The 54,018-nt window shown below is 73.1% G+C and carries 57 protein-coding genes, 5 tRNA genes, 1 other RNA gene and 1 pseudogene (1 of these 64 cut by a window edge); 38 read left to right on the top strand and 26 right to left on the bottom strand.

Going from position 1 to position 54,018, the window contains the following annotated elements; all coding sequences use genetic code 11:
* Positions 1-214, bottom strand: the 5' portion of a protein-coding gene (purS, locus tag ACIBAI_RS24025) for a phosphoribosylformylglycinamidine synthase subunit PurS (protein WP_006133353.1). 50 nt of this gene lie to the left of the window's left edge; 214 of the gene's 264 nt are visible here — the first part of the coding sequence; the start codon lies at positions 212-214; its stop codon lies beyond the left edge, outside the window.
* Between the two features lie 344 nt (positions 215-558).
* Between purS and ACIBAI_RS24020 the strand changes: the two genes are divergently transcribed.
* The 8 genes from ACIBAI_RS24020 (at position 559) to ACIBAI_RS23985 (ending at position 5,124) form a co-directional block, all read left to right on the top strand.
* Positions 559-876: an Lsr2 family protein gene (locus ACIBAI_RS24020; protein ID WP_399037318.1), complete on the top strand. Its 318-nt coding sequence runs from the start codon at positions 559-561 to the stop codon at positions 874-876.
* Between the two features lie 123 nt (positions 877-999).
* Positions 1,000-1,071, top strand: a tRNA-Gly gene (locus ACIBAI_RS24015).
* Positions 1,072-1,151: 80 nt separating this feature from the next.
* Positions 1,152-1,224 (top strand) — tRNA-Gly (locus ACIBAI_RS24010).
* Between the two features lie 132 nt (positions 1,225-1,356).
* Positions 1,357-2,316, top strand: coding sequence for an ABC transporter ATP-binding protein (locus ACIBAI_RS24005; RefSeq protein ID WP_399037252.1), 960 nt, complete (start codon positions 1,357-1,359; stop codon positions 2,314-2,316).
* Complete coding sequence (locus tag ACIBAI_RS24000) at positions 2,313-3,086, top strand: ABC transporter permease (protein WP_399037250.1); 774 nt, start codon at positions 2,313-2,315, stop codon at positions 3,084-3,086. Before ACIBAI_RS24005 ends, ACIBAI_RS24000 begins: the two co-directional genes overlap by 4 nt.
* A gap of 32 nt (positions 3,087-3,118) precedes the next feature.
* Entirely contained in the window at positions 3,119-4,396 is a 1,278-nt protein-coding gene (locus tag ACIBAI_RS23995; RefSeq protein ID WP_399037248.1) for a sensor histidine kinase, read from the top strand.
* Positions 4,393-5,025, top strand: coding sequence for a response regulator (locus tag ACIBAI_RS23990; RefSeq protein WP_399037246.1), 633 nt, complete (start codon positions 4,393-4,395; stop codon positions 5,023-5,025). Before ACIBAI_RS23995 ends, ACIBAI_RS23990 begins: the two co-directional genes overlap by 4 nt.
* A 23-nt stretch (positions 5,026-5,048) precedes the next feature.
* Positions 5,049-5,124: transfer RNA gene (locus ACIBAI_RS23985), tRNA-Gly, on the top strand.
* Between the two features lie 56 nt (positions 5,125-5,180).
* On the opposite strand, the gene ACIBAI_RS23980 is transcribed toward ACIBAI_RS23985, so the two are convergent.
* The 6 genes from ACIBAI_RS23980 to ffs form a co-directional block, all read right to left on the bottom strand.
* Positions 5,181-6,080 (bottom strand): phosphoribosylaminoimidazolesuccinocarboxamide synthase, encoded by a 900-nt coding sequence (locus ACIBAI_RS23980; RefSeq protein ID WP_399037245.1) that lies wholly within the window; start codon positions 6,078-6,080, stop codon positions 5,181-5,183.
* Positions 6,081-6,277: 197 nt separating this feature from the next.
* The gene (locus ACIBAI_RS23975) at positions 6,278-7,729 is read right to left on the bottom strand and encodes a N,N-dimethylformamidase beta subunit family domain-containing protein (protein ID WP_399037244.1); all 1,452 of its coding nucleotides are present in this window, start codon (positions 7,727-7,729) and stop codon (positions 6,278-6,280) included.
* A 249-nt stretch (positions 7,730-7,978) separates the two neighbouring features.
* Positions 7,979-9,841 carry a hypothetical protein gene (locus ACIBAI_RS23970; RefSeq protein ID WP_399037243.1) on the bottom strand — a complete coding sequence of 621 codons (1,863 nt, stop codon included), beginning with the start codon at positions 9,839-9,841 and terminating at the stop codon, positions 7,979-7,981.
* Positions 9,842-10,244: 403 nt separating this feature from the next.
* Positions 10,245-11,531 carry a phosphoribosylamine--glycine ligase gene (gene purD, locus ACIBAI_RS23965; RefSeq protein WP_399037241.1) on the bottom strand — a complete coding sequence of 429 codons (1,287 nt, stop codon included), beginning with the start codon at positions 11,529-11,531 and terminating at the stop codon, positions 10,245-10,247.
* 164 nt (positions 11,532-11,695) lie between these two features.
* Positions 11,696-14,047, bottom strand: a complete 2,352-nt coding sequence (locus tag ACIBAI_RS23960; protein ID WP_399037240.1) for a DNA polymerase III subunit gamma and tau — start codon at positions 14,045-14,047, stop codon at positions 11,696-11,698.
* Between the two features lie 82 nt (positions 14,048-14,129).
* Positions 14,130-14,228, bottom strand: an RNA gene (gene ffs, locus ACIBAI_RS23955) — signal recognition particle sRNA small type.
* Positions 14,229-14,300: 72 nt separating this feature from the next.
* Here ffs and ACIBAI_RS23950 point away from each other — a divergent pair.
* Positions 14,301-14,388: transfer RNA gene (locus tag ACIBAI_RS23950), tRNA-Ser, on the top strand.
* Positions 14,389-14,431: 43 nt separating this feature from the next.
* On the opposite strand, the gene ACIBAI_RS23945 is transcribed toward ACIBAI_RS23950, so the two are convergent.
* A complete protein-coding gene (locus tag ACIBAI_RS23945) occupies positions 14,432-14,560 on the bottom strand; it encodes a hypothetical protein (protein WP_399037238.1) in 129 nt (42 codons plus the stop codon).
* Between the two features lie 209 nt (positions 14,561-14,769).
* Between ACIBAI_RS23945 and ACIBAI_RS23940 the strand changes: the two genes are divergently transcribed.
* Entirely contained in the window at positions 14,770-15,219 is a 450-nt protein-coding gene (locus ACIBAI_RS23940) for a WGxxGxxG family protein (RefSeq protein WP_399037237.1), read from the top strand.
* Positions 15,220-15,684: 465 nt separating this feature from the next.
* Here the strand turns inward: ACIBAI_RS23940 and ACIBAI_RS23935 are convergent, their stop codons facing one another.
* Positions 15,685-16,107: an arsenate reductase ArsC gene (locus ACIBAI_RS23935; RefSeq protein WP_399037235.1), complete on the bottom strand. Its 423-nt coding sequence runs from the start codon at positions 16,105-16,107 to the stop codon at positions 15,685-15,687.
* Positions 16,108-16,245: 138 nt separating this feature from the next.
* On the opposite strand from ACIBAI_RS23935, the gene ACIBAI_RS23930 reads away from it, so the two are divergent.
* On the top strand, positions 16,246-16,554 hold the full coding sequence (locus ACIBAI_RS23930; RefSeq protein WP_399037234.1) for an ArsR/SmtB family transcription factor: 309 nt from the start codon (positions 16,246-16,248) through the stop codon (positions 16,552-16,554).
* On the top strand, positions 16,551-17,636 hold the full coding sequence (gene arsB, locus ACIBAI_RS23925) for an ACR3 family arsenite efflux transporter (protein WP_399037233.1): 1,086 nt from the start codon (positions 16,551-16,553) through the stop codon (positions 17,634-17,636). The genes ACIBAI_RS23930 and arsB overlap by 4 nt, the downstream gene beginning before the upstream one ends.
* 24 nt (positions 17,637-17,660) lie before the next feature.
* Here the strand turns inward: arsB and ACIBAI_RS23920 are convergent, their stop codons facing one another.
* Both ACIBAI_RS23920 and ACIBAI_RS23915 read right to left on the bottom strand, forming a co-directional pair.
* On the bottom strand, positions 17,661-18,134 hold the full coding sequence (locus tag ACIBAI_RS23920) for a GNAT family N-acetyltransferase (RefSeq protein WP_399037316.1): 474 nt from the start codon (positions 18,132-18,134) through the stop codon (positions 17,661-17,663).
* 110 nt (positions 18,135-18,244) lie between these two features.
* Positions 18,245-18,622: an ArsR/SmtB family transcription factor gene (locus ACIBAI_RS23915; RefSeq protein ID WP_399037231.1), complete on the bottom strand. Its 378-nt coding sequence runs from the start codon at positions 18,620-18,622 to the stop codon at positions 18,245-18,247.
* A gap of 166 nt (positions 18,623-18,788) precedes the next feature.
* Between ACIBAI_RS23915 and ACIBAI_RS23910 the strand changes: the two genes are divergently transcribed.
* Positions 18,789-19,709, top strand: coding sequence for a DUF72 domain-containing protein (locus ACIBAI_RS23910; RefSeq protein ID WP_399037229.1), 921 nt, complete (start codon positions 18,789-18,791; stop codon positions 19,707-19,709).
* Positions 19,710-19,900: 191 nt separating this feature from the next.
* Here ACIBAI_RS23910 and ACIBAI_RS23905 read toward each other — a convergent pair whose 3' ends face one another.
* Positions 19,901-20,509 (bottom strand): GNAT family N-acetyltransferase, encoded by a 609-nt coding sequence (locus ACIBAI_RS23905; protein WP_399037227.1) that lies wholly within the window; start codon positions 20,507-20,509, stop codon positions 19,901-19,903.
* Positions 20,502-22,589 (bottom strand): penicillin acylase family protein, encoded by a 2,088-nt coding sequence (locus ACIBAI_RS23900; RefSeq protein WP_399037226.1) that lies wholly within the window; start codon positions 22,587-22,589, stop codon positions 20,502-20,504. The genes ACIBAI_RS23905 and ACIBAI_RS23900 overlap by 8 nt, the downstream gene beginning before the upstream one ends.
* Before the next feature lie 352 nt (positions 22,590-22,941).
* Between ACIBAI_RS23900 and ACIBAI_RS23895 the strand changes: the two genes are divergently transcribed.
* The 3 genes from ACIBAI_RS23895 (at position 22,942) to ACIBAI_RS23885 (ending at position 24,900) form a co-directional block, all read left to right on the top strand.
* Complete coding sequence (locus ACIBAI_RS23895; RefSeq protein WP_399037224.1) at positions 22,942-23,619, top strand: HdeD family acid-resistance protein; 678 nt, start codon at positions 22,942-22,944, stop codon at positions 23,617-23,619.
* Between the two features lie 250 nt (positions 23,620-23,869).
* Positions 23,870-24,166, top strand: a complete 297-nt coding sequence (locus ACIBAI_RS23890; protein ID WP_003991361.1) for a type II toxin-antitoxin system VapB family antitoxin — start codon at positions 23,870-23,872, stop codon at positions 24,164-24,166.
* A 122-nt stretch (positions 24,167-24,288) separates the two neighbouring features.
* Positions 24,289-24,900, top strand: a complete 612-nt coding sequence (locus tag ACIBAI_RS23885) for a LytR C-terminal domain-containing protein (RefSeq protein WP_399037314.1) — start codon at positions 24,289-24,291, stop codon at positions 24,898-24,900.
* 18 nt (positions 24,901-24,918) lie between these two features.
* Here ACIBAI_RS23885 and upp read toward each other — a convergent pair whose 3' ends face one another.
* Positions 24,919-25,554: a uracil phosphoribosyltransferase gene (gene upp, locus ACIBAI_RS23880; protein ID WP_399037222.1), complete on the bottom strand. Its 636-nt coding sequence runs from the start codon at positions 25,552-25,554 to the stop codon at positions 24,919-24,921.
* 137 nt (positions 25,555-25,691) lie between these two features.
* Here upp and ACIBAI_RS23875 point away from each other — a divergent pair, with 137 nt between their 5' ends.
* The 8 genes from ACIBAI_RS23875 to ACIBAI_RS23840 all read left to right on the top strand — a co-directional run bounded on the left by ACIBAI_RS23875 (position 25,692) and on the right by ACIBAI_RS23840 (position 30,524).
* A complete protein-coding gene (locus ACIBAI_RS23875; protein ID WP_399037220.1) occupies positions 25,692-25,886 on the top strand; it encodes a hypothetical protein in 195 nt (64 codons plus the stop codon).
* A gap of 300 nt (positions 25,887-26,186) precedes the next feature.
* Entirely contained in the window at positions 26,187-26,720 is a 534-nt protein-coding gene (locus tag ACIBAI_RS23870; protein WP_399037218.1) for a hypothetical protein, read from the top strand.
* 98 nt (positions 26,721-26,818) lie between these two features.
* On the top strand, positions 26,819-27,250 hold the full coding sequence (tadA, locus tag ACIBAI_RS23865) for a tRNA adenosine(34) deaminase TadA (RefSeq protein ID WP_344607874.1): 432 nt from the start codon (positions 26,819-26,821) through the stop codon (positions 27,248-27,250).
* A gap of 58 nt (positions 27,251-27,308) precedes the next feature.
* Positions 27,309-27,393: transfer RNA gene (locus ACIBAI_RS23860), tRNA-Ser, on the top strand.
* Positions 27,394-27,844: 451 nt separating this feature from the next.
* On the top strand, positions 27,845-28,021 hold the full coding sequence (locus tag ACIBAI_RS23855) for a hypothetical protein (protein WP_344607830.1): 177 nt from the start codon (positions 27,845-27,847) through the stop codon (positions 28,019-28,021).
* On the top strand, positions 28,021-28,314 hold the full coding sequence (locus ACIBAI_RS23850; protein WP_344607832.1) for a Dabb family protein: 294 nt from the start codon (positions 28,021-28,023) through the stop codon (positions 28,312-28,314). Before ACIBAI_RS23855 ends, ACIBAI_RS23850 begins: the two co-directional genes overlap by 1 nt.
* A 186-nt stretch (positions 28,315-28,500) precedes the next feature.
* Positions 28,501-29,328, top strand: a complete 828-nt coding sequence (locus ACIBAI_RS23845) for an RNA polymerase sigma factor SigF (RefSeq protein WP_399037311.1) — start codon at positions 28,501-28,503, stop codon at positions 29,326-29,328.
* Between the two features lie 266 nt (positions 29,329-29,594).
* Positions 29,595-30,524, top strand: a complete 930-nt coding sequence (locus ACIBAI_RS23840; protein ID WP_399037216.1) for an RNA polymerase sigma factor SigF — start codon at positions 29,595-29,597, stop codon at positions 30,522-30,524.
* A gap of 223 nt (positions 30,525-30,747) precedes the next feature.
* Here the strand turns inward: ACIBAI_RS23840 and ACIBAI_RS23835 are convergent, their stop codons facing one another.
* Entirely contained in the window at positions 30,748-30,942 is a 195-nt protein-coding gene (locus tag ACIBAI_RS23835; RefSeq protein ID WP_344607836.1) for a hypothetical protein, read from the bottom strand.
* 192 nt (positions 30,943-31,134) lie between these two features.
* On the opposite strand from ACIBAI_RS23835, the gene ACIBAI_RS23830 reads away from it, so the two are divergent.
* The 3 genes from ACIBAI_RS23830 (at position 31,135) to ACIBAI_RS23820 (ending at position 35,074) form a co-directional block, all read left to right on the top strand.
* On the top strand, positions 31,135-31,635 hold the full coding sequence (locus ACIBAI_RS23830) for a MarR family winged helix-turn-helix transcriptional regulator (protein WP_399037215.1): 501 nt from the start codon (positions 31,135-31,137) through the stop codon (positions 31,633-31,635).
* 13 nt (positions 31,636-31,648) lie between these two features.
* Positions 31,649-34,117: an MFS transporter gene (locus ACIBAI_RS23825; RefSeq protein ID WP_399037213.1), complete on the top strand. Its 2,469-nt coding sequence runs from the start codon at positions 31,649-31,651 to the stop codon at positions 34,115-34,117.
* Between the two features lie 135 nt (positions 34,118-34,252).
* Entirely contained in the window at positions 34,253-35,074 is an 822-nt protein-coding gene (locus ACIBAI_RS23820) for a YceI family protein (protein ID WP_399037211.1), read from the top strand.
* On the opposite strand, the gene ACIBAI_RS23815 is transcribed toward ACIBAI_RS23820, so the two are convergent.
* On the bottom strand, positions 35,057-35,755 hold the full coding sequence (locus ACIBAI_RS23815; RefSeq protein WP_399037209.1) for a GAF and ANTAR domain-containing protein: 699 nt from the start codon (positions 35,753-35,755) through the stop codon (positions 35,057-35,059). The two genes, ACIBAI_RS23820 and ACIBAI_RS23815, sit on opposite strands and share 18 nt — an antisense overlap.
* Positions 35,756-35,783: 28 nt before the next feature.
* Complete coding sequence (locus tag ACIBAI_RS23810) at positions 35,784-36,521, bottom strand: ANTAR domain-containing protein (RefSeq protein ID WP_399037207.1); 738 nt, start codon at positions 36,519-36,521, stop codon at positions 35,784-35,786.
* Between the two features lie 219 nt (positions 36,522-36,740).
* On the opposite strand from ACIBAI_RS23810, the gene ACIBAI_RS23805 reads away from it, so the two are divergent.
* The gene (locus ACIBAI_RS23805) at positions 36,741-37,094 is read left to right on the top strand and encodes an STAS domain-containing protein (protein WP_344607848.1); all 354 of its coding nucleotides are present in this window, start codon (positions 36,741-36,743) and stop codon (positions 37,092-37,094) included.
* A gap of 170 nt (positions 37,095-37,264) precedes the next feature.
* A complete protein-coding gene (locus ACIBAI_RS23800; protein WP_399037205.1) occupies positions 37,265-37,744 on the top strand; it encodes a PPOX class F420-dependent oxidoreductase in 480 nt (159 codons plus the stop codon).
* A 114-nt stretch (positions 37,745-37,858) separates the two neighbouring features.
* On the opposite strand, the gene ACIBAI_RS23795 is transcribed toward ACIBAI_RS23800, so the two are convergent.
* From ACIBAI_RS23795 to ACIBAI_RS23765, 7 genes are all read right to left on the bottom strand, one after another.
* Positions 37,859-38,623, bottom strand: coding sequence for a TetR/AcrR family transcriptional regulator (locus ACIBAI_RS23795; RefSeq protein ID WP_399037203.1), 765 nt, complete (start codon positions 38,621-38,623; stop codon positions 37,859-37,861).
* Between the two features lie 232 nt (positions 38,624-38,855).
* Positions 38,856-40,361, bottom strand: coding sequence for an MFS transporter (locus tag ACIBAI_RS23790; RefSeq protein ID WP_399037201.1), 1,506 nt, complete (start codon positions 40,359-40,361; stop codon positions 38,856-38,858).
* 199 nt (positions 40,362-40,560) lie between these two features.
* Positions 40,561-42,126, bottom strand: a complete 1,566-nt coding sequence (locus ACIBAI_RS23785) for a glycosyltransferase (protein ID WP_399037200.1) — start codon at positions 42,124-42,126, stop codon at positions 40,561-40,563.
* A gap of 13 nt (positions 42,127-42,139) precedes the next feature.
* The gene (locus ACIBAI_RS23780) at positions 42,140-43,759 is read right to left on the bottom strand and encodes an ATP-binding protein (RefSeq protein WP_399037198.1); all 1,620 of its coding nucleotides are present in this window, start codon (positions 43,757-43,759) and stop codon (positions 42,140-42,142) included.
* The gene (locus ACIBAI_RS23775; protein WP_399037196.1) at positions 43,756-44,496 is read right to left on the bottom strand and encodes a response regulator transcription factor; all 741 of its coding nucleotides are present in this window, start codon (positions 44,494-44,496) and stop codon (positions 43,756-43,758) included. Before ACIBAI_RS23775 ends, ACIBAI_RS23780 begins: the two co-directional genes overlap by 4 nt.
* A gap of 148 nt (positions 44,497-44,644) precedes the next feature.
* A complete protein-coding gene (locus ACIBAI_RS23770) occupies positions 44,645-45,520 on the bottom strand; it encodes a DUF2797 domain-containing protein (RefSeq protein ID WP_399037194.1) in 876 nt (291 codons plus the stop codon).
* A gap of 63 nt (positions 45,521-45,583) precedes the next feature.
* Positions 45,584-45,976, bottom strand: a complete 393-nt coding sequence (locus tag ACIBAI_RS23765) for an HGxxPAAW family protein (protein WP_399037192.1) — start codon at positions 45,974-45,976, stop codon at positions 45,584-45,586.
* A gap of 123 nt (positions 45,977-46,099) precedes the next feature.
* Here ACIBAI_RS23765 and ACIBAI_RS23760 point away from each other — a divergent pair, with 123 nt between their 5' ends.
* Positions 46,100-46,576, top strand: coding sequence for a MarR family transcriptional regulator (locus ACIBAI_RS23760; protein ID WP_344607862.1), 477 nt, complete (start codon positions 46,100-46,102; stop codon positions 46,574-46,576).
* A 323-nt stretch (positions 46,577-46,899) separates the two neighbouring features.
* Here the strand turns inward: ACIBAI_RS23760 and ACIBAI_RS23755 are convergent, their stop codons facing one another.
* Complete coding sequence (locus ACIBAI_RS23755; protein ID WP_399037190.1) at positions 46,900-47,190, bottom strand: tetratricopeptide repeat protein; 291 nt, start codon at positions 47,188-47,190, stop codon at positions 46,900-46,902.
* Here ACIBAI_RS23755 and ACIBAI_RS23750 point away from each other — a divergent pair.
* The 5 genes and pseudogenes from ACIBAI_RS23750 to ACIBAI_RS23730 form a co-directional block, all read left to right on the top strand.
* Positions 47,155-47,424: pseudogene (locus ACIBAI_RS23750) on the top strand (PTS lactose transporter subunit IIC); the annotation flags it as partial. The gene ACIBAI_RS23755 and the pseudogene ACIBAI_RS23750 sit on opposite strands and share 36 nt — an antisense overlap.
* Positions 47,397-47,576: a hypothetical protein gene (locus tag ACIBAI_RS23745; RefSeq protein ID WP_399037324.1), complete on the top strand. Its 180-nt coding sequence runs from the start codon at positions 47,397-47,399 to the stop codon at positions 47,574-47,576. The pseudogene ACIBAI_RS23750 and the gene ACIBAI_RS23745, both read left to right, overlap by 28 nt.
* Positions 47,577-48,129: 553 nt before the next feature.
* Positions 48,130-48,597, top strand: a complete 468-nt coding sequence (locus ACIBAI_RS23740; protein ID WP_399037189.1) for a lactococcin 972 family bacteriocin — start codon at positions 48,130-48,132, stop codon at positions 48,595-48,597.
* A 197-nt stretch (positions 48,598-48,794) separates the two neighbouring features.
* Positions 48,795-49,370: a DUF6518 family protein gene (locus ACIBAI_RS23735; RefSeq protein ID WP_399037187.1), complete on the top strand. Its 576-nt coding sequence runs from the start codon at positions 48,795-48,797 to the stop codon at positions 49,368-49,370.
* 163 nt (positions 49,371-49,533) lie between these two features.
* Positions 49,534-50,067: an NUDIX hydrolase gene (locus ACIBAI_RS23730; RefSeq protein WP_399037186.1), complete on the top strand. Its 534-nt coding sequence runs from the start codon at positions 49,534-49,536 to the stop codon at positions 50,065-50,067.
* Here the strand turns inward: ACIBAI_RS23730 and ACIBAI_RS23725 are convergent.
* Positions 50,045-51,385: a hypothetical protein gene (locus ACIBAI_RS23725; protein ID WP_399037308.1), complete on the bottom strand. Its 1,341-nt coding sequence runs from the start codon at positions 51,383-51,385 to the stop codon at positions 50,045-50,047. The genes ACIBAI_RS23730 and ACIBAI_RS23725 overlap by 23 nt on opposite strands.
* Before the next feature lie 123 nt (positions 51,386-51,508).
* Between ACIBAI_RS23725 and ACIBAI_RS23720 the strand changes: the two genes are divergently transcribed.
* From ACIBAI_RS23720 to ACIBAI_RS23710, 3 genes are all read left to right on the top strand, one after another.
* Entirely contained in the window at positions 51,509-51,739 is a 231-nt protein-coding gene (locus ACIBAI_RS23720) for a hypothetical protein (protein WP_399037184.1), read from the top strand.
* A gap of 196 nt (positions 51,740-51,935) precedes the next feature.
* Entirely contained in the window at positions 51,936-52,379 is a 444-nt protein-coding gene (locus tag ACIBAI_RS23715) for a glycine-rich domain-containing protein (RefSeq protein WP_399037182.1), read from the top strand.
* A 70-nt stretch (positions 52,380-52,449) separates the two neighbouring features.
* The gene (locus ACIBAI_RS23710; protein ID WP_399037180.1) at positions 52,450-53,286 is read left to right on the top strand and encodes a protein kinase; all 837 of its coding nucleotides are present in this window, start codon (positions 52,450-52,452) and stop codon (positions 53,284-53,286) included.
* Positions 53,287-54,018 lie beyond the last annotated feature (732 nt).

Here is a 54,018-nt window from a genome sequence, read left to right as displayed (position 1 = left end):
TCACGGTGTTGGCGAGGAAGGATTCCGCAAGATCGTGGATGCGGGCGAGCGCGGCCTCGTCGACCGGCCCGTCAACTTCGAGTTCGAATCGCTTTCCCTGACGTACGTCGGAGATCCCCTCGAAACCCAGCCGCGGCAGTGCGCGCTGCACCGCCTGGCCCTGGGGGTCGAGGATCTCCGGCTTGAGCATGACGTCGACTACGACGCGTGCCACTGGCACTCCCGGTGTGTGGTGCTGAGCAGGTCCCTTCAGACTACCCGCACAAAATTTCTACGCGGGTAGAGTTGTAGGAAACTACGTGAGCCCTGTCACGATCGGGTCTCGCCCGGGCCTCTTCGTGAAAAGTTCCGGGAAAGTTCCGGGAACCACCCGGGATCCCTATTGCGCCACGGACACGCGGGAGGATTTAGTCGAGCTTCCCGTGGCAATGCCAGGCACTGTACAAATGAATTGGCGCGAGCCGACGCTTTGCCCAAATAACAGACGGACAGTCGACATCTCCGCAGCGTCTTTGCACGTCATCGCCGACAAGATGTCGCATGAAGGGACCGGTATTCGTGGCGCAGAAGGTCGTGGTCACTCTCTTCGACGACATCGACGGCTCGGAAGCGGCGGAGACGATCGCCTTCGGACTCGACGGCAAGTCGTACGAGATCGATCTGAGCGAAGCCAACGCCGAGCAGCTGCGCAAGGCGCTCGCGCCGTACGTGGCGGCCGGCCGCAAGCGGTCGCGGTCGGGCCGGGCGTACCAGCAGACGGAGGTGGCCCCCGATCCGGCGGCCGTCCGGGCCTGGGCCCAGGCCAACCGGATGGAGGTGCCCGCGCGGGGCCGGATCCCCAAGAGGGTCTACGAGGCGTTCGCCGACGCCCGGTGAGCCGCGGCCGACGGCCGGCCACCCGCCCCTCGCGGCAACCGACTTGCGCAGCACCCCTGCTGATCAGCTAAAGTCTGGAGCACGCCGAGGGGCGAGGCCGAAAGGCCCGGCCCACGGAGTCACGCGGGTGTAGTTCAGTAGTAGAACATCCCCCTTCCAGGGGGAAGGCGCAGTGTGCGATTCCTGTCACCCGCTCTGCACCGCCGTACGGACCACTCCGGTGGATCAGGTAGGCTGGTGCTCGCACCGATCGGTGGAAGCCGGTCGGGAGCAATGCGGACGTAGCTCAGTTGGTAGAGCGCAACCTTGCCAAGGTTGAGGTCGCGAGTTCGAGCCTCGTCGTCCGCTCGGGAAAAAGACCCCGGTCCATCGGACCGGGGTCTTTTCGCATGTGCTCTTTCCCGTCCGTCTGACATTTGTCATGTCCGGTGATGACAGCGCGCACTGCCCGCCCGTCCCGTCCGCCGGGACGATCGGGTCATGGAAGCGAACGGACACGAACACGTGATTGAGGTCACCGACCTGCGGCGTGTGTACGGGGGCGGGTTCGAGGCGGTGCGCGGAGTGAGCTTCTCGGTGCGCCGCGGGGAGGTCTTCGCGCTGCTGGGCACCAACGGCGCGGGCAAGACGTCGACGGTCGAGCTGCTGGAGGGCCTGGCGCCGCCGGCCGGCGGGCGGGTGCGGGTCCTCGGGCACGACCCGTACGCGGAACGGGCCGCCGTGCGGCCCCGCACCGGGGTGATGCTGCAGGAGGGCGGCTTCCCCTCCGAACTGACCGTCGCGGAGACCGCGCGGATGTGGGCGGGCTGCGTCAGCGGGGCGCGCCCGCCGCAGGAGGCGCTGGCGCTGGTGGGGCTGGCGGGGCGGACCGGTGTGCGGGTCAAGCAGCTGTCCGGGGGAGAGCGGCGCCGCCTGGACCTGGCGCTCGCGCTGCTCGGCGACCCCGAGGTGCTGTTCCTCGACGAGCCGACGACCGGACTGGACGTCGAAGGACGCCGGGACACCTGGAAGCTGGTACGGGCGCTGCGCGACGGCGGCACGACCGTGCTGCTGACCACGCACTACCTGGAGGAGGCCGAGGCGCTGGCCGACCGGCTGGCGATCCTGCACGAGGGACGCGTCGCCGCCGCCGGCACCCCGGCCGAGGTCACCGCCGCCCAGCCGTCCCGGATCACCTTCGAGCTGCCCGAGGACCACTTCCTCGGTGACCTGCCGCCGCTCGGTGAACTGGGCGTGTGCGGACACGAGGTCGAGGGGCGGGTCGTGCGGCTGCGGACGCGGGAGCTGCAGCGGACCGCCACGCGGCTGCTGACCTGGGCCGAACGGGCCGGTGTGGAGCTGCGCCGGCTCGACGTGCGGTCGGCCTCGCTGGAGGAGGCGTTCCTCGGGATCGCCCGGGAGGCGTCCGCGGAGACGAAGACACGGGAGTACGCGGCATGAGCGCCACCACCACACCGGCGAGCCGGATGGCGGCGCTCGCGCGCGCCGAGCTGACCCTGCTGGGACGCAGCAGGGGCACGCTCGTCGCCGCCCTGTTCGTGCCGCTGGTGCTGCCGGTCAGCGTGCGCTCGGCGGCCGAGAAGATGGACCTCGACGAGGCCGGGCTCACCGTCGGCACGGTGGTCCTGCCCGCCGCGATCGGCTTCTCCCTGCTGTTCGCCGTCTACGGGGCGCTCGTCGGCGTCCTCGTCGCCCGCCGCGAGGAACTCGTCCTCAAGCGGCTGCGCACCGGGGAGCTGCGGGACGCCGAGATCCTCGCCGGGTCCGCGCTGCCGGCCGGCGCGACGGGGCTGGCGCAGTCGCTGCTGCTGGCGGCCGGCTGCGCGGCCCTGCTGGACATGCCCGCGCCTCCGGCGCCGCACCTGGCCGTCGTGGGACTGCTGTCGGGGCTGGTGATGTGCGCCTCGCTCGCGGCGCTCACCGCGACCTTCACCAGGACGACCGAGAGCGCCCAGGTCACGCCGATGCCGCTGATGCTCGTGTCGATGCTCGGCTCCGGGATGACCGTCCCCCTGGAACTGCTGCCCGACCGGCTGGCCTCCTTCTGCGAACTGCTGCCGCTGACGCCCGTGATCACCCTCGTGCGCGGCGGCTGGACCGGTGACCTGTCGGCGTACGAGGCGGTCGGTCCCGTGCTCACCGCGCTGGCCTGGACCGCTCTGGGCGTGTTTGCTGTACAGCGGTGGTTCCGGTGGGAACCGCGGCGCTGACCGTGCCGCGGCCGGACGCGGGGAGGGATGCGGTGCTGGGCCGGATACGGGGATGGCAGCGGCGCCAGTGGCACGAGCGCAGCAAGGCCGAGCGGGTGGAGCTGCAGTACCGGCTCGTGTGGCAGTGCTCGATCTGGTTCTTCTACGTCGGCTGGTGCGCGGCGCCCCTGCCGCCCGCCCTGCGGGACCGTCCGCTGGACTGGGCGCTCGGCGGGCTGCTGCTCGCCCTCGGCGCGGCCCAGGCCTTCTTCGGCAACCGGCTGCAGCGGCAGGCGGTCGACGCCTACCTGGGCCGGGGCGGGATGCCGCGGCGCGGGCTCGCCGAGTCGGCCGCGCTGCTGGGCGCGGTGCTGGCGGTGACGGTGGCGCTGCAGGTCGTGCACGGCATGGACGAGGGGGTCATCGGCTTCGTCACCCTCTACGCGCTGCTCCCCTTCGGCTGCGCGTACTGCCTGGTCGTGCCGGTGCGGCGGTTCCTCACCCGGTTCGGCGCGGCCGGCGCGGCGGTCGTGGCCGCGCACGCCGCGGCCACCGACATCACCGGGATCGGGCTGGCCGCCCTGGCGGGGCTGGTGCTGCTGACCACGGGCATGGCCCTGCTGATGTCGCGGTGCGGGGCCTGGACGCTGGCCGTGCTGTGGGAGGCCGAACGGGCCCGCGAGACCGAGGCCCGGCTCGCCGTCGCCGAGGAGCGGCTGCGGTTCGGGCGGGACCTGCACGACGTGATGGGGCGGAACCTGGCCGTGATCGCCCTCAAGAGCGAGCTGGCCGTGCAGCTCGCCCAGCGGGGGCGGCCCGAGGCCGTGACGCAGATGATCGAGGTGCAGCGGCTGGCGCAGGAGTCGCAGCGGGAGGTGCGCGAAGTGGTGCGCGGCTACCGGGAGATCGACCTCGGCGCCGAACTCGCCGGGGCGCAGGGCGTGTTGGCGGCCGCCGGCATCGACTGCACGGTCACCGGGTCCGCCGACGGGCTGCCGGCGCCGGTGCAGTCGGCGCTGGGCTGGGTCGTGCGGGAGGCGGCGACCAACGTGCTGCGGCACGGGGACGCGCGGCACTGCGCGGTACGGCTCCGGGTGTCGCAGCGGCGGGCGGTGCTGTCCGTGGAGAACGACGGGGCGCCGGAGGAGGCCGGCGGCACCGGGTCCGGGCTGGCCGGGCTGCGGGAGCGGCTGGCGGGCATCGGCGGGACGCTGCGCGCCGGACCGGCCGGGCGGGGGCTGTTCCGGCTGACCGCGGAGGTACCGCTGCCGGCGGGAGCACCCGGCCCCGGGCCCGCCGTCCGCCGTCCTGTGAGCGAGGTCGCCTCATGACGTCTCCCGTGCCGTCCGCACCGCCCGTCCGGCTCCTGCTCGCCGACGACGAGCACCTCATCCGGGGCGCGCTCGCCGCCCTGCTGTCCCTGGAGGACGACCTGACGGTCGTCGCCGAGGCCGCCACCGGGCCCGAGGCGCTGGCGATGGCGCGGGCGCACGCGCCCGACGTCGCCGTCCTGGACCTGCAGATGCCGGGTGCGGACGGTGTGCGGGTCGCCACATCCCTGCGCGCCGAACTGCCCGCCTGCAAGGTGCTGATCGTCACCAGTCACGGGCGGCCCGGGCACCTGAAGCGGGCGCTCGCGGCGGGTGTGCGGGGGTTCGTCCCGAAGACCGTCAGCGCGCAGCGGCTCGCCGAGATCATCCGGACCGTGTACGCCGGAAACCGTTACGTCGATCCGGAGTTGGCCGCCGACGCGATCTCCGCCGGGGACTCGCCGCTGACCGCGCGTGAGGCGGAGGTGCTGGAACTGGCCGCCGACGGGGCGCCCGTCGCGGAGATCGCCGAGCGGGCCGCGCTGTCACCGGGGACCGTACGGAACTATCTGTCGTCGGCCACCTCCAAGCTCGGCGTGGAGAACCGGCACGCGGCGGTGCGTCTCGCCCGCGAGCGAGGTTGGGTATAGTTGCTCTCGCGCCACGGCGCAACGCGGACGTAGCTCAGTTGGTAGAGCGCAACCTTGCCAAGGTTGAGGTCGCGAGTTCGAGCCTCGTCGTCCGCTCCACGTCAGGACACAGCGAAGGCCCCGGTCGACGACCGGGGCCTTCGTCGTGCCGCCGGTCAGCTCCAGGCGGTGCCGGTCAGCCGCTCGTACGCCTCCACGTACTTGGCGCGGGTCGCCTCCACCACCTGCTGCGGCAGCGGCGGCGGGGGCTGCTCGCCCCTGCGGTCCCAGCCGGACTCCGGCGAGGTCAGCCAGTCGCGGACGAACTGCTTGTCGTACGACGGCTGCGCCCGGCCCGGCTGCCACTGGTCGGCCGGCCAGAAGCGGGAGGAGTCCGGGGTGAGCACCTCGTCCGCGAGGACCAGCCGGTCGCCCTCGAAACCGAACTCGAACTTGGTGTCGGCGAGGATGATCCCCCGGTCGCGGGCGATGTCGCGGGCGCGGGAGTACGCGGCGAGGGTCGCCTGGCGCAGCCGGGCCGCGGTGTCCGCGCCGACCTGGCGGGCGACCTCCTCGTAGGAGACGTTCTCGTCGTGCTCGCCGACCGCGGCCTTGGTGGCCGGGGTGAAGATCGGGGCGGGGAGCTCCGAGCCGTCGACGAGGCCCTCGGGGAGGGCGAGGCCGCAGACGGTGCGGGACTCGTCGTACTCGGCCAGGCCCGAGCCGGTGAGGTAGCCGCGGGCCACGCACTCCACGGGGACCATCCGCAGGGACTTGCAGACCAGGGTGCGGCCCGCCCAGCCGGCGGGGGCGCCCTCGGGCAGCTCGGTGCTCAGCACGTGGTTCGGCACCAGGTCGGCGAGCTGGTCGAACCACCACAGGGAGAGCTGGGTGAGGATGCGGCCCTTGTCGGGGATCTCGGTCGGCAGCACCCAGTCGTAGGCGGAGATGCGGTCGCTGGCGACCATCACGAGGTCGCCCGCCTCGTTCTGGTACAGCTCGCGCACCTTCCCGGTGTGCAGGTGCACCAGGCCCGGAACCTGGATCGGCTCGGGCTTTTCGACGAATCCGGACACGGTTCCTCCCCGTGGTTCTGTCCAATGGTCCCGATTCTCCCGTACCGGGGGGTGACCGGAGACATCGGGTTCCCGCCCGGGGGCGGCGGACGGGGCGTGTTCCGGCGGGGGCCGGCCGTGGGGCGCGAGCGGGGCGGTCACGGGGGCGGCGGACCCGGCGTGTGGCGGCGGGGGGCGGCTACGGAGGGGGCCAGGGGTCAGTCGCTCTTGCAGATGCGGTCCAGGAGGTTGGCGGTGGCGCGCTGGATACGGGCGTCGACGTGTCCGGGGCGGTCCAGGGCCGGGGACCAGGCGAACGTCCCGGACGCGAAGACCCAGGCGCCGGACGGCGCGCGGTAGAGGGACGTCTCCTGGTGGCGCGGGGCGCCCTCGCCGTCGGTGTAGGGGGAGTGGGCGAGCAGGACGCGCTCCTCGTGGTCGGGGAGCGGGGTGCGCGGGAAGTAGCGGTCGGCCTCGCCCGCCACCAGTCCCTCGATCCCGTCGCCCTCGCCGGCGCCGGTCGCCTCCCAGACCCAGTGGCCGGCGTTGCGGACGATCAGCGGGTGCGGCTCGGGGACCTGGCCGGCGTACTGGATGCCGAGCAGTTCCTGTTCGGGGCGGTCGATCTCGCGCCAGAGGACGGGTTTGCCCGGGCCCCTGCGTTTGCGGCAGGTGAGCAGCCGGTCGGGGGCGCCGGACGGGGACGGGCCCAGTTCCACCTGCCAGTACAGGGTGTTGGCGGAGAGGAAGACCAGCGAGGTGCCCTGGTCGCGGGCGCGTTCGACGGTGCGGCGCATGGGCAGCGACCAGTACTCGTCGTGGCCGGGGAAGAGCAGGCCGCGGTACCGGGCGGGGTCGACGTACCCGGCGTGCAGATCGCGGGCGTCGGCGTAGGCGAGGTCGTAGCCGTAGCGCTCGGCCCAGCGGATGACGTCGTAGGCGTGGCCGATGTGCAGCGGGAGGCCGGCGCCGGCGTACGGGCGGTCGAAGGAGACCGTCGTCGCGGCGTCGGCCTCGCCCAGCAGCCGGCCGTCCTCGTCCCAGGCGTGGTAGAAGCTGGCGCCGGTGCGGCCGTCCTCCGGGTAGAGGTTGTACGCCTGCCAGGTGATGTCCGGCAGGACGAGCAGCAGGTCGGCCGGCTGGGCGTCGCGGACGGTGAAGGGGACGTGGGAGCGGTGGCCGTCGGCGGTGGTGAGGACGGCGACGTACGCGCCGACGCTCCAGTACGACGGGATCTGCAGCCGCCAGGACAGCCACCAGTGGTGGCAGGAGACCGTGCGGTCGGCCGTCAGCGGCCGGGGCTGGACGATGCCGGACAGCCGGGGGCTGGTGGTGATCTTGGCGGCCCCGTCGCCGCCGTAGTGGCCGATGCGGTAGACGTCGACGGCGAACTCCTGCGGCGGGTCGACGGTGACGTGGAAGTCGACGGCCTCGCCGGGCGCGACCGCGCCGGTGGAGGCGAAGCCCTTGATCTGCTGGTGGACGTCGTCGGCGGCGCGGGGGCCGCCGGTGGAGCGGCGCTCGTCCGCGTACCAGGGGACCACCAGGCCGGTGTCGTCGAAGTACGTCTCGCCGCCGCGCAGCCAGGGGACGGGGCCCTGCCCGAAGGGATCCGTCACGGCGTGCGCGCGTGCTCCCGACTCCCAGCGGCGGATCTGCTCCGGCCCCATGGGTGATTCCCCTCCCTTGTGCCCCGTGGTCGGCTGTGGCGTGTGCGTGGCGGTCCGCGGTGACCTCGGACCCTTCACGGGCTCGCTCGCGGGTGGACGGCGACTGTGGCGACTGTCCTGTGCCGCCTGTCTTTGCCATGAGCGCGATCGGTCTCAGCACATCACATAACGCACGCCGGTTTTCACCGTTCGTCGCAAATCGACAGGAAGTGGAACGGAAAGCTCCGATTTACGGGGGCGCCGGGGGCCTCAGACCAGCCGTACCGGCTTCTCCGGGCGTATGCCGAGCTCGGCCAGCCAGGCGCGCAGGGGAGCCGGGTCGCCCGACTCGACGAGGGCGAGGACTCCGGGAGCCAGGTCGGCCGCCCGTTCCCCATTGATCATCAGGGACGGGCCGTCGAGCCAGTCGAGGCCCGGGGTCGCGCCGGCGGTGTCCATCGCGGCGCAGCACACCATCGCCGTGATGTGGTCGGTCAGGAGTTCGCGGGCGGTGCGCGGCGGCTGGAGCGGGAAGAGGGGGAGCGCCCGGTCGTCCCGGAGGGGCGGGTCGGGGACGGTGCGGCCGGCGGGGGGCGCCTCGGCCGGCACGGTCCGGGCGGCGGCCTCCTCCCGGGCCAGCTCGGCGCTGAGTCCCGCGGCCAGGGCGGCGCTGCGGGGGGTGGTGCCGGAGAGGTCCTCCTCCTCGGCCCGCATGGCGGGGGGAGGGGGCGGGGCGGGGGCGGCGGTGACGGGGGCGGCGGGCCGGGAGGATTCGGTGGGCGCGAAGGGACGGGGCGGCCCGGTTCGGGCCCTCCGGCTCGCGCGGTCCGTCCGGCTCCTGGTGGCGGGCGGATCCGTGAGGTGGTCGAGGACGCGGGTCAGGGTGGGGCCGTCGGCGTGCGGGCCGGCGCTTCCGGGGGCGCGGCGGACGCCCAGGGTGTCCAGGACGCGGTGGAGGCGGGCCGCGTCGGTGCGCCACTTGCGGTCGACGACCTCCTCCGGGTATTCGTCCCACTCCACCGGGGACCAGTCCGGGCCGGGCTCGGCGGGGCCGCCGTGGAAGAGCCGGGCGGCGAGGAAGGAGACCGCCTCGTCGATCGTGCCGGGCTCTTCCAGCAGGTCGCAGGCGGGACGCTCGCCGAGGCGGGAGGTGAAGCCCTCGGCCAGGCGGTCCCGGCGGGACAGCTCCGTGAGCGCCGCGACCACGCCCGCGTCCAGCCGGGCGGGCCAGCGGCCCATCCGCCAGGCGGGCAGCGCCACGCGGGTGAGCAGCCGGTCCCAGCCCGCGTACGCCAGGCCCACCTGTTCCTGGGCGACGATGCGCAGGCCGTAGTCCACGGCCTGCGCGCGTTCGGCGGCGGCGGCCGCGACCCCGCGCTCCATCTCGGTGGCGTGGCTCTCGCAGCTGCGCAGCAGGAGCCGGGACACCCAGCCGACGCCCGCGCGCATCGCCCGGGACACGGGGCTGCGGCCGCGGTCCGAGGTCACCGCCACCGCGGCGTCCAGGCCGCGGACGAAGCGGCGGGCGGCGGCTATGTCCGGGTGCGCCGACGGTTCCGTACCGGCGACGACCGGGGCGAGGACCGCGCGCAGCTCGCCGACGCGCATCCACCACAGGAACGGGGAGCCTATGACGAGGACGGGCGCGGTGGCGGACCGGCGGCGGGGGAATCCGCCGGCGCCTCCCGTCCGGTCGTGCTCCTCCGGCGGGGGCGGGCCGTGGGCCGGGTGGGTGCGGTCCTCCAGCCAGCTGTCGCAGTCCGGGGTGAGCGCTATCGCCGACGGGGCGGGTACGTCGAGCCGGTCGGCCAGGTCGCGCACCATCCGGTACAGGTCGGGCGCCGAGGCCTCCGGGACCGGGACCGTGGGGCTCATGGCGGGGCGGGCGCGGGCGACGGTCAGGGCGATGCCGCCGGCGGCGAGCAGCACGAGGAGCGCGAGGACGGTCACGGTCCAGCGGGCGGCCTCCCAGCCCGGGCCGACGAGGTGGCCGGTGGAAGCGCCGGCGAGCAGGATCACGGCGGCGGCCGCGGGCAGCAGCGCGACGGCCAGCGCCCGGCTGCGCATGCGCAGCACGGCCACCGCTCGGGAGCGCGCGGCCTGCGCGCCCGCCTCCACACCCGTACCGGTCACAACCGGGTCTCGCCCCCTTCCAGCCGTCCTGGCGTCTTCCTGGTGTTGCCCACTCCCCCACTGTGACACCCGCCACCGACATCGCAATGCCGGTGGGCCAAGTGCCGGACCGCTTGCGCCGCACCCTAGTTGGGGCCTCCACCCTCGTCAGCCGTATAGGTCATCGGTCACTCGATGGAATGGCCTTGGGGAGAGGTGGGTGACGTACCGCGAGGGTCAGGCCCCGGTTCCGGCCTCCGCGGCTCCGGCTCCGGGTGAAGGACTCCGGCTCCGGGCGAAGGACTCCGGCTCCGAGCGAAAGGCCCCGGATCCTGGGCTTGCGATCCGGGGCCTGCGGGGTTCATCGGCTTCGGCGGGCGGTGCGGCGCCCGCCGTGGGGCGTCCGGCGACGGCCGGGAACGGGCTATGCCTGCGCCGCCGCCTTCGCCGCGATGTCCGTACGGTGCTGGGAGCCGTCGAGGCGGATGCGGGAGACGGCGCGGTAGGCGCGGTCGCGGGCCTCGGCGAGGTCCTTGCCCGTGGCCGTGACGGACAGGACGCGGCCGCCGGCGCTGACGATCGCGTCGCCCTCGCGCCGGGTGCCGGCGTGCAGCACGTAGGCGTGCGGGGCGTCCTGGGCCGCCACCTCGTCGAGGCCGGTGACCGGGTCGCCGGTGCGCGGGGTGCCGGGGTAGTTGTGCGAGGCGACGACCACCGTGACGGCCGCGTCCTCGCTCCAGCGCAGGGGTTCCAGGTCGGCGAGGTTGCCGGTGGCGGCGGCCATCAGGACGCCGGCGAGCGGCGTCTTCAGGCGGGCGAGGACGACCTGGGTCTCGGGGTCGCCGAAGCGGGCGTTGAACTCGATCACGCGGACGCCGCGGGAGGTGATCGCCAGACCGGCGTAGAGCAGGCCGGAGAAGGGCGTGCCGCGGCGGCGCATCTCGTCGACGGTCGGCTGCAGAACCGTCTCCACGACCTCGTCGACCAGCTTCGGGTCGGCCCACGGCAGCGGCGAGTACGCGCCCATGCCGCCGGTGTTCGGTCCCTCGTCGCCGTCGAGGGCGCGCTTGAAGTCCTGGGCGGGCCGCAGCGGGAGGACGGTCTCGCCGTCGGTGATCGCGAAGAGGGAGACCTCGGGGCCGTCGAGGTACTCCTCGACGACGACCCGCCCCCGCTGCCCGGACGGCGCGGAAGGCACCCCGATGCAGGCGCCGGCGTGCGCCCTCGCCGTCTCGATGTCGCTCGTGACGACGACGCCCTTGCCGGCGGCGAGCCCGTCGTCCTTGACGACGTACGGGGCGCCGAAGGCGTCCAGGGCCGCGTCGACCTCCTCGGGCGTCGTGCAGACGTAGGAGCGCGCCGTCGGGACTCCGGCCGCCGCCATGACGTCCTTGGCGAAGGCCTTGGAACCCTCGATGCGGGCGGCCTCCCCGGAGGGGCCGAAGACCGCGATGCCCGCCTCGCGCACGGCGTCGGCGACCCCGGCCACGAGGGGGGCCTCCGGGCCGACCACGACCAGGTCGACGCCGAGTTCCCGGGCCAGGCCGGAGACGGCCCGGCCGTCCAGGGCGTCGACCCGGTGCAACTCGGCGACCTCGGCGATGCCGGCGTTGCCGGGGGCGCAGTGCAGCGCGGTGACGTCGGGGTCGAGGGACAGGGAGCGGCACAGGGCGTGTTCGCGGGCGCCGCTGCCGATGACGAGGACCTTCACGGGGTCAGCCTAACGGGAGCCGGTTCGTGCGGGTCGCCGAGGGAGCCGGGAGGGGGTGTTCGTACGTTCCTCCAAAGGGGGCGGGCGCCGGGCGGCGCCCGTGGCCCGCCGCCGTCTCACTGGACTCGCCGACCGGTGCCCGGCCCGGCCGGCACCCGGTGGGCCTACTCGTTCACGAACTCCTCCACCACGGTCGCCCCCAGTTCCCGCACGATCAGTTCCTGACCGGAGAGGGCGGACTCGTCGAGGTCGGGGTCGTCGTCCTCGGGGATGTCGTCCTCGGGGGAGACCGGGGGCGGCTCCGGGGCGGAGGGCCGGGGAGCGGAAGCCGGAGCGGCCGCCGCCGCGGCGGGCGGGGCTGCGGCCACCGGCGCCGCCGGACGGGGCGCCGCCGGACGCGGTGCGGGCGCCCCGGCGCCGGGGCCGCCGTGTCCGCCGGTCCCGCCGCCGTAGCCGCCACCGCCGTAGCCGCCGCCGGCGGTGCCGCCCGCGAAGCCGGCGGGCGGCGGGGGCGCCGAGCCGCCGGACGGGTCGACGATCGCCTCGATCTTCCACTGGACGTTGAACTGCTCGGCCAGGGCCTGCCGCAGCACGTCCTCGCTGCCGCTGCTCAGGAAGTTGTCGCGGGCGCCGCCGTTGACGAACCCGAGCTGGAGGGTCGTGCCGTCGAAGCCGGCGACCTGGGCGTTCTGGCTGAGCAGGATCCAGGTGAAGCGACGGCGGTTCTTGACCGCGTCCAGGATGTCCGGCCAGAGCGAGCGGGGGTCGAGGCCGCCGGGGGCTGCGGGGGCCGCCGCCGGGGGCGGGGTCCGCTGCGGGGCGGGCGCGCCCGGCGCGGACGGGGACTGCGGGGCGGGCGCGCCGGGCGCCGGCGCGGGACGTCCGCCGCCCGCGGGTGCCGCCGTGGGCCAGCCCCCGGGCCGTCGGCCGCTGCCGGCGGCCGCCGGGGTGGGCCAGGCGCCGGGGGCGGCGGGAGCCGGGGCGGAAGCGGCCGGGTCCTGCGGCCGCTGGGGCGCGCCGGCGGGACCGCCGCCGAGGGAACCGGCTGCCGGACCGCCGCCGGGGACGGGTCCGGAGCCGCCGGGACCGGCGCCCGCGGCCGGCGCGCCGGCGCCCTGCCCGGCCGGAACCGCGCCGCCGCCGGCCGCGCCCGTGGACCCGGCGGGCGCGTTCACCCCGGCCGGACCGCCGCTCCCGTGCGCCGCACCGCCGGTTCCGGGCGCGCCGGCGCCCCGCACCGCCGCTCGTGCCGCGGCGGGCCCGCCGCCCGGCGGAACCGGCAGCGCCGCGGTTCCCCCGTGGGCCTCCGGCCCGGGCGCGTACCCCGTCGCGGGCGTGCCCGCTCCCGCGGAGAAGCTCACGCCCCGCTCGATGCGGTCCAGGCGGGCCATGACGGACCGCTCGTCGCCGTAGGCGGCGGGCAGCAGGACGCGCGCGCAGATCAGTTCGAGCTGGAGGCGGGGCGAGGTGGCGCCCCGCATCTCGGTCAGCCCGTCGTTGACCAGGTCGGCGGCGCGGCTGAGTTCGGCGGCGCCGAAGGAACGCGCCTGGGCCTGCATCCGCTCCACGACGTCCGCCGGCGCGTCGATGAGCCCCTTCTCCGCGGCGTCCGGCACGGCGGCCAGGATGACCAGGTCACGCAGCCGCTCCAGCAGGTCGGCGACGAAGCGGCGCGGGTCGTTGCCGCCCTCGATGACGCGGTCCACGACCTCGAAGGCCGCGGCGCCGTCACCGGAGGCGAATGCCTCGACGACGGAGTCGAGCAGCGATCCGTCCGTGTATCCGAGCAGGGCGGTCGCCATGGCGTACGTCACGCCCTCGTCGCCGGCGCCCGCCAGCAACTGGTCCATGACGGACATGGAGTCGCGCACGGACCCGCCGCCGGCCCGCACGACGAGCGGCAGCACCCCGTCCTCGACGGGGATGTCCTCCTTCCGGCACACCTCGGCGAGGTACTCCCGGAGGGTTCCGGGCGGGACGAGCCGGAACGGATAGTGGTGGGTCCTGGACCGGATCGTCCCGATGACCTTCTCGGGCTCGGTCGTGGCGAAGATGAACTTGAGGTGCTCGGGCGGCTCCTCGACCACCTTCAGCAGCGCGTTGAAGCCGGCCGACGTGACCATGTGGGCCTCGTCGATGATGTAGATCTTGTACCGGCTGTGGGCGGGCCCGAAGAACGCCTTCTCCCGCAGGTCACGAGCGTCGTCCACGCCACCGTGCGAAGCGGCGTCGATCTCGATGACGTCGATCGAGCCGGGCCCGTTCCTGGCCAGGTCGCGGCAGGACTGGCACTCGCCGCACGGCGTCGGCGTCGGTCCCTTCTCGCAGTTCAGGCAGCGGGCCAGGATCCGCGCGCTGGTCGTCTTGCCGCACCCGCGCGGACCGCTGAACAGGTATGCGTGATTGACCCGGTTGTTCCGCAGCGCCTGCTGCAGCGGGTCGGTGACATGCTCCTGCCCGATGACCTCGGCGAACGACTCCGGGCGATAGCGGCGGTACAGCGCGAGAGACGACACGCCTACGAGGTTATAGGCGCCCACCGACAAAGGACCTCGCCCGCGAGCCCGCCCGGATCCCCCGGCGGTGCCCCGCCCCGGGAACGCGAGCGCCCCCCACGCACCCGCCAGAGCCGACCTACCCTTGCTGCCTTCCGGCCCTGGGGGAGTTCAGTCAGATAGCGCCGCGTGAGGGGCTTCGCCAAGCCTACCCGATGCGACCGGCCGGGAACGAGTTCGCGAGCACTCCTCTCGGTCATGTAATGTTTCCGGCGGAGGATTCGCCTAGAGGCCTAGGGCGCACGCTTGGAAAGCGTGTTGGGGGCAACCCCTCACGAGTTCGAATCTCGTATCCTCCGCCAGCCCAGAGGGCCGGACCGCGAAAGCGGTCCGGCCCTCTGGCGTTCACCCGTCCCGGCTTCCGTCCCGGTCGGCCTCTCCGCTGGTGGCGGGCGGCTCCCGGAGCGCGTCCGCGACCTGCCGGGCGACCTTGCGGAGCATGATCCCCGTCACATGGATGCGGCGGGCCCGCATCCGCGCCGCTCCCCGGGGCTCCCGCCCTGTGATCGAGTCGATCGCGACGTCCGGGACGCCGAGGACCGGCGGCACGGTCGCGGCGGCGCGGCGGGCGTCGCTCCCGCCTTCGGGCCCGTAGGCGGTGTGCGCGGTTCGGCGGCGGGCTGGACGGAGGCCGGGGTGAGCGGTGGGCCGGTGCTCGAGCAGCGAGGGGGCTGTGAATCGGGATGATCGGTTCACCCGGTCGGCCCATCTGCGCTATTTGCGGACAAGCCTGGGCGAATAACGTGAATCCCGCTTCAGGGGATTTTTCTCTCCTTCTGGAGTTGCGCGACTCCCCGGCGTCACGCGATATGGGTGCAAGACCCCGCCCGTGGGTGATTCAAGGAGGAACTATGCGTCGCATGCCTATCGGTGCTCTCCTGGCCGCGGCTCTCCTCGCGGGACCCGCTGCGGTCACCGCGGAAGCGCAGGCGCCGGTGATGCCCCACGCAGCCACCGCCCAGGTCTCTCAGAGCCAAGCGCAGGACGACAACAACGACGATGACGACGGAGGGTGGGGTCTGTGGGGCCTCGCCGGCCTTCTGGGTCTGCTCGGTCTCATCCCCCGTCGGCGGAAGACGCCCGACACGGGAACCCATCGCGGCACGGGGGCCGGCGGCCCGTACTCCCAGTGATCGCCTTCGAGCCGGACGCCCGTCAGGGCCGCCTTCCCGGCTGACATCGGAGTCCGGCGGCAACGGGGGCGAACGGAACCCGTCGACGACGTACCTTCGTGAACCCTCCCCACCGGCGTGGCTCGAGCCGGGCGGCGTCGTCCGTCCCCCGTGACCGGCCCGGCAAGGATGCGGCTCCGGGACGGCGGTACAGCGGGAAGGACGGCAACCACGGCGACCGGCTTCTTCTTCCGGCGGCATCCCCGCAAGGCCGTCACGCGACCGGTACGCCCCTCACCGACCGCCCTTGCACGGAGCCGCGGACCAGAAGGTCGCACGGCTCACGGGGCGGCCCGGTCACCGGCCGGGCCGTCCCGGTTCCCGTCTCGTTCCGCTTCGCACGGGACCGTTCGGGACGGATCCCGGGTGAGGCTCGTCCCACGGTCCGGCCGCCCCCGTGCGCGGGCCGCGCCGCGGTGGGCGGTGTCACCCGCGCCGCCGGGCGTCGATCTCCGCGACGAGGGCCTCGACGCGCCCGCGGATCTCGTCCCGGATCGGGCGGACGGCCTCGACGCCCTTGCCGGCCGGGTCCTCCAGGGCCCAGTCGAGGTACTTCCTGCCGGGGAAGACCGGGCAGGCGTCGCCGCGGCCCATGGTGATGACGTAGTCCGACGCCTGGACGGCCTCGGCGGTCAGGATCTTCGGCTCGGCGTCGGAGATGTCGACGCCGGCCTCCTCCATGGCCCGGACCGCGGCCGGGTTGACCCGGTCGGCGGGGAGGGATCCGGCGGAGCGGACCTCGACGCGGTCGCCCGCGAGGTGGCGCAGGAAACCGGCGGCCATCTGGGAACGGCCCGCGTTGTGGACGCAGACGAAGAGAACCGAGGCGAGCGGGGTGGTGGAGGACATCGGGTTCGGGGCTTCCTTCGCACGTGGGCGGGCGGGGCGAGCGAGGGCCGACAGGGGTGCGGGCGGCGCCGCAGGCCCTCGTGACGGCGGGACCGGCCGGGCCGGTACCGGTTCCGGGCCGCGTGACAGCATCAGCCCATGCTGACATCAGTCGACGCTGACCTGATCCGGGTGCTGGGCGATCCGCTCAGGCTCCGCATCGTGACCCTGCTCGCCCGCGAGACGCTGTGCACCACCCACCTGGTGGAGGAGACCGGAGCCCGGCAGACCACCCCCTCCAACCACCTGCGAGTGCTGCGCGAGGCCGGGGTCGTGGAGACCGAGCCGTGCGGCCGGTACACGTACTACCGGCTGTGCCCCGACGTCATCGAGCGGCTGGCCGGCCGGTTCGCCGCACTGGCCGGGGCCGCCCGCGACACCGCCGGCGTCAGGAGGGCCTGCCCGTGACCCGCACCGAAGCACCCGCGGCCGGCGAGGACTCCTCGGTCGCCGCGCGGCTGTCGACGCTCGACCGGTTCCTCGCCGTCTGGATCCTGATCGCCATGGCCGTGGGCCTCGGGCTCGGGCGCGCGGTCCCCGGTCTGAACGGCGCCCTGGCCAGGGCCGAGGTCGGCGGGATCTCCCTGCCCATCGCCCTCGGCCTGCTGGTCATGATGTGCCCGGTCCTGGCCAAGGTCCGCTACGACGGGCTCGACGCCGTCACCGGCGACCGCAAGCTCATGGTCTCGTCGCTGATCGTCAACTGGATCGTCGGGCCCGCGGTGATGTTCGCGCTGGCCTGGATCTTCCTGCCGGACCTCCCCGAGTACCGCACCGGCCTGGTCGTCGTCGGCCTCGCCCGCTGCATCGCCATGGTCGTCATCTGGAACGACCTCGCCTGCGGCGACCGCGAGGCCGCGGCCGTGCTCGTCGCGCTGAACTCGGTCTTCCAGGTCCTGGCGTTCGGCCTGCTCGGCTGGGTCTACCTCGACCTGCTGCCCGGCCTGCTCGGCCTCGGCGACGGCGAGCACCTGGACATCTCGACGGGGGAGATCGCCCTGAACGTCGTCGTCTTCCTCGGCGTCCCGCTGCTCGCCGGGTTCCTCACCCGCCGCGTCGGCGAGCGGCGGATGGGCCGCGAGGGCTACGAGCGGCGCTTCCTGCCGAGGCTCGGCCCCTGGGCGCTGTACGGCCTGCTCTTCACGATCGTCGTCCTCTTCGCCCTGCAGGGGAGGACGATCACCTCCCGGCCGCTGGACGTGGCCCGGATCGCGGTCCCGCTGCTGGTGTACTTCGCGGTGATGTGGTTCGGCACCTTCGCGCTCGGCAAGGCGATCGGCCTCGCCTACGACCGCACCGCCACCCTCGCCTTCACCGCGGCGGGCAACAACTTCGAGCTCGCGATCGCGGTCGCCGTCGCCACCTTCGGCGTGACCTCAGGCCAGGCGCTGTCGGGTGTGGTCGGGCCGCTGATCGAGGTGCCCGTCCTGATCGCGCTCGTGCACGTCTCCCTGGCCCGGCGACGCCGGTTCGCCCGCGGGCCGGCCTGAGCGCCCCGGCTGCCGGGGCGGCCGTCAGACGACGGCGGGGCTGCGGCGTTCGACCAGGACGACGTCGCGCCAGCGGCCGTGGTGGCGGCCGACGCGCTCGCGGGTGCCGATGACGCGGAAGCCGGCGCGCCGGTGCAGGGCGAGGCTGGCGGTGTTCTCGGGGAAGATCCCGGCCTGGATCGTCCAGATCCCGGCCGCCTCCGTGGCGGCGATCAGCGCCCCGAGCAGGGCGCCGGCCACGCCGCGGCCCCGGGCGGCGGGAGCGACGTAGACGGAGTGCTCGACGACGCCGGCGTAGGCGCGGCGGTCGGAGACCCGGGTGACGGCGACCCAGCCGAGGACCGCGCCGGCCTCGTCCAGCGCCACGAAGCGGTGCGCGGGCAGCTTCGCCGCGTCGAAGGCCGGCCAGGTCGGCGCCGCCGTCTCGAAGGTGGCGTCGCCCTCGTCGATGCCCGCCTGGTAGATCGCCAGGACCTGGCCGGCGTGCTCGGCGGTCATCGGCACGACGGTGGGGCCCGGCGCGGGGAACGGGTGGGACACGGCGGCCTCTCCTGGGGGCTTCGGCGGCGGGTTCCGGATTCCGGTCCCGGTCCGGTCTCCGGTCGTGGTCAGGCCGCGGCCGACGGACCGGTCAGCAGCTTGCCCATCGCGGCCAGCACGGACGGCTCGACGCGGTAGTAGACCCAGGTGCCGCGCCGCTCGGAGGTGAGCAGACCGGCCTCCTTGAGCTTCTTCAGGTGGTGACTCACCGTGGGCTGGGAGACGCCGACGTCGGAGATGTCGCACACGCACGCCTCACCGCCCTCGTGCGAGGCGACCGCGGAGAACAGCCGCAGCCGCACCGGGTCGCCGAGGGCCTTGAACATCCGCGCGGCCGTCTCGGCCTCCTCCGCGGTGAACGGGCGTTCGGTGAGCGGGGGGCAGCACGGCGCCACGGCCTGCGCGTCGGCCGGGTCCAGCAGCGGCAGCGCCTTCGTGTTCGACATGCGCCTATGTTGACACACGTCGAACCAAGGGGGGAGGGGCGGAGCGGTTCAGGCGCTCCGCGGGCCACCGCCTCCCCGGTGGCACTCGGGCCGTTCCGCCGGCCCGGTTCCCCGAGCTGACGCGCCGGCCGTCTGCCGGGCGCGGGGCCGGGGTAACCGCACCCGCATGCGCAACATCCTGGTGGGCACGTGTTCCTGGACCGATCGCGCGCTGGTCGGCAGCGGCTGGTATCCGGCGGGGCGGCGGGACGCCGAGGGGCGGCTGCGGTACTACGCCGAGCGGTTCGGGGTCGTCGAGGTGGACGCGTCGTACTACGCGCTGCCCGGCGCGCGCAACAGCCGGCTGTGGGTCGAGCGGACACCGGCCGGGTTCGTGTTCGACGTGAAGGCGTTCTCGCTGCTCACCGGGCATCCGACGCGGGACGCGGCGATGCCGCGCGGGCTGCGGGCCGATCACCGGGACCCGGCGGTGCTCGACGAGGTGTGGGCGCTGTTCCGCGCGGGGATCGAGCCGCTGCGGGAGGCGGGGCGGCTGGGGAGCGTGCTGTTCCAGTTCCCGCCGTGGCTGCGGCCCGGTCCCCGCGCGGAGGCGTTCCTGGCGGAGTGCGCCGCGCGGACCGCCGGGTGGCCCGTCGCCGTGGAGTTCCGGCATCCCGCCTGGTGGACCGAGGAGCGGTACGAGGAGACGTGCGCGCTGCTCGCGCGGCACGGCATGGCCGCCGTCGCCGTCGACATGGCGCAGACGCTGCCGTCCTCCGTCCCGCCGGTCACCCCCGTCACCGCGCCCCGGCTGTCCGTCGTGCGGTTCCACGGGCGCAGCCCGGCCTGGGGCACCGGCAGCAAGGAGGACCGGTTCCGGCACGAGTACCGCGAGGAGGAACTCGCCGAGTGGGTGCCCCGGGTGCGCGGCCTCGCCGACCGGGCCGAGCAGGTGCACGTGCTGTTCAACAACTGCTGCGCGGACGCCGCCGTACGGGCCGCCGGGACCATGGCCCGGCTGCTCGGCCGGGACGCCGCCGCTCCCCCGGCCGCCCCGCGATCCGCACCGGCCCCGGCACCGTCACCTGGTCCGGCTCCGGCGCCCTGACCGTCGCCTTCGTCGGCCGGCCCCGGCGAGCGGGAGGGTGACGGGGCCGGGGCGGGAGGTCGGCGGGGCCAGGACGGCGGTGCCCTCCGGCCGGCCGGAGGGGCGTGCGGGCCCGGTCCAGGTGCGCCGGAACGGTCCGCCCTCGCGCGGGACCGGCTCCGGCCCGTGGTGCGCGACGAGGTCTTCGGGGCTCACGCCGGGAAGGCCGCCTCCCGGGTGAGGAAGGCGAGCCGGGCCTTCTTCTCCGGCAGGTACACGTCGGGCAGGTCGACCTCCGGCAGGACGACGGCCGGGCCCGCGGTGAAGCCCTGCCGCAGGAGCCGGGCGATCGCCCGCTCGTTGCGCACGTCCGGGTCGGCCACGATCCGCGTCCGGCCCAGCCCGAGCAGGACGTAGGAGGTGACGACGTCCAGCAGCGCCGCCGTCCAGCCCGGGCGCGCCCCGCCCGGTCCGGCGGGCGCGACCAGCAGGTGGACGCCGATGTCGCCGGGTTGGACCGGGTAGCACTCGCCGACCCGGTCGGCCCGCGGCTCGTACGTCTGCAGCAGCGCGGCCGGTTCGCCGTCCCGCACCAGCAGGAAGGCGTGGTGGGTGTCGAGGGTGTCCAGGTGGGCGTAGATCTCGGCGACCTGGTCCCGGGTGAGGCCGTTCATGCCCCAGAAGGCGGCCCGCTCCTCGCTCGTCCAGGCGTGGACCACGCCGGCGTCGGCCCGGGCGTCGAGCGGCAGGACGCGGACGGTGCCGAAGCCGTCGACGGTCTGCTCGTGCACGGATGTGCGGGAGGTGTACGGGTCAGACATCGCTCTCCTCGGTGAGCCGGTCCCAGTCGGTGACGACCGGGACGAGGTCTCCCCCGAGCCACCGGGGGAGCTGGTCGCGGTGGTGGGGCGAGCCGGGGACGCCCGACGCGCCGAACGGCACCACCCACAGGCTGTCCTCCCGGCGGGCCAGGTCCCACACGTACCGGGCGGCCGGGCCGCGCGCGGCCCGGTCGGTGACGCCGGGCACCGCCGAGGTGCACAGCACGCAGTCGTGGTCGCCGGACAGACCCGGCTCGTCCTGCGGGGCGTCCGCGAGGGCCCGCCAGGGGGCGAGGCGGTGGGTGTCGCCCCAGGGCGCGGGCGGCTGCGCCGCGGCCACTTCCTCCAGGGCGGCGCGGGCGGCCCCGGCGCGGTCGACGCCGTACAGCTCCCCGGCGCGCAGCAGGTGTTCCAGGGCGTAGCCGACGCGCGGGACGAGGGCGAGCCAGGGCAGGAACAGCTCCGGGTACGCGGGCGGCGCGGCCAGCGCGGCGAACGCCTCCTGCGCCGCCAGCCGCCGGACGACCGCGCCGCGCACCGCCGCGTAGGCGGCGGCGTCCGCGCTGTCGGCGTCCATGCGGCGGTCCCAGCGCAGCAGGCGGTCGCGCAGGGCGGCGGCCCCGGGGGTCAGCCCGGCCAGGGAGGCCAGCAGGTCCAGCAGGGGCGCGGCGGACGCCAGGTGGGTGTCCATGTGCACGGACGGCTGGTCGGCGGCCGACCAGCGCTCCTTCCGGGCCAGCAGGGCGGCGATGCGGTCGGCGCGGTGCGGCGGGGCGAACTCGACGCCGAGGGGCGTGGCGGGGCCGCGCTGGTTGGCCATCACGGCGACGCCGTCGGTCAGTCCGGCGCGCGGCGTCTCGTGCCAGCCGTGCCACTCGTGGCCGGGCTCCCAGGCGGGCACGAGGCGGACGCGGTTGGCGGCGGCGCGCACCGGCACCCGGCCCGCGACCCGGTGCAGCAGCCCGCCCTCGGTGTCGGCGGCCTGCACCACGTTGACCGGCTCGGCCCACCGGTCCAGGGCGGCGTCCACGTCGGCGACCCGGCGGGCCCGCAGCAGCGGCAGCAGGGCGCCGAAGCCCAGGTCGGCGGTGACGCGCGGCGGGTAGCGCAGGCTGATCGCGACCGCCGGGTCCGGCACCCCGCCGTCCGGGCCCTCGGGGAGCCCCTCGGGACCGCCGATGATCACCGGCCCCCGGTCGGTCTCGATGACCTCGACCTCGACCGGCTCCTCGCCGGCCACCTCGACGAGCTCGGTGTGCCGGGCGGCCCGCCGCCAGGTGCCGTCGGGGCCGAGCGCCTCGACGCCGGCGCCGGTGCGCCGCAGCCGCTCCCGGTACAGGTCCTGGTAGTCGGCCATGGCGTTGGTGATGGCCCAGGCGACCGTGCCGGCGTGGCCGAAGTGGGCGATGCCGGGGGCGCCGGGCACGGCGAGGCCGACGACGTCGAACTCCGGGCAGGACAGGTGGATCTGCTGGTAGACGCCGGGGTCCTCGATGAAGCGGTGCGGGTCGCCCGCGATGATCGCCTGCCCGGTCACCGTCCGCTCCCCGGACAGCAGCCAGCCGTTGCTGCCCGCGGTGCCGGGGCCGTCGGTGGCGAACAGGGCGACGGCGTCCGCGCCGAGGTGCCGTACGACCTGTTCGCGCCAGAGCTTGGCCGGGAAGCCCGCGAAGAGGATGTGGGTGGCGAGCCAGACGCCCAGCGGCGTCCAGGGCTCCCAGCGTCCGGGGGCGAGGCCGGCGCGGGCGAACTCGGGGGCCGTGGCCCCGGCCAGCCCTTCGGTCACGCCGTCGGCGTACGCCCGTACCCAGTCAGCGGTCTCCGGGTCCCGTTCCGCCAGGGCCGCGAAGCAGCGGCGGGCGGTGTCGGCGAGGCGGGCGCGCCGGGCGAACCGGTCCCAGGCCAGGGCTCCGGGGCCGAGGAAGGACGCCGAGGTGCCCTGGGCCCGGTGCCGCTCGACCTCCAGCTGCCAGGCGCGGTCGCGGGCGGTGACGCGGCCCTGGGCGCGGGCGAGCTCGATCGCGCTGCCGGCGCGCAGATGCGGAATGCCCCAGGCATCGCGGTAGATCTCGGTCGCCACCCGTGCCCCTGCTTTCTTTTAGGTTAGGCTCGCCTAAGTTCGACGCGGCTGTGGCGGAATCGTACGCGAAGGGTGAAGAGGTCCGCAGGCGAGGGCGGGACCGGGGCCGGGAGGGCGCGGTCCTCGGACCGCCGCCCGGAGTCCGCGATTCCCGAACGGCCGCCCGGCCTTCACGGTCCCCGAGCCGCCCCACGAGGAGGCGCGGCCGCGGACCGGGGGGAGGACGGCGGCCCGGGCCCCGCCGTCCGCGCCCGCACCGGGCGGAGCCGGCGGCGGCCTTCGGCGGGGCGGACGTCAGCCTCCCGGCCCGCTCCCGGTGGCGGACGCGCCGCGCGCGGTCCAAGCATGGACCATGACCGAGCCACCGACCGGCTCCCCCTGGAACCCGGAGTACGACGACCGCCGCGTCCACGCCCGGCACGCGTCGGCCGCCTCCGCCCCGGGCGGTCATGAACCGGAGCCGCCCCTCGCGGGTCCGCTGCGCCTGCTGTCCCGCTCCGCCTGGCGGACCGTCCTGCTCACCGGTGCCGCGTCCCTGGTGCTGGGCGTGCTGGTGCTGGTCCGGCCGGGGGCGTCCCTGCTCGCCGCCGGGGTGCTGTTCGGGCTCTACCTCCTCGTGAGCGGCGTCCTGCAGCTCGCCTCCGCCTTCGGCACCCATCGGACGGCCGCACTGCGCGTCCTCGCGTTCGTCAGCGGCGCCCTGTCGATCCTGCTGGGCCTGCTCTGCTTCCGCGGCCCCCTGCGGTCGGTCCTGCTGCTCGCGCTGTGGCTCGGGATCGGCTGGCTGTTCCGCGGCATCACGCAGATCCTGGCCGCGGCCCACGACCCCGTGGCGCCCGCGCGGGGCTGGCAGCTCCTCCTCGGGGTGCTCACCGCCGCCGCCGGGGCCGTCCTGATCGCCTCGCCGCTGGAGTCGGTCGCCGTCCTCACGGTGGTCGGCGGCTGCTGGCTGGTCGCCGTCGGCGCCGTCGAGACCGTCACGGCGCTCCGTGTCCGCGCCCGCGCCCGGCACGCCCCGCACACGCCGTGAACACCCCCTGCCCCATATCCCCCGCCCGCCGCCGGGGCGTCCGGCCGGGGCGTGCCGCGGGCGGCCCCCGCCCTCCCCCAGAAGGACGAGGCGCTTCCCGGCGCCCCGGAGGCGGTGGCCGGCCGCACGCTCCCGCCGCCGCCCGCCGCACGGCCGCGTCCCCGGTTCGCCCGGCGCGGAATGTCTTTTTCGGTGCCGCACTGCGTCGCCATGGCTGCGCCCGGAACGTCTCGGCCGGTAGGCTTTCCGTGTGATCTTCAAGCGCATCGGAAACGGCCGGCCGTACCCCGACCACGGCCGGGACAGCACCCGGCAGTGGGCGGACGTCGCGCCGCGCCCGGTCCGCCTCGATCAGCTCGTGACCACCAAGCAGCAGCTCGACCTGGAGACCCTCCTCGCCGAGGACTCGACCTTCTACGGCGACCTCTTCGCGCACGTCGTGAAGTGGCAGGGCGACCTGTACCTGGAGGACGGCCTGCACCGCGCGGTCCGCGCGGCGCTGCAGCAGCGCCAGGTGCTGCACGCGCGGGTCCTCGAACTCGACTGACGGGGCCGCGGGTCCGAGTTGGACCTTTCGGGTTGGACCGGACGACGTCTGATGATCATCCGGTAGGCATCATCGCCCGGGCGCACTACGCTGCGCTCATGAGCATGCTGACTCCCCCCGGCATGGGCGGCCAGTACCGGATCACGGGGGACAAGTACCCGCGCATGCGTCCTCCCCGGCGGCGCGGCAGGCTCGCCGTCCTCGCCGCCGCCTGCGTCACCGCCCTCGGACTGCTCGGCTGGGGCACGCTCCAGCTCGTCGACGTCTTCACCGGCGGCGGCGAGAAGACGGCGGCGGTCGGCGCCGAGGCGGGCTGCGCGGTCGCGGCGAGCCCCTCGCCCACCGCCCGGGCCCTGCCCGACCCCGGCCGGATCACCGTCAACGTGCTCAACGCCACCACCCGCAGCGGACTGGCGAAGCAGACCGCCGAGGAACTGAAGAAGCGCGGCTTCCGGATCGGCGACGTGGGCAACGCGCCCGAGGAGTACGACAAGAAGGTCAAGGGCAGCGGCGTGCTGCTCGGCCCCGCCGCGTCCCTGGACAGCGCGCTGCCGGTGCTCGCCGCCCAGCTCCCCGCCGCCGAGCGCCGCACCGACGCGGCCCGCGAGGGCACCGCCGTCGACCTGATCATCGGCGACGGCTTCACGGCGCTGGCGAAGCAGGCGGACGCCGAGCGGGCCCTGGCCGAACTGGCCGAGCCGCAGCCGGCGCCCACCGTGCGGAAGAGCTGCTGAACTCTCCCCGCGCAGGGCCTACTCGGCCGCCCCGTACATCCGGTCCCCCGCGTCGCCGAGGCCCGGCACGATGTAGCCCTGCTCGTCGAGGCGCTCGTCGACCGAGGCCGTCACGACCGTCACCGGGGCGCCGGCCAGTTCGCGTTCCATCACCGCGACGCCCTCGGGGGCGGCGAGCAGCACCACGGCGGTCACGTCGTCGGCGCCGCGCCCGATCAGCTCCCGGATCGACGCGACCAGCGTGCCGCCGGTGGCGAGCATCGGGTCCAGGACGTACACCTGACGGCCGGAGAGGTCCTCCGGCATCCGGGTGGCGTACGTGGAGGCCTGCAGCGTCTCCTCGTTGCGGATCATGCCGAGGAAGCCCACCTCGGCGGTCGGCAGCAGCCGGACCATGCCGTCCAGCATGCCCAGCCCGGCCCGCAGGATCGGCACGACCAGCGGGCGCGGGTGGGAGAGCTTGACGCCCGTGGTCCTGGCGACCGGCGTCTGGATGTCGACCTGCTCGGTGCGCACGTCGCGCGTGGCCTCGTAGGCGAGCAGGGTGACCAGCTCGTCGGCGAGACGGCGGAAGGTCGCGGAGTCGGTGCGCTGGTCGCGCAGCGTGGTGAGCTTGTGGGCGACCAGGGGATGGTCGACGACGTGGAGACGCATGGCCACAACAGTAACCGGGCCCGTGCGCCCGGCGTTCCCGCGCCGGTGCACGCCCCGGACCACGGCTTCACCCGTTCACTGGCGTCAACCCCTCCGTCCGGGGGAAGGTGGGAGGGACGGACTGGGGTGGTGTGACTGTGTCTGAGCGGGAAGCCCATGACGAGCCGTCCCCGGGCGAGCAGCCCGAGACGGAGGCCGAGCGCCGTCGGCGCCGGGCCCGGTTCCTGCGTGAGCTGGCCGAGGCCCGCGCGCTGCGCGCCCGGGTCCAGCCGCGCCGCGCCAAGGCCGCCCGGCTGCGGCACGCGATGCGTATGCGAACGTTCCGCTGGTAGAGCGGTGGTGGGGGAAGATCGCGGGCCGCGGGCGCGTTGCGTGGGCGGGTGTGCGCGGGTGCGGCGGAAATCCGCGTACGATCCGCAGGTGGCGGCAACGAGTGCGCTGGTGGGTCCGTCACGGACGTACGCAGCGACGTGCGATCAGAACTGCCGGACACAGGGAGCCGAAGACGTCCCCTGAACGCCTTGTTTCTGCCACGATTCCGAGTGGGTGGGACTTGTGAGGAGCACTCCCCGCCCGCAACCTCCGCCGGGGGGAATCCCAACCGGCACGCCTATGACAGTGGGAGAGTCACGGTGTACTTCGCCGCACTGCTCGCGCGCACCGAAGACGGGTGGGAAGCGAGCGACACAGAGCTCGACGATGTGGAGACCCTGTCGGATCTGGCCGACCTGGCCCGGGAAGCCTCTCCCGACGAGGACACGGTGCTCGTGCTGATCGAGCAGGAGGGCGCCTGGTTCGGCGTCGTCCGCGTGGACGGCGAGGAGGACCCTCGTATCTACGTCTCGGACGCCGCCGCCGCCGCCCGCAGCAGCTACGGCGAGATCCTGCTCACCGACGAACTGCTCGGCAGGGAGCCCGGGAACGACGCCTCCGACCTGGACGCCCTCGACCTCGACGGCACGGAGGACGGTGAGACCGACGACGCCGACGGCGGTGACGACGCCGGCTCCGCCGACGCGTCCGTGCCGCACGGCCCGGTCGGGGACGCCGCGATCCTCGACGATCTCGGCGTCGGCGAGAAGGAGTTGCTGTCGCTGTCGGAGGACGCGCTCACCGAGATCGCCGAGGCCCTCGGCGCCTCGGAGACCCTGGAGACCGTCCGCTGACCGGACCACAGGAACCGACCGGACCACAGGAACCGACCGGACCGACGGGCCCGGCGGGTCCGCCGCCGGACCCGGTGCGCGACCGCTGGCGGCCCGCGATGCGGCTCGCCCTGGACGAGGCCGACCGGGCCGTCCGGGGCGGGGACGTCCCCGTCGGCGCCGTCGTGCTGGCCGCGGACGGCACCACCGTCCTCGCGGCCGGGCACAACGAGCGCGAGGCCACCGGTGACCCGACGGCCCACGCGGAGGTCCTCGCGATCCGGCGGGCCGCCGCGCGGCTCGGGCGGTGGCGGCTCGCCGACTGCACCCTCGTCGTCACCCTGGAGCCGTGCACGATGTGCGCGGGCGCCCTCGTCCAGTCCCGCGTGGACCGGGTCGTCTACGGCGCCCGGGACGAGAAGGCGGGCGCGGCCGGCTCCCTCTGGGACGTCGTACGGGACCGGCGGCTCAACCACCGGCCCGAGGTGATCGAGGGCGTGCTCGCCGAGGAGTGCGCCCGGCGCCTCACCGACTTCTTCCGCGGCCGCTGACCGCGGCGGCCGCCTATCGATTTCAGAGCACGCCCCACCGTGCGGTAAGGTCTCCCTCGGTAGCGTGTCCGAGCGGCCGAAGGAGCTCGCCTCGAAAGCGAGTGTGGCGCAAGTCACCGAGGGTTCAAATCCCTCCGCTACCGCCGATGGGCGAAGGGCCCGGTCCGACGGACCGGGCCCTTCGTCCGTCTCCCGGCCCGATCCGCGCCCGGCCGCGCAACCCCGCGGTCCAGCCGGACGGAGAGCGGCAGTGAGCCCCGCGCCGGCCGGTCCGCCTCCCCCGGCTCCCGGACGAGTCGCCGGCCCGCCGCGCGACGTCCCGACGGCCGGCGCCGGCCAGGCGCTGCCACCGGGCGGCCCCGGCCGTCGCGGACCGGACCGCCGGTTCCCGCGGCCGGCGGTCCCGCGCCTCCGCGTCGCCGGGCGAGCCCCTTCCCGCCCGGCCGGGCCCGAGGAGTCCCCGCAAGCGCGCGTGGCGCACGTCGCCGGAGATTCGCGTCCCCCGCCGCCGCTGCCGGAGGAATCCGTCGTCAGACGGGGTCCTTCGTGCAATCATGAGCGACCGTTGGGACAGCTGCGACAGGGGAGGCCGCGATGGCGGTGAACGCGAAGAAGGCCGCCGTCTACGTTCTCGTGGTCTTCGTGCTGTACGTGATCATCACGGACCCGGCCAAGGCGGCGGATTACGTCCAGATAGGGTTCGAGGGCATATCCGACGCCGCCAAGGCCCTCGGCGACTTCGCCACCTGGGTCGCCAACGGAGGAGAGTGATGATCCGCCATCTGGTCCTCTTCAAGCTCGACGAGGGCGTCGAGCGCGACGATCCCCGCGTCGTGAAGGGCGTCGAGGCCTTCCGCGCCCTCGACGGCGAGATCCCCGAGATCCGCCACTGGGAGCTCGGCTGGAACCTCAGCGACCGCCCCATCGCCTACGACTTCGCCATCAACTCCGCCTTCGACGACCCGGCCGCGCTGCGCCGCTACGTCGAGCACCCGGCGCACCAGGCGGGCGTCGCCCTGTGGCGGGAGTTCGCCACCTGGGTGATCGCCGACTACGAATTCTGATCCCCGGCGCTCCGAAAGCCCTCTGCCGACCGGCAGGGGGCTTCTCTGTATGCTGCGCACTTCACGCCCGTATTGTTCACAACACGGTGTTATGCGGTGCTTGCACATGATGCGTATGTCTTGTGATGCTATGACCGGTTTTTAACGGATGGATCGACGGATGAGTTGACGGATGAAGAGGTGGCGTTGACCGTGTCGGCCAGTTCTGCGCCGCCCCAGGACGAGGTGCCCACCCCGGCCGCCGGCAAGCGCCGCGGCGCCGACACCCGGGCCCTCACCCAGGTGCTCTTCGCCCAGCTCAAGGAGCTCCGGCCGGGCACCCCGGAGCACCACCGCGTGCGCGGGGCGCTCATCGAGGCGAACCTGCCGCTGGTGCGCTACGCCGCCGCCCGCTTCCGCTCCCGCAACGAGCCGATGGAGGACGTGGTCCAGGTCGGCACCATCGGCCTGATCAACGCCATCGACCGCTTCGACCCGGACCGGGGCGTGCAGTTCCCCACCTTCGCGATGCCGACCGTGGTCGGCGAGATCAAGCGGTACTTCCGCGACAACGTCCGCACCGTCCACGTACCGCGCCGGCTGCACGAGCTGTGGGTGCAGGTCAACAGCGCGACCGAGGACCTGACCACCACCCTCGGGCGCTCCCCGTCGACCGCCGAGATCGCCGAGCGGCTGCGCATCTCCGAGGAGGAGGTGCTGTCCTGCATCGAGGCCGGGCGGTCGTACCACGCCACCTCGCTGGAGGCCGCCCAGGAGGGCGACGGCCTGCCGGGGCTGCTCGACCGGCTCGGCTACGAGGACCCGGCGCTCGACGGCGTCGAGCACCGCGACCTCGTCCGCCACCTCCTGGTCCAGCTTCCCGAGCGGGAACAGCGCATCCTGCTGCTGCGCTACTACAGCAATCTCACGCAGTCGCAGATCAGCGCGGAGCTCGGCGTCTCCCAGATGCACGTCTCGCGGCTACTGGCGCGTAGCTTCCAGCGGCTGCGCTCGGCGAACCGGATCGACGCGTAACCGCAAGCAGGAGCGAACGCTCACCGGTACGAGCGAACCGCCCATGGGGCCATTCCGGTGATTTCACGCCGAAAGGTCGTCAGAACCCCTTTTTTCAGGGGCGATTCACGTCTCGCATGTCGACATGTCACTACAGCGCGTTGCCGACATGTGACATTCTGCGGGAAGCGCGTTTGCCGGAGCCCCGGCTCCGGTATGCAGGTGAAGGCTGCGTTCCCGAGGTGGGAGTGTGAGCCGCGACCGTCCCGCGACCCAAAGGGGGTGGCATGTCCGCAGATCAGGGCAGCTCGAAGGTGCTCACGCTCGTGGAGAGCGACACCGCGCCCGATGCGCTCGACACGCTCGACGACGTCACGGGTGACGTCGCGGGCCTGGAGGCCGCGCCCGCCCCGGCCCTCCCGGACGCGCAGGCCCCGGTCCTGCCGGACGCGGAGGACATCGACACCCGCACCCTGTCCCGCTCCCTGTTCCTGCGGCTCGCCGCCCTCGACGAGGACAGCCCGGAGCGCGCCTACGTCCGGGACACCCTGATCGAGCTCAACCTGCCGCTGGTGCGCTACGCCGCCGCCCGCTTCCGCTCCCGCAACGAGCCGATGGAGGACATCGTCCAGGTCGGCACCATCGGCCTGATCAAGGCGATCGACCGCTTCGACTGCGAACGGGGCGTGGAGTTCCCGACCTTCGCGATGCCGACCGTGGTCGGCGAGATCAAGCGGTTCTTCCGCGACACCTCCTGGTCGGTGCGCGTGCCGCGCCGGCTGCAGGAGCTGCGCCTGGCGCTGACCAAGGCCAGCGACGAGCTCTCCCAGAAGCTCGACCGCTCCCCGACGGTCACCGAACTCGCCTCGGTGCTGGGCGTGTCCGAGGAGGACGTCGTCGACGGCCTCGCGGTCGGCAACGCCTACACCGCCTCCTCGCTGGACTCCCCGGCCCCGGAGGACGACGGCGGCGAGGGCTCGCTGGCGGACCGGCTCGGCTACGAGGACACGGCGCTGGAGGGCGTGGAGTACCGGGAGTCGCTCAAGCCCCTGCTCGCCAAACTGCCGCCCCGCGAGCGGCGGATCATCATGCTGCGCTTCTTCGCCAACATGACCCAGTCGCAGATCGGCGAGGAGGTCGGCATCTCCCAGATGCACGTCTCCCGGCTGCTGACCCGGACGCTGGCCCAGCTGCGGGAGGGCCTGATCTCGGACTGAGCCGCCCGCGGGCCCGCGGGCCCGGCACCGGCTCACGGCCGCCGAAGCGCCTCACGGTCGCGTCGGCGGCCGTCGTCCTGTCCACGGGTTTCCCGGCCGTCGTCCTGTCCACGGCCGGTTTCCGGCCGTCGCCTTGCCCACGGCCGGTTCCGGCCGTCGCCCTGTCCACGGCCGTTCCGTGACCGTCCGCGGGCGCGGACGGCGGGCCGGCCGTGCGGCCGGCCTACTTGAGCGCCAGCCAGGCCACCGCCGCGATGATCACCACGGCGGCGACGACGCCCACGATCAGGCCGACGCGCGGCCCTGCCGGGGCGGGGGCCTGCCGGGACTGAGGGGCGCCCTCGTCGACGAACGCGCGGAACATCTGGGTGCTGCCAGCGGGGTCGTAGTTGCCCTGGGGGCCCTGGGTGTTAGCCATGCCCCGAGACCCTAGCGAATCCGGGGGTGCGGCCCAAGTGCGGGTCCGGGCGCCGTCCCGACCGTCCCCACCTGCACATTTACTGTCGCAATACTTGCCTTTGCCAAGGTTTTGTCCGCCCACCCCCGATTTTATTTGCCTGTAGCAACCAACCGGACCTATGGTTGCCCTAAGCAACAAACGGGAGGTGCGATGGCCGAGCGGGCGCAATACGAGGAACTGCTCCGTCAGTTCAGCGCCTTCGGCGCCGTGAAGCGGGAGCTGGGCCGCATCCTGCCGTCCGACTGCCCCAGCGGTTCCGCCGCCGTCCTGACGCTGCTCGGCCGCCACGGCGACATGCGCATGAGCAAGCTCGCGGAGCTGCTCGCCGTGGACATGTCGGTCACCAGCCGCCATGTCGCCCACGTCGCGGACCGGGGCTGGATCGAGCGCTCCCCCGACCCCGCCGACAAGCGCTCGCGCATCCTGCGCCTGACGCCCGCCGGCCGGGCCCAGCTCGACGAGCTGTCCCTGCGGACCACCCAGCTGCTCGCCCAGCGCCTGAGCGACTGGAGCGACGAGGAGGTGGCCCAGCTCACCGGGCTCATGGCGCGGCTGCGCGCCAGCTTCGGCGACTGCCGGTCCGCGCCGGGCCGGGCCGCCGCACCGTCCGTACCCGATCAGTCCACCCGTACACCCGCGATCACCACGTAAGCAAAGGAAGTCCATGGCAACGACCACACCAGCCGGTGTGCGGGCTCATGCCAAGCACGGGGGAGGTCCCTCCGACGGCGCTCCGATGACCCACCGGCAGATCATGGAGGCGCTGTCCGGGCTGCTGCTCGGCATGTTCGCCGCCATCCTGTCCTCGACCATCGTCACCAACGCCCTGCCCGAGATCGTGGGCGACCTCGGTGGCGGCCAGAGCGCCTACACCTGGGTCGTCACCGCCTCGCTGCTGGCGATGACGGCCTCCACTCCCCTGTGGGGCAAGCTCGCCGACCTGGTCAGCAAGAAGGCGCTGGTCCAGATAGGCCTGATCATCTACGTCGTCGGCTCCGTCGTGGCCGGTCTGGCGCAGAACCCGGGGATGCTGATCACCGCGCGCGCCATCCAGGGGCTGGGCGCCGGCGGCCTGTCCGCCCTGGCGCAGATCATCATGGCCGCGATGATCTCCCCGCGCGAGCGCGGCCGCTACTCCGGCTACCTGGGCGCGACCTTCGCCGTCGCGACCGTCGGCGGCCCGCTCCTCGGCGGTGTCATCACCGACACCAGCTGGCTCGGCTGGCGCTGGTGCCTCTACGTCGGCGTGCCGTTCGCGCTGATCGCCCTGGTCGTGCTGCAGAAGACGCTGCACCTGCCGCTGGACAAGCGCAAGGTCAAGGTCGACTGGGCCGGCGCCTTCTTCGTCACCGCGGCCGTCTGCCTGCTGCTGATCTGGGTCACCTTCGCCGACGACAAGTACGACTGGCTGTCCTGGCAGACGTACGTCATGGTCGGCGGCGCGATCGTCCTCACGCTGATCTTCGTCCTCGTCGAGGCGAAGGCCGCCGAGCCGATCATCCCGCTGCGCCTGTTCAAGAACCGCACCATCACGCTGGCCTCGGTCGCCTCGCTGTTCGTCGGCATCGCGATGTTCGCGGGCACGGTCTACTTCAGCCAGTACTTCCAGCTGGCCCGGGACAAGTCCCCGACCATGTCGGGCGTCATGACCATCCCGATGATCGGCGGCCTGTTCGTGTCGTCCACGGTCTCCGGCCAGATCATCACCAAGACCGGCAAGTGGAAGGGCTGGCTGCTGGCCGGCGGCGTGCTGCTCACCGCGGGCCTCGGCCTGCTGGGCACCATGCGGTACGACACCCCGTACTGGCACATCGCCCTCTACATGGCGCTGATGGGCCTCGGCGTCGGCATGATGATGCAGAACCTGGTGCTGTGCACGCAGAACCAGGTGGCCCCGAGCGACCTGGGCGCCGCGTCCTCCGTGGTCACCTTCTTCCGGTCCCTCGGCGGCGCGGTGGGCGTCTCGGTGCTCGGCTCGGTGATGTCGACCCGGATCAGCCACTACGCCGAGGACACCATCGGCTCGCTGAGCCCGCAGCAGCAGGCGGCGGCCGCCAAGGCCATGGGCAGCGGCCAGATCCCGGACATGGACCTGCTGCCCGCCCCGATCCGCACCTGGCTGGAGAGCGCCTACGGGCACGGCATCGGCGACATCTTCCTGTACGTCGCGCCGATCGCGTTCCTCGCCTTCCTGGTGACGCTGTTCATCAAGGAGGTCCCGCTGCGCACCTCGGGCGCCCTGGCGCAGGCCGCCGAGGCCGCCGCCCCGAGCACCGCCCCGGCCGGCGCGGTCACCGGCTCCGGCGCCCGGGCCGCCGCGCGGCGGCCGGCCGCCGCCGCGGCCGTCCGCTCCGGGGAACCCGCCTCCGGCGGCGGCATCCCGGTCCGCGGCCACGTCCGCGGCGCCGAGAGCGCGCCGGTGCCGCAGGCCGCCGTCACGCTGATCTCGCTGGCGGGACGGCAGCTGGGCCGGTCGGTCGCGCAGGCCGACGGCTCCTACGCGGTGGCCGCGCCGGGCGAGGGCAGCTACGTCCTGATCGCCTCCGCCGACGGCTACCAGCCGCAGGCGTCCACGATCGTCGTCGACGGCGAGCCGGTGGCGTACGACATCCTGCTCAGCGGCACCAGCGGCCTGAGCGGTGTGGTGCGGGCCGCGCAGACCGGGCTGCCGGTCAAGGACGCGATGGTCATCGTGACCGACGTGCGCGGCGATCTGCTGGCCACCCAGGTCACCGGTGAGCAGGGCGAGTTCTCGCTCGCCGAGCTGGTGCCGGGGGCGGTGACCGTCGCGGTGAACGCCGCCGGGTACCGGCCGCGCGCCCTGCCCGTCGAGGTGGGCGGCACCGGGGTCACCCGGATCGAGGTCGACCTCGACGCCGGCGCCCGCGTCCAGGGCGTGGTCCGGGCGCCGCACGGCCCGCTCTCCGACGCCCGCGTGACGCTGGTCGACGCGGCGGGCAACGTGGTCGGCACGGCCACCACCGGTGCGGACGGGGCGTACGCCTTCACCGACCTGGACAGCGGCGAGTACACCGTCATCGCGACGGGCTACCCGCCGGTGGCGACGGCCCTGACGGTCTCCGGTCCGGGCGTCGACGGCCACGACATCGAGCTCGCCCACCCCGGCGAGTAGTTCCGGCCCCGGCCCGTGGCGGGCGAGCGCGCCGAGCGTTTCGGGCGCGCCCCGCCACGGGCCGGACTCATATGACCATTTTCTGCTGGTTTCAGAGGTTTCCAGCGTTTTCCACGACTTCAGGGAGAGAACGGGATGGGACTGACCGCGAGGATCCGCACCCGGGACGGATGGGCCGTGTCGCACGCGGTCGTCACGGTGACCGACATGACCGGCGCGCAGGTGCTGCGCGCGGAGGCGGACGCCGAGGGCGCCGTACGGGACGCGACGCCGCTGGCGCCGGGGGCGTACACCGTCGTCGTCACGGCCGTCGGCTACGCGCCCGCCGCGGCCAGCGCGATCGTCACCGCGAGCGGACGGGCCGAGGTCGGCACGGTGACGCTGGCCCGGCAGGGCGGCACCGAGCTGCCGCCGCCGGGGGTGTGGACCATCGACCCGGCGCACTCCAGCGTGGCCGCGGTCGCCCAGCACCTGGGCATCTCCAGCGTGCACGGCCGGTTCACGGACTTCGCCGGCACCATCGAGATCGCCCCGGACGACGTCGCCAAGTCCCGCGTGGAGGCGGTGATCCGGGCCGCGTCCATCGACACCGGCAACGGGATGCGGGACACGCACCTGAGGTCCCCGGACTTCCTGGACGTCGAGCGGTGTCCCGAGATCGTCTACCGTTCCACCGGCCTGACCGAGGCCGGCTCCGACCGCTTCACCGTGCACGGCGAGCTGACCCTGCACGGCGTGGTCCGGCCGGTCGACCTGGACCTGGTCTACCTGGGCACGGGCGCGGACCCGTGGGGCGGCACCCGGGCGGCGTTCCGCGCGACGACGGAGCTCAGGCGCGAGGACTTCGCGATGCACTACAACCAGGTGGTCCAGGCCGGCATCGCCGCCATCGGCACGACGCTGAGGGTGGAGCTGGACGTCCAGGCGGTGCAGGGCGAGTCACTGCCGCCCGCGTGAGGCGCCGCCCACCTCGGCCACCAGGTCGCTGCACAGGTCCCGCAGCCTGACGTTGGTGTCCTGGGAGACCCGGCGCAGGCGCCGCAGCGCGTCCCGGGCGTCGATCCGCTCCCGGGCCATGAGGATGCCGATCGCCTGGTCGATGACGCTGCGGGAGAGCAGGGCGACGCGCACGTCGGCGGCCGACCGCCGCTGCCGCTCGAACCGCAGGGCCGTGTCCACCGCGTCCGCGGCCCGCTCCGCGAACGTGCGGGCCGCCCGGCGGTGCCGGCCCAGCGCGCCGGGCTCTCGGCCGTAGAAGTTGAGCGCGGCGCCCGTCCCGCCCCCGACGGCGAGCGGCAGCGCCAGCACGCACCGCACACCGGTGGACAGCGCGTACGCCGTGTACGCCGGCCAGCGGGTCTCCGCGGCCAGGTCGGGGGCGTACTGCTCGCACCCCGTGTCGGCCGCGGCGACGCAGGGACCCGAGCCGTTCTCGTACTGGCGCTGGTCCAGGCCGGCGGGCAGGCCCGCGCTGCCCGCCAGGGTCAGCAGCCGGTCGTCGCGGCGCACCGTGACGCTGCACGCGTCCGCGCCGGGCACCTCCTGCACCGCGCGGTCGGTCAGGTCCCGCAGCAGGGTGTCGAGGCCGCTGCCGCGCGCGATCGCCGCCTCCAGGGTTTCGGGCGTCTCGGGTCTCATGACCGTACGGGTATCCCGCGCGCGTCCGTCAACGCCCCGCCCCGCCCGTGGTGTCGTTGGCGTCGACGATGCGGCGGGCGAGGTCGCGCAGCTTGACGTTCTCCCGCTGCGAGGCCTTCACCAGGCTCTCGAAGGCGCCGGCGGCGTCGATGTTCAGGCGTTCCATGAGGATGCCGGTGGCCTGTCCGATCAGGTCCCGGGTGCGCATCGCCTCGGTGAGCTGCTCGCGCACGGTCACCGACTCCAGGGCGATGCTGACGTGCGCGGTGAACAGCCGGCCGATCCGCGTCGCGGCCTCGTCGAAGGCGCGCGGCCTGCGGGCGTAGGCGGTGAGCACGGTGAGGCGGCGGCGGTCGGCGCGCAGCCGCAGCGACAGCGCCGAGCGCAGGCCGAGGGCGTACAGGGCGTCCGCACCGCCGTCGGCCGCGCTGTCCTCTATCCGCACCACCGGCGTGGTCCACAGCTTCTCCCAGTGCGGGGGCGACTCGCGGCCGGCGTGCCGGGCGTCGGCGGAGCGCACGACCTCGTCGGTCCAGGCGAGCGTGCGCGGTCCGCTGTCCCGGTCGATCACCGAGATGCCGACGTGCTCGGCGCCGGGCATGATGCGCACCGCCAGGTGGGCCGCGGTGCGCAGGGTGCTGTTCGGGGTGCCCGTCTCGTGCAGTTGCCGAGCCGCCTCCGTCAGGGCCTCGGCCAGCTCGAAACCGGCGGGCGAACGCGGCAAATCAGAAAACTCGAACGCAGGCACCACGAACCTCTTCGGCATGCACGGCCATGGGCCGTGCGCAGGAGAGCTCCGCAGCACATTCCTGACTGCGAGCATAGGACGAAGAGCAACTCTATCCGCTCGGTTGCGCGCGGGTGACACCCGCCCGGCGGTCCACCCGGGCGCCTTTCGCGATCGGCCGTCGGCATGGTGGAATGAGCGAACGGGTCAGGAAGCGGCCTAGCCGGAATCCGGACGAACGTCTGCCAGGTGAGTGCCGTGACCTTCCTCCCGAATCCGTGCGTGCCGCGCGACCTGCCCGGCTGCACCCTTCTCGCTCTGCCCCCCGAGATCGACGTCTGCAACGCGGGGGAGCTGCTGTCCCTCATCATGGCCGCGGCCGACGCCCGCGCCGACCAGCTGCGGGTGCTGGTGCTGGACCTGACCGCGACCCGCTTCATGGACTCCCAGGGCGTCCGTCTCATCAACGACGTACGCCACCGGCTGCGCTCCCGGGCCCGGGTACGGGTGGTGGCGGCCCCGGACGGGGTGCCGAGCCACGTCCTGGAGGTGACCGGCGTCCGCCGCGACGTCCCCGTGTACGGCAGCCTCGCGGAGGCGCTCCGGGCCTGACCACCGGTCACGGCGCCCTGGTTCTCCCGGCGGATCTCCCGGATCCGCGCGGCGGAGGGAGCGGCGTTCGGCGTGCGGCGTACGGGTCGTCCGGCGGAGCCGTCCCCGCACACCGAGCGCGCGTGCCGCGGCGTCGCGGGAACCCGCCGGCGGGGTCCTAGGCTGATCCCATGGCACCGAACATCGCGACCAACACCCGCGTCTCCCTGGACGAGCTGCTGGACTTCGTACGCCCCCGGCACCGCGCGATCCTGCTCACCCGGCGGGCCGACGGCGGCCCGCAGGGCTCGCCGCTGACCTGCGGAGTCGACGACGCGGGCCGGATAGTGATCTCCACGTACCCGGACCGCGCCAAGACCCGCAACGCCAAGCGTGACGCGCGGGTCAGCGTGATCGTGCTCAGCGACGACTGGAACGGCCCCTGGGTGCAGATCGACGGCACGGCGGAGGTCATCGACGCGCCCGACTCCGTGGAGCCGCTCGTGGAGTACTACCGGAACATCGCCGGGGAGCACCCCGACTGGGACGAGTACCGCCGGGCGATGGTCAAGCAGGGCAAGTCGATCATCCGGATCACTCCGGAGCGGTGGGGGCCGGTGGCCACGGGCGGCTTCCCGGCGCGGCTGGTGGAGGAGCAGGCCGGAGGCTGAGCCCCGCCCGGCCGCGGGTGGGGGCCGCGTCGCGCCGCCGGGGCCGGTTCCGGCGGTGCGCCGCGGCCCGGTTCAGCCGCGGGACCGGCCCGGCCGGGCGTGACACGGCCCGGCTCAGCCGCGGGCGACCATCGCCTCGATCCCGGCGATCAGCAGCTCCAGCGCGAACTCGAAGTCCCGCTCCATCATCTCCGCCACCGTGTCGCCGCCGCGGGCCTCCATGATCTTCGCCGACTCCCGGACGACCTCGGCGGCCTCCGGGGACCGCGTCACCGCGCTCATGGCCTGCCGGAAGTACTCGTCCGGGGTCATGCCGGTGTCCGCGACGCGGGCGAAGTAGTGGCCCTCGATCGTGCCGTAGCCGTACACGAACTGGAAGACGGCCGAGATCGCGCCGGTCACGTCCCGCACGGGCAGCCCCGTTCTGCGGATGACCTGCTGGACGACCCGGGAGAACGACAGGCTGTTGGGGCCGATGTTGAGGAAGCGCCCGGCCAGCGGCGACAGCCAGGGGTGGCGCACCAGCAGGGCCCGGTACTCCCGGGCCAGGGCGCGCAGCTGGTCGCGCCAGTCCTCGTCGGCGTCCGGGTCGGGCAGCCGCAGCTCGCCGAAGGCGGCGTCGAGGGCGAGTTCGAGGAGGTCGTCCTTGGTGTCGACGTACCAGTAGACGGACATCGCGGTGACGTCGAGCTCCGCGGCCAGCCGGCGCATGGAGAACCTGGCGAGGCCCTCGGCGTCCAGCAGCCGCACGGTGACCGCGGTGATCCGCTCCCGGTCCAGCCCCGACGGCTGTCCCCCGCCGCGTCCCCGGCGCTCCTTGCCGTCCAGCCAGACACTGGTCCGGGGCGGACGCTCGGCCCGCCCGGCTGCCTCCGCCATGGCACTCCTCACCTGTTCGCTGCCGGTCATGCTAGGTGTCCCCCTCGGGGTGCGGGGACGGCGTGACCAGCCACGACGAGCCCGCAGCCGCACGACTACCCCTCACCCGGGTTCTCAGGGCCCCGGAACGGATCTGCGTGGCGTCGCGCCGCCCGGCACGCGCGCTCGCCGCCCGGCGCGGAACGCCGCTCCTCCTCCGCGGAGGTCCGTCCGGGGACCCCTCCGAAGGGCCTCAGCCGTCCGCCCGCTCCGCGCGCCGCAGCAGCGCCGCCGCGAGCAGCCCGCCCAGCAGTACGGCCAGCGCCCCCACCAGCTGGCTGGTCTGCAGACCGGAGGAGAACGCGTCCACGATCCGGCCCTTCGCCGCCTCGCCGTCCGCCGCCGCCAGCGCCGCCGGCAACGACGTCGCCGCCACCGGGATCAGCGCCGCGAACCGGGAGGTGAGCACCGCCCCCAGCACGGCCACCCCCAGCCCGTTGCCGAACTCCGCCAGCGTGCCGTTGATCCCGGCCCCGACCCCCGCCTTCTCCCGGGGGATCGCGCTCATGATCGCGTGTGCCATGGCCGGGTTGGCGATCGCGCAGCCCACGCCGATGAGCACCAGTCCCAGCAGGGTCCCGGCGTAGCCGCCGGAGACCAGCGTCGCGATGGACACCAGGCCGAGTGACATCAGCACCATGCCCAGCGCGATGGAGGCCGGCGTCCCGAGCTTCGCCGTCCACCTCGCCGACAGCCCGGAGAAGTTCAGCGCCACGACCGCCAGGGCCAGCGGAGCGGTCCGCAGGCCGGCCTCCAGGGCGTCGTAGCCGAGGACGAACTGCAGGTGCTGGGTCAGCAGGAACAGCGCGCCGCCCATGCCGAAGGTGATCAGCACGGCCCCGGCGACCGCGCCCGTGAACCGGCGGTTTCGGAAGAAGTGCAGATCGAGCATCGGGTACGGGAACCGGGTCTCCCAGTACGCGAAGGCGCCCAGGACGACCACGGCGAAGGCCGCCGTCAGCGGCGCCCGGCCCGACGTCCAGCCGTGCTCGGGGCCGGAGATGATCGCGTATACCAGCGAGGCCATGCCGATGGTGGAGAGCAGCGCGCCGAGGAGGTCGGGGCGGTCGCCCCGCGGGTTCCTGGACTCGGGGACCAGGGCCACCACCGCCGCCAGGCCGAGCGCGGCGACCGGCAGGTTGATCAGGAAGATCGCACCCCACTGGAAGTGGTTCAGCACGAAGCCGCCGACCAGCGGGCCGACGGCGAAGCCGAGCGCGTTGACCGCGCTCCAGATCCCGATCGCCCTGGGATGCTCCTCGGGCGTGAAGATCTGCATCGCCACGGCGAGGGTGGTGGTCAGCAGCAGCGCGGCGCCCACGCCCATGCCGGCCCGCGCCGCGATCAGCCGGCCCGCGGAGTCGGCGAGTCCGGCCACCAGTGACCCCGCGCCGAACAGTGCCAGCCCCGCGATCAGCATCTTCTTGCGGCCGTAGCGGTCGGCGGCGCTGCCCGCGGTGAGCAGCAGACCGGACTGCACCAGCGAGTAGGCGTTGATCATCCACTGGATGTCGGAGGTCGCCGCGTCCATCTCCCGGGTGAGCGAGGGGACGGCGACGTTCAGCACCGTGTTGTCGAGCAGCACGGTGAGCTGTGCCAGGCAGATGACGCCGAGGATCAGCCAGCGCTGGGGGTGCCCCTGGGCCTGCTCCTCGGGCTGAGGCCGGTCCTGGGCCCGTTCCTGGGGGGACGTCGTCATGCTGTACACCGTATAACCGCCCTCGTACGGTGTACAGCAGACGCGGGGGCGGACGCGACGGCGGCCGGGCAGGGGGAGCCGGCCGGAGGCGCTCAGGCCGTGGTGGGGGGCGGGCCCCAGGCCCCGGGGGCCGGGCGGCCCGTGCCCTTCCGGGACCGGGCCGGGTCCGCCCGGGGGGCCGGCCGGTCGTGGTGCGCCGTCATCGGGGGTCCCCGGGGTCGGCGTCGGCCGGGCGCACCGGCTGCAGCCGCACGGTCGCGTCCTCCCCGGCGGCGCCGGCCGCGTCGGCACCGGCACGGAACCGGGCCGTCGGGTGGGGAAGCCGCCCGGCCTGCCCGTGCTGCCCGTGCTGCGGGGTCCGTCCGGCCTGCCCGGCCTGGTGCGGCTGCGGCTGCGGCTCCGCGGCGTACGGCCGTGCCGTCGGGCGCTGCGGCAGCGCGCCGTACGGGGCGGGCCGCGCGGTGCGGTGGGCCGGCGGGGACGGGTCGTGCCGGGCGGCGACGGCCGGGGGCCGGGGGTCGCCGTCCCGCCGCTCCGGGAACACCCAGGCCCGGAAGAGCAGGAACCGCAGCACGGTGGCGGCGAGGTTGGCGGCGATGAGCACGGCCAGCTCGGTGGAGTGCGCCGGGTCGGCGGCCGCCGCGTTCAGGGCGGCGAGCGAGCCGCTGGTGAGGACCAGGCCGATGCCGAAGACGACCAGGCCCTGCGCCTGGTGCCGTACGGCGCCGCCGCGGCCGCGCACCCCGAAGGTCAGGCGCCGGTTGGCGGCGGTGTTGGCGACCGCCGAGACCAGCAGGGCGAGCGCGTTGGCCGGCTGCGAGCCGCCGAACTGCCGGAAGGCCGTGTACAGCAGCAGGTAGAACAGGGTGGACAGGGCGCCGACGACGCAGAACCCGACGAGCTGGCGGGCCAGCCCCCTCGGCACGTCCTCGATCTCGCGGTCGCGCGGGTCGTCGCCGAACGGCCGGGCCAGCCGGTCCAGCGGCAGCGACCCGGTGGCCAGCGCCCTGCCGACCCGCCAGACGCCCTTGAGGTCGTCGGTCGCGGTCCTGACGATGTGCACGGTCGAGTCCGGGTCGTCGACCCAGTCGACGGGCACCTCGTGGATGCGCAGCCCGGCGCGCTCGGCGAGCACCAGCATCTCGGTGTCGAAGAACCACCCGGTGTCCTCCACCAGCGGCAGCAGCACCCGGGCCACGTCCCGGCGGATCGCCTTGAAGCCGCACTGGGCGTCGGAGAAGCGGGCCTGGAGCGAGCCGCGCAGGATGAGGTTGTACGAGCGGGAGATGAACTCCCGCTTCGCGCCGCGCACCACCCTGCTGCTGCGGCTGAGGCGGGACCCTATGGCGAGGTCCGAGTGGCCGGAGATCAGCGGGGCCACCAGCGGCAGCAGGGCGTTGAGGTCGGTGGACAGGTCCACGTCCATGTAGGCGAGGACCGGGGCGTCCGAGGCCGACCAGACGGTCCGCAGGGCCCGGCCGCGGCCCTTCTGCTCCAGCCGGAAGGACCTGACCTCCGCGATGTCCGCCTCCAGCCGCGCGGCCACCTGCGGGGTGGTGTCCGTCGACGCGTTGTCCGCGATCGTGATGCGGAACGCGTAGGGGAAGGTGCGCGCGAGGTGCTCGTGCAGTCTGCGGACGCACGGCCGGAGGTCCTTCTCCTCGTTGTAGACGGGGATCACTACGTCCAGGACAGGCGTACCGGCTCCTGCGGCCGGGAGGTGCTCCCGCGCCGGCAGGGTGCCGGGAGAAGAGTCGGTTCGCATGGCCCGACTCTTCTCAAGTGCCCTGTCGCACCCGTGTGGTGACGCTGTGCTGTGCCTGTGAGTACGGTCGCCGGACCGTCTCGCGGGCCGGCTGCCGGTCCGGCCCGGGGGCGGGCCGCGCCGCGAGCGCCGGCAGGTGCAGGGTGAACACGGTCCGCCCCGGCACGCTGTCCACGGTCACGGCGCCGCCGTGCGCGGCCGCCACGGCCTGCACGATGGCCAGGCCCAGCCCGGTGGAGCCGGTCGCGCGGGACCGGGCGGAGTCGCCGCGCGCGAACCGCTCGAAGACGTGCGGGAGCAGCTCGGGCGGGATGCCCTGGCCGTTGTCCTCGACGTCCACGCACAGCCACGGGCCGCGCCGCTGGACCCGCGCGGTGACGGTGGTGCCCGGCGGGGTGTGGGTGCGGGCGTTGGCGAGCAGGTTGACGAGGACCTGCTGGAGCCGGGCCGCGTCCGCCGCCACCAGGGCGGGTTCGTCGGGCAGTTCCAGCCGCCAGACATGGTCCATGCCGGCCGCGCGGGCGTCGCTGACGGTGTCCACGACGAGCGGGACGAGGTCGGTCTGCTCGAACCGCAGCGGCCGCCCGGCGTCCAGGCGGGCCAGCAGCAGCAGGTCCTCCACCAGCAGGGTCATGCGCCCCGCCTCGGACTCGATGCGGCCCAGGGCGTGCCGGGTGTCCGGCCCGACCTGCTCCCGGCCGCGCCGGGTCAGCTCGGCGTAGCCGCGGATGGAGGCGAGCGGGGTGCGCAGTTCGTGGCTGGCGTCGGCGACGAACTGCCGTACCCGCGTCTCGCTCTGCTGGCGGGCGTGCAGCGCGCCGTGCACGTGGTCGAGCATCCGGTTGAGCGCGGCGCCGACCCGGCCGACCTCGGTGTGCGGGTCGCACTCGGACTCCGGCACGCGCTCGTCGAGGTTGACCTCGCCGCTGTGCAGGGGGAGTTCGGAGACGCGGGTGGCGGTGGCGGCGACCTTGCGCAGGGGGCGGGTGGCGACGCCGACCAGCACGTACCCGGCGATGCCGGCGGCGACGAGGCCGGCGGCGGTGACGCTGACCTCGACGAGGATCAGGGTGTTGATGGTGTTGTCGGTGTCCGCGGTGGGGATCGCCACGTAGGAGCCGCCCCCGGCGCCGGGGACGAAGACGGCGCGGTACTCGCCCAGGCCGGGGAGTTCGACGGTGTGCGGCCTGGCGTCCCGGGCGACGGACGCGAGCGCGGTCCGCTGGGGTTCGGTGAGGTCGACGGCCGCCATCCGCCGGAAACCGTCGTCGGACCGCTGCCGGGCGACGACCGCCCTGGTGACCGTGGCGTCGGCGCCGACCTCGGCGGCGACGGTGTACTCCTGGGTCGGCCCGTGGGTGACGAAGTCCTCCAGCTGGTCCTGCGCCACGGGGTCGTCCACCTCGTCGGGCTTGACCGGGGCCGCCAGCCGCTTGCCGGCGTCGGCGACCTGCCCGTCGAGCTGCTCGTACAGGTGCGAGCGCAGCGCCAGCGTCGTCACCGTGCCGATCACCGCGCACACCACGGCGATCAGCACGACGGACGCGACGACGAGCCGCGTCCGCAGAGTGCGCGGCCTGCCCGCCCGCCCCCTGCCCGCCTGCTGCGTACGCGGCCGTCGCCGCCCGCTCATGACACCGCGGGCTTGATCAGGTAACCGGCGCCCCGCCGGGTGTGGATCATCGGCTCGCGCCCGGCGTCGATCTTCCGCCGCAGGTAGGAGATGTACAGCTCGACGACGTTGGCCTGGCCGCCGAAGTCGTACGACCACACCCGGTCGAGGATCTGCGCCTTGCTGAGCACGCGCCGCGGGTTGCGCATCAGGAAGCGCAGCAGCTCGAACTCGGTGGCGGTGAGGTGGATGGAGTCCCCGCCCCGGGTGACCTCGTGGCTGTCCTCGTCGAGGGTGAGGTCGCCGACGACCAGCACGGAGTCGGAGCGCCGGTCGGCGGCGCCGGAGCGGCGGATCAGGCCGCGCAGCCGTGCGACGACCTCCTCCAGGCTGAACGGCTTGGTGACGTAGTCGTCGCCGCCGGCGGTCAGCCCGGCGATCCGGTCCTCCACGGCGTCCTTCGCGGTGAGGAACAGCACGGGCACGTCGGGCAGTTCGCGGCGCAGCCGGCCGAGCACCGTCAGCCCGTCCATGTCGGGCAGCATCATGTCCAGCACGACGGCGTCGGGCCGGAACTCGCGCGCGGTCCGGAGGGCGCCCTGGCCGTCTCCCGCGCTGCGGATCTGCCAGCCCTCGTAGCGCAGGGCCATGGACAGCAGTTCGGTGATGGACAGCTCGTCGTCCACTACAAGCACCCGGACGGGGCTCCCGTCCGGCCTCAGCAGTTCGGTGCGCCCCTGGGGCGAGGTCGTGGTCATGGCGACCACCCTGGCCAAAGGCTCTGAGAGCGTCCTTTCGGCATCCTGTGATTTCTCTGAGAAACGCACAGGGCTCTCCCAGGCACCGCTCGGGGAAGGCTCACCGGCACCGCGTGACCGGCGGCGGGACAGCGGCACCGGCGCGCCGTCAGAACAGTCCCTCCTGCGCCCCCGGCCCCGCGTTCCCGAACTCCCGCACCGGCAGCGGAAGGTGCCCGTCCGCGGCCGGGACCAGCCCCCACCCGGTCATCAGCCGCGTGTCGAGGACGACGATCCCGCGCTCCGTCGCCAGGTGCAGGTCCGGCCCGGCCGCCGCGACCAGCTCACCGCTGATCGCCCCGCCCGCGACCAGCTCGGTCACCTCCCCCGCGGCGGCCGGCAGCCCCGCCAGCCCGAACGCCCGGACGTGGTCCACGGGCCGGAACGGCTCGGCCGCCAGCGTCTCGGGCCACCCGGGGAGCGACGTCGCCCGCGCGTGCAGCTCCGCGAGTTCGGCCGCCCGCTCCGCCTCCGTCGGCGGCAGCGCGGACCGCGCGGCCCGCTTGTCGGCGTACGCGATCCGGTCGGGCACCCGGAGCGCGGTGCGCAGCAGTTCCTCGGTGCGCCGGGCGGCCATCAGCGGCCCGGTGCCGAGCGGGGTGAAGCAGACGGCCCCCTGCTCCAGCAGCCGGGCCGGGCCGCGCTCGACCGCCGTGATCCCCACCTTGGCCATGCCGGGCCCGAACCACGCCAGGTACACCCGGTACGGCCGGGGATCGTCCGCGACGGTGTCGGCGGCCACGGAGTGCGCCCGTTCCAGCCGCGCGCACTGCGCGCACCGCGCCCCCGTACTCCGCCCCGGCACGCCCGCCCGCACCGGGCACGGGTGTCCCCGCGCTCCCGCACAGGTCCGCCGCCCCCCTTCCACGACCCCGAAGGCCACCCGCTTCCCCCTGGTCAGCGCGGTACGCCGCCCGCCGTGCCACACCAGCGCGGGGCCGTCCGCCGACCACCGCAGCCCCGAGCACCTCCACACCTGTGCCATCGCCGCCGAGCGTAGGGGGCGGCACCGACAACGGGGGCCGCGCGCGTTCGCGGACGGTCGGGTTCAGCCCGCGGAGTCGGCGGCCGCCGCGGCCGGCGCCGCCTCGCGCGCCGCCGCGACCGCCCCGGGGTCCCCGCCCGCGCGAGCCGTGCGCCGCACCCCCCGCCCCGCGAGCCGGCACCCCAGGCACCCGGGGTGCCCGGCGCGCGCGCCGAGGTCCCGGACCCGCCACCCCCACTGCTCCCGGGGCCGCCGCCCCGGCGGCTTGCCCCACCCGGCCAGGTGCAGCGCCCAGGTGACGAGCAGGCTCACCGCCCCGGTCCCGAGCCCGCCCGCCACCAGCGCGGCCGACCCCGCGCAGATCCCGGCCCCCACCGCGGCGGCCCCGGCCGTGGCGATCCCGAAACCGGTCCACCCCGCGACGGTGTGCCCGTGGTCATATGGATGTGCGCTCACGTGCCTGCCTCCTCGTGCGGGCGGTGAAACCCGCGTCGCCGGACGGAGGGCCGGAAGAACTCCCTCACGACGTAAGCATTTTAACCACGAAAACTCTCACAAGCTAAGGGAATACAGAAGAGAATGCGAGCCAAGCCGCGTCCGGCCGCCACCCCCGAGCAGGCCCTGTCGGCGATGGACCACCTCATCGCCACCCACCTGGTCGGCCAGCACGAGATCGCCCAGCAGGTGGGGCTGAACGTCACCGACCTCACCTGCTTCGCCTTCGTCATCGAAGCGGGCGAGAACCTGCTCACCGCCGGCGACCTGGCGGCCCGCGCCCATGTCACGACGGGCGCGGTGACCGGCATCCTCAACCGCCTGGAACGCGCCGGCTACATCACCCGCCGCCCCGACCCGGCGGACCGCCGCCGCGTCCGCGTGGCGGCCGAACCGGCCGCGGTGGCCCGCGTCCGCGAGGTCTACGAGCCGTACTACGCCCGCCTGGCCGCGCTCTTCGCCGACTACTCCCCCGACGAGATCGCCGTCCTCCACGACTGGTTCACCCGCGCGAGCACCCTGGCGGCGGCCTATCTGGAGGAGCACTGCCGCACCGGCTGAACCGCCCGCCGCCCCGGACCGGCGGCCGCGTCGAAGACCGGCGGGGCGACGGGCGGGGCCACACACCCGCCGCCCTGCCCGGGCGGGCAAGGAGTGCGGGCGCCCAGCCCCGCTCGCGCGGATCCCGCGACCCGCCCGCCACCCCTGATCCCGCCGCGCCCGCCCTCCGCGGCGGTCGCCGCACTTCGCCGCTGTACGCCCCTGAAACGCCGAAGGCCCCGGATCGCTCCGGGGCCTTCGACCTGTGTGCACTCGGCAGGATTCGAACCTGCAACCTTCTGATCCGTAGCTCTACGAAGATCGGTCGGGGACGGTCATACCGGTTACTCGGAAGTGTCTGAGGGAGGTTGAGGGTCGGGGGCGGTGGGTGGAGTTGCTGTATCCGGTTGCTGTACAGCTGCCGTGGCCTCGCGAGCGCGGGCGAGGTTGTGGCGGGCGATGAGGGTGGCGGGGTGGCCGGGGCCCAGGAGCCGCTCCCGGTCGGCGAGGACCCGCTCGCTGAGGTCGAGGGCGTCCTGGATGCGCCCGGCATTGCTGTAGGAGGCGGCGAGGTTGTGGCGGGCGATGAGGGTGGCGGGGTGGCCGGGGCCGTGGACGGCGTGATCTTCGCCCACGACGTGCCCGTGCGCGACAAGGGCCGCTTCGCCGGGAAACCGACCGTCGACACCGGCGTGAAGGCGGCCGTCAACCGTCCCGGCGAACTGATCGCCGAGGTCCGCGAGAAGGCGGCCCGCGGAGAGACCACCTCCGCGTCCCCGGCCGCGACACCCGTCGAACGCGCCGGCGAGTCGGGCGAGGGCTACGGCACCAAGCTGCGCAAGTGGCTGATGAGCGGCGTCAGGTACTTGCGACAAAACACTTGGAGAAAGCGCAGGTCAGAGCCATCATGGACGATATCTTGGAGCGCTGGGCTGCCGAACAGGCGGCGAAAGCTCCCGCTATCCCTGCCGAAGACCTCCGCGAACTGGCGGACAGCTTGGGCATCAAGCTGGGTGACTGAGCAGCCCAAGCTCCGGATGAGAGGCCCCGCTCTTTGGATGGCGGGGCCTCTTGGCGTCTCAGCGAAGGAACGCCGACGTTACCCGTGTCGGGCGCCCGTCACGCATGGGCAGGCGATGGACACCGCTTAGGGAGAGTTCGGGAGATCACGACCTCATCTGACACAGTTGGGGCACGTCTCAGTCGATCAGCAATGAGCCACGTTGACCAGCGCGTGGTGAAGGCGCATGAACCCTCAGCTTGAAGAGACTGAGGTGGTCCGCGCCTGATTGCACAGCATGAAAACCTGGCGCGTACCGACAGTAATTCGGCTCCCCATAGCATCCGAAATAAGAGCAAAGCAGGCATCTCGAAATCACGTTTGACGACTGGACTCCGGGGGTAACCCGCCTGAAAGCGGCAATACGGCACAGTTGAACTCGATCTCTGTCTCCTGTGTGGTCGGTGCTGCTGGCTGGATTCCTTCGGGTGATTTGTGGAAGCCTTTACAGGATCCTCAAAGTTGGCGAAGATCGTGAAGGCATGTCCACTCGGGGGATTAAAAGGAGCAAAAAATGTCTCGGAAGCTGATGGCTTTCTCCGTTGTGTCCGCGATGGCGGCTGCCGGTGCATTGTTGGCCGCAACGCCGGCTGGTGCGACGACTCTGCAGCCGCAGATTTACACGGCGACCTACACGGCCGCCGACTCCGTCACTCCTCCTGCGCAGCTCATAGGCCCGCACGGCGAGAAGCCCAAGGAGTGGGGAGTAGTCGCGGTTCCTCTCGGCTCGTCGACGAACTCCCTCGTCACCCCCAAGGCAACGAAGGATGTCGGTGGTGGGACGTGGAGCTACGGAACCACGCTGGACGGCGTCTACAAGGGCTGCTATTCGAACTACATCCACCCGACCAAGAAGCACTCGGCCAGCGTCGCCATCGCCGATGGAACCGACAAGGACACGCAGAACGCCGACGTCTGGGCGAAGGCGTACCGCACGGCCGGTGTCGCCCACACGTGCTACACCTACTGGGGCGTCTACTAAAAACCTCGGTTAAGGCGTCGCATGCTTGATTCCCTGGTCGTCCAAGGGCTCCGCACCCTCGAGGCCAGGGATTTCATGCGGCAACTGCTTGCGATGGGGTATAGTGCACCTTCCACTTTGCCTGCATTGCACTCCCCAAGGTTGTGTTATTGGTGCGCCTTTCACTCGCTGCGACCATCTCTTCGGTAACTGTCGGCGTGGCAGTTGGCATCTGCAGCCCACTGCTTTCGTCGACTAACGGGCCAGGGCTAGTAGTGCAAGCCGTCTTGAGTTCCGGATGGGCATATGCCGCTCTTGCATTCTCCGTAGGGATGGCGGGTAGAGGGAAGGCGTCCTCCGCTCTTATGGGGGCAATATCGCTAGCAGTCGCTGTTGTTGCCTACTACGTCACGCAGGCAGGCCAGGGGGAATTCACCTCGGCGGATCTGAGTGACCCAACCGGACAGAGTCAAAGTTTCTCCTGGGTCGAGTTCCTGTCGATGACTTCCTTCTGGTGTGTCGTCGCCCTCATCCTTGGGCCGATTCTGGGAGTCGCCGGATATTTTGCCCGTAAAGGCCCCTATAGAGTCGCATGTCGCATTCTGATACCACTTGTAGTGATTGCTGAACTCAGCATGCGGCTCGGGAACGAGGCTTCGCGGCAGGCATCGGCCGTCGTGACGACGTGGAGCACTGTTCGCGCCATAGCAGTGGCTGCGGTGATCATCGTGATGGGGTATGCCATCTTCGGCAACTGGCGCCGGCGGTCTGCCAAGCAACTCTCTTCGCGCTGAAGGGCGCGGCTCTTCGTGCCTCTCTGGGTACATCAACTCTGGCTGGCCCCTGTCGGGGTGGCTGGCACCGTAGGCCGTGTCGGCAGGGCGTCGCCGAGACCTCACCCGTGTTCGTCGCGTCGGTCTGCGATCCTGGAGACCGATCGCGAGAGGGGCCGCACGTATGGAGTGGAAAACCCACGGTGAGCGTCAGATCTACACGAACCCCTGGGTGAACCTGTGTCTGGTCGACGTCCAACAGCCGGACGGACGCCGGTGGGAGTACCACGTCGTTCGCCTCCGGCACCTGGCTGTGGCAGCCGTGGTCAACGACCGCCAGGAAGTTCTGGTGATGTGGCGTCACCGGTTCATCACCAACTCCTGGGCCTGGGAGCTGCCCATGGGCCTGGTGGAGGAGGGCGAGACTCCGGAGGAAGCGGCAGCTCGCGAAGTGCTGGAAGAGACGGGATGGCGGCCTGGCCCCATCAAGCCCTTGATCTACGCCGAGCCGGCCAATGGCATCACCGACTCTCAGCACCACGTCTTCCGTGTGAACGGCGCGACCTACGCCGGGCCTCCCACGGAGAAGAACGAGTCCGACCGCATCGAGTGGATTCCGCTCTCAGAGGTGCGGGGCATGATCGACCGCCGTGAGGTCGTCAGCAGCGGTTCTCTGGTGGGTCTGCTGTACCTGCTCATGGATGAAGGAATCCGCTGACGGGGGGCAGGAGGTCCCGTAGCCGCGCCTCGAAGGCCAGTGCTACGGGCTCCCGCCGGTGCGGGGACAACTGGTCGTAGAACTCCCTCAGGTGGCCGCTGACGCGCTCTGAGGCGACCGCTGACGCGGGCACCAGAGCTTGCGTGGCCGTGTGGCATGCCTGATCCAGCTTGCCCCGGTCTAACTGGGTACGGGCGAGCCAGAAGGTGTGGAACGCCCGGCCGCGCTGCTTGGTGTGGTCTTCTCGCCGCAGCGCGTCTGCGATCAGTGGTTCAGCGGACGCTGCCTCACCCAGCCGGCCATGCGCAATTCCCGTGTCCACAATGAGCTTCGGCTCATCGAAGTAGGTCACCCACGAAGGATCTGGGTCGCTCGCATCGATCTGCTCGAAATGGCGGTGCGCTTCACCGATCGCCCGGTGCGTGGCGTTCCGGTCTCCGAGGGTCGCATGGGCGAAGGCTTCCCGCATGGACAGCATCGAGAGAACACGCGGTGTCGTCCCCGGTGACGAGCGGGCCTGGTCTTGGGCGCCAGTCACGAGGGCCAGCGAGTCCACGGGCTTGTCCTGGTAGGTCGCCTGCAAGCTCATGCAGGCAAGCACGTTGGCCATGAACTGGCGGTCGTCGATCTCCTTGACCAGTCTCAGGGCCTCAGTGAAGTACGCGCGGGCCTGGTTGTACTGGCGAGCGTCGAAGTAGGTCCAGCCGGTCAGACGTGCCAGCTCGGCCGCGATCCCGTACAGGTGGTTCTGGATGGATGGCTGCCGGTTCTCTTTGAGAAGCCCCGCCACGTAGCGGAGCTGCCCGACGATGGCCGGCCTCAAGGCTTCCCCGCCGTGCTGGTCGTCCCGACGCCAGTAGTCCTCGATTGAGGAACGGAAGGCTTCGAGGGTGCTCGGGTTGAGGTTGGTTCGTGTGGCAAGCGCAAGGATGCTGTCCACGTCAGGGCCCGGTAGCGAAGCACTCGTCTGCGCCTCCGGCTCCGGCAACTGCGGCTCTTCTCGCTCGGCTACAGCCAGGGCTTGCGGAGTCTCCCAGGGGCGCCGTGCAAGACCAAGCATGTGTCCGGGGATGCGCAAGCCGTCAGAGATGCGCTCCACCACGTCCATGTGAAGCAACTGCCTTCGTCCGGCGATCACTTCACCAACCCGGCTCGGGGTCAGGTCCCATCTCCGGGCGATCATCGACGGGTAGATGCCCGCCCTCGTCTTCACCATCCGGAAGACTCGGGAGAAATCCCGCAGCCGACACGCGTCGATCATCTCTGGATCGGTGAGCAGCCTTGCGGGCAACTCCTGCGGTCGTTCGGCGTCGGGCATGGACACGCTCCCCACTGTGAGGGCTACGCAACGTCGCTGGATCCCTACTTGCGGCGATGTTACCCAAGTTGGGTAATCAGCCTGACCTTATGGGCACCCCCCTCGGATAGCGATGCTCCTTCCATGGCGAGCAACCAGCAGACCAGACCAGGCATCGGTGAACTGGCGAAGGACACCGCCAGTGGACGAATCGGCGTCGTCATGGGTGAGGTCGGCGCTCGGGTGCAGATAAGGCCCGTGGGCGGCGGCGTCGAGTGGGACGCACTGCCGGACAACGTGGTGGCGCTCTCGGCGCGGGAGGAATTGACCACCCGTCTGGCCATCAGGAACGGCAACAGCCGGGACGGCCTGTGATGCGCGCCATCGGCCGGTACGTGGGGGTCCTGTTCGTCATCATGGTCAGCGCTTCATGCGGCCTAGTGATCGGAATGGCCTTCAGTATCAGCCAGTAGACCGGTCGCCTCGAACGGGTGCCATTTCCCCGGCTCCCCCGTCCCCGTTCGGGGCGGCCTTCCAAGTCCTCAGCAAGACGACACTCAAGGAGCCTCGCATGACTGTAACGGCCAACGACCAGAGGACCGGTCGCGCGGTGGCTGGTGAGGAGCTGTTCGACAGCCTCGCGCACTTCGTGGTGGTCCACAACGGGCAGCCGCGCGAGCGGGCCGAGCGGATCGCGGACCAGGCAGTGGCCTTCGTGGTCACGGCAGCGACCGCCACCGTGCCCATGGTCCCGTCGGACGACGTGGACCTCGGCCTGCATGCGCTCATCCTGCACACGAAGGAGTACGCCGACCTGTGCGACCGCTTCGCGGGCCGCTTCCTCCACCACAACCCCAAGCCGGGTGGAGGGACGCGTGATCCGGAGAAGGTGGCCGCGTCTGCGCACGCGATGAAGGCGGCCGGGTTCGTGGTCTTCGACGACCTGTGGACCGTGGACGGCACGAACCTCGCGCAGTGCGACTCCGACTGCGGTCGGCCGTATGGTCAGGCGTAGCGACACGACACCAGCGGCGCGGTCGGCCTCGTTGTGGGGTCGGCCGCGCCGCCCGGAAGGAGAACCGACGTTGATCGGGACATCCCCTGAACTGCCGATCGTCGTGCTCGACGCGCTCATGCCCACGACTCAGCGCTTGGTCCTCAACCGCCGGGGCTCCATAGTCTGGGAGGTCGAGAGCCATCGGGGCCACTACGCCGTGAAGGTCGGCTATCCGATTGAGGCGACGGCCGAATGGCCTGCGCAGCCCTGGACGGCGCTCGCGCCCGCACGTGAAGGTGCGGTGTTGTACCGCCTGGGCTTCCATGACTTCGCGTACGGCGAGTGGGGCGGCGGTACCTGGAACTTCCAGCCGTGGCGGGAGGGACCGGACCTCTACCAGCTGTGGGAGCCCTGTCGTAGGCCGGGCTCGCACAGCGATCCGCACACGAGCGTCGCCCTGGGCTGCGTGGAGGCGCTGGCCGAACTTCACGCCAAAGGATGGGCGCACGGTGACGTGCAGCCCGCGCACTTCATCATCGGGCCAGAGCAGACGCACCTGATCGATCTGGCCTTGGCACGCGGCGGTCGGGTGCCCGAGGGATACGACTTCCCGTTCCACGGCTGCCTCGTCCACTACGAGGCCCCGGAGATCGCGCGCAGTGTGCTCGAAACCGGCGAGGCTGAGCCCACCCAGGAAGCCGACATCTATGCGCTCGGCGCGTCCCTGCTCGTCTCCGCCACGGGCTGGCGGGCGGTCGAGTACCCGGACGACGCACCGCGTCCTGTGCAGCGAAGGGCCGTGGCAGACGGCAAGCGACGGCCCGTCAAGGTGCGGGGCGAGCTGGGTGAACTGATCGAGGCCATGCTCAGCCACGCTCCCGAAGACAGGCCAACGATCTGCGAGGTGGGCAAGGCCCTGAGCTGAGGCCGAAGTGCCAGCGGTCCCCGAAGGCGCGACCCACTGCGACGACCAAAAGACAGAGACCGGACCGCCCCTCAGCCTGGACAGCGTGCCGAGTGGTCCGGTCGCGGAAGTCCTGATTAGGACCCCGGTACCGATGGTACCGGGGTGGTCGGCATGCCCGAATGCGGGTGCGACTGCAACCCCGGTACTCCGATGTAAGTTAGAGGGGGTTCCTGTTGCAGCTCGGTCGGCCCTATCCCAGTTCTGACCTGTACCACCGAAAGTCAGCCACGGCGGTGGGTTTGCCGAACGAGCACCCGTCACGTGTGTCTCCAGCAACCCCCCGCCGGCCTCAGCCACGCTTCATCCCATCGTCACGGCCCTCGCCCCGGTCCCGGCTTGGGAGTTGCCGACGCGGTTGCCTAACACATGGGCTTGCCTGCGGACGTGTATTCCAGCGGCTGCGAAGCGCGGACCGGTCGGGCGGCAGGGCCTCGCTTGGTCGTTGACGGCCTGGTCCTGGTGCTCGGACTGGTCGGGTTGCTTCCTGCTCAGGCTGTCCGTCTCGGCGTTGCTGCGCGCTGAGCGGGTGGGGGCCGCCGGAGCGGGGCGGAGACATGAGCGGCGGGGGCCCGGGGCCGCCCCCCCGCGGGGGCCCCCCCCCGGGGGCGCCCGGGGCCCCCGGGGGGAAGTTTTTTTTAAAGCTTTGTGGCGGGGTGCCCCCCGGGGCGTTGTCCCCGGTGGGGGAATGGG

It is taken from the genome of Streptomyces sp. NPDC051041, from assembly GCF_044456065.1.
GTDB classification, from domain to species: Bacteria; Actinomycetota; Actinomycetes; order Streptomycetales; family Streptomycetaceae; genus Streptomyces; species Streptomyces glaucus.
Note: the sequence above shows the minus strand (reverse complement) of the source record. Positions and strands in the feature narration are given on the sequence as shown.

Excerpts from the sequence above, each read along its gene's own strand:
- ACIBAI_RS24005 (WP_399037252.1), top strand. The coding sequence starts at position 1,357 with ATGGAAGCGAACGGACACGAACACGTGATTGAGGTCACCGACCTGCGG.
- ACIBAI_RS24000 (WP_399037250.1), top strand. The coding sequence starts at position 2,313 with ATGAGCGCCACCACCACACCGGCGAGCCGGATGGCGGCGCTCGCGCGC.
- ACIBAI_RS23990 (WP_399037246.1), top strand. The coding sequence starts at position 4,393 with ATGACGTCTCCCGTGCCGTCCGCACCGCCCGTCCGGCTCCTGCTCGCC.
- ACIBAI_RS23975 (WP_399037244.1), bottom strand. The coding sequence starts at position 7,729 with ATGGGGCCGGAGCAGATCCGCCGCTGGGAGTCGGGAGCACGCGCGCAC.
- ACIBAI_RS23945 (WP_399037238.1), bottom strand. The coding sequence starts at position 14,560 with ATGCGGGCCCGCCGCATCCATGTGACGGGGATCATGCTCCGCAAGGTC.
- ACIBAI_RS23940 (WP_399037237.1), top strand. The coding sequence starts at position 14,770 with ATGATCGGTTCACCCGGTCGGCCCATCTGCGCTATTTGCGGACAAGCC.
- ACIBAI_RS23935 (WP_399037235.1), bottom strand. The coding sequence starts at position 16,107 with ATGTCCTCCACCACCCCGCTCGCCTCGGTTCTCTTCGTCTGCGTCCAC.
- ACIBAI_RS23930 (WP_399037234.1), top strand. The coding sequence starts at position 16,246 with ATGCTGACATCAGTCGACGCTGACCTGATCCGGGTGCTGGGCGATCCG.
- ACIBAI_RS23920 (WP_399037316.1), bottom strand. The coding sequence starts at position 18,134 with ATGACCGCCGAGCACGCCGGCCAGGTCCTGGCGATCTACCAGGCGGGC.
- ACIBAI_RS23915 (WP_399037231.1), bottom strand. The coding sequence starts at position 18,622 with ATGTCGAACACGAAGGCGCTGCCGCTGCTGGACCCGGCCGACGCGCAG.
- ACIBAI_RS23910 (WP_399037229.1), top strand. The coding sequence starts at position 18,789 with ATGCGCAACATCCTGGTGGGCACGTGTTCCTGGACCGATCGCGCGCTG.
- ACIBAI_RS23905 (WP_399037227.1), bottom strand. The coding sequence starts at position 20,509 with ATGTCTGACCCGTACACCTCCCGCACATCCGTGCACGAGCAGACCGTC.
- ACIBAI_RS23895 (WP_399037224.1), top strand. The coding sequence starts at position 22,942 with ATGACCGAGCCACCGACCGGCTCCCCCTGGAACCCGGAGTACGACGAC.
- ACIBAI_RS23885 (WP_399037314.1), top strand. The coding sequence starts at position 24,289 with ATGGGCGGCCAGTACCGGATCACGGGGGACAAGTACCCGCGCATGCGT.
- upp (WP_399037222.1), bottom strand. The coding sequence starts at position 25,554 with ATGCGTCTCCACGTCGTCGACCATCCCCTGGTCGCCCACAAGCTCACC.
- tadA (WP_344607874.1), top strand. The coding sequence starts at position 26,819 with ATGCGGCTCGCCCTGGACGAGGCCGACCGGGCCGTCCGGGGCGGGGAC.
- ACIBAI_RS23855 (WP_344607830.1), top strand. The coding sequence starts at position 27,845 with ATGGCGGTGAACGCGAAGAAGGCCGCCGTCTACGTTCTCGTGGTCTTC.
- ACIBAI_RS23850 (WP_344607832.1), top strand. The coding sequence starts at position 28,021 with ATGATCCGCCATCTGGTCCTCTTCAAGCTCGACGAGGGCGTCGAGCGC.
- ACIBAI_RS23840 (WP_399037216.1), top strand. The coding sequence starts at position 29,595 with ATGTCCGCAGATCAGGGCAGCTCGAAGGTGCTCACGCTCGTGGAGAGC.
- ACIBAI_RS23835 (WP_344607836.1), bottom strand. The coding sequence starts at position 30,942 with ATGGCTAACACCCAGGGCCCCCAGGGCAACTACGACCCCGCTGGCAGC.
- ACIBAI_RS23830 (WP_399037215.1), top strand. The coding sequence starts at position 31,135 with ATGGCCGAGCGGGCGCAATACGAGGAACTGCTCCGTCAGTTCAGCGCC.
- ACIBAI_RS23825 (WP_399037213.1), top strand. The coding sequence starts at position 31,649 with ATGGCAACGACCACACCAGCCGGTGTGCGGGCTCATGCCAAGCACGGG.
- ACIBAI_RS23820 (WP_399037211.1), top strand. The coding sequence starts at position 34,253 with ATGGGACTGACCGCGAGGATCCGCACCCGGGACGGATGGGCCGTGTCG.
- ACIBAI_RS23815 (WP_399037209.1), bottom strand. The coding sequence starts at position 35,755 with ATGAGACCCGAGACGCCCGAAACCCTGGAGGCGGCGATCGCGCGCGGC.
- ACIBAI_RS23810 (WP_399037207.1), bottom strand. The coding sequence starts at position 36,521 with ATGCCGAAGAGGTTCGTGGTGCCTGCGTTCGAGTTTTCTGATTTGCCG.
- ACIBAI_RS23800 (WP_399037205.1), top strand. The coding sequence starts at position 37,265 with ATGGCACCGAACATCGCGACCAACACCCGCGTCTCCCTGGACGAGCTG.
- ACIBAI_RS23795 (WP_399037203.1), bottom strand. The coding sequence starts at position 38,623 with ATGGCGGAGGCAGCCGGGCGGGCCGAGCGTCCGCCCCGGACCAGTGTC.
- ACIBAI_RS23790 (WP_399037201.1), bottom strand. The coding sequence starts at position 40,361 with ATGACGACGTCCCCCCAGGAACGGGCCCAGGACCGGCCTCAGCCCGAG.
- ACIBAI_RS23785 (WP_399037200.1), bottom strand. The coding sequence starts at position 42,126 with ATGCGAACCGACTCTTCTCCCGGCACCCTGCCGGCGCGGGAGCACCTC.
- ACIBAI_RS23780 (WP_399037198.1), bottom strand. The coding sequence starts at position 43,759 with ATGAGCGGGCGGCGACGGCCGCGTACGCAGCAGGCGGGCAGGGGGCGG.
- ACIBAI_RS23775 (WP_399037196.1), bottom strand. The coding sequence starts at position 44,496 with ATGACCACGACCTCGCCCCAGGGGCGCACCGAACTGCTGAGGCCGGAC.
- ACIBAI_RS23770 (WP_399037194.1), bottom strand. The coding sequence starts at position 45,520 with ATGGCACAGGTGTGGAGGTGCTCGGGGCTGCGGTGGTCGGCGGACGGC.
- ACIBAI_RS23760 (WP_344607862.1), top strand. The coding sequence starts at position 46,100 with ATGCGAGCCAAGCCGCGTCCGGCCGCCACCCCCGAGCAGGCCCTGTCG.
- ACIBAI_RS23740 (WP_399037189.1), top strand. The coding sequence starts at position 48,130 with ATGTCTCGGAAGCTGATGGCTTTCTCCGTTGTGTCCGCGATGGCGGCT.
- ACIBAI_RS23730 (WP_399037186.1), top strand. The coding sequence starts at position 49,534 with ATGGAGTGGAAAACCCACGGTGAGCGTCAGATCTACACGAACCCCTGG.
- ACIBAI_RS23725 (WP_399037308.1), bottom strand. The coding sequence starts at position 51,385 with ATGCCCGACGCCGAACGACCGCAGGAGTTGCCCGCAAGGCTGCTCACC.
- ACIBAI_RS23720 (WP_399037184.1), top strand. The coding sequence starts at position 51,509 with ATGGCGAGCAACCAGCAGACCAGACCAGGCATCGGTGAACTGGCGAAG.
- ACIBAI_RS23715 (WP_399037182.1), top strand. The coding sequence starts at position 51,936 with ATGACTGTAACGGCCAACGACCAGAGGACCGGTCGCGCGGTGGCTGGT.